General features: G+C 58.4%; 41 protein-coding genes, 1 tRNA gene and 3 pseudogenes. 20 read left to right on the top strand and 25 right to left on the bottom strand.

Going from position 1 to position 43,917, the window contains the following annotated elements:
• The first annotated feature begins 18 nt into the window (after nucleotides 1-18).
• Nucleotides 19-1,560: a phosphoenolpyruvate carboxykinase gene (locus tag ACIPIZ_RS07755; RefSeq protein WP_401164936.1), complete on the top strand. Its 1,542-nt coding sequence runs from the start codon at nucleotides 19-21 to the stop codon at nucleotides 1,558-1,560.
• 64 nt (nucleotides 1,561-1,624) lie between these two features.
• Here the strand turns inward: ACIPIZ_RS07755 and ACIPIZ_RS07750 are convergent.
• The 6 genes and pseudogenes from ACIPIZ_RS07750 to ACIPIZ_RS07725 form a co-directional block, all read right to left on the bottom strand.
• Nucleotides 1,625-2,101 (bottom strand): annotated as a pseudogene (locus ACIPIZ_RS07750) (helix-turn-helix domain-containing protein).
• A 102-nt stretch (nucleotides 2,102-2,203) separates the two neighbouring features.
• Nucleotides 2,204-2,476 (bottom strand): type II toxin-antitoxin system RelE/ParE family toxin, encoded by a 273-nt coding sequence (locus tag ACIPIZ_RS07745; RefSeq protein WP_401164846.1) that lies wholly within the window; start codon nucleotides 2,474-2,476, stop codon nucleotides 2,204-2,206.
• Nucleotides 2,476-2,919: a hypothetical protein gene (locus ACIPIZ_RS07740; protein ID WP_401164844.1), complete on the bottom strand. Its 444-nt coding sequence runs from the start codon at nucleotides 2,917-2,919 to the stop codon at nucleotides 2,476-2,478. The genes ACIPIZ_RS07745 and ACIPIZ_RS07740 overlap by 1 nt, the downstream gene beginning before the upstream one ends.
• 182 nt (nucleotides 2,920-3,101) lie before the next feature.
• A pseudogene (locus ACIPIZ_RS07735) lies at nucleotides 3,102-3,370 on the bottom strand (hypothetical protein).
• 335 nt (nucleotides 3,371-3,705) lie between these two features.
• The gene (locus tag ACIPIZ_RS07730; RefSeq protein ID WP_064388976.1) at nucleotides 3,706-4,848 is read right to left on the bottom strand and encodes a hypothetical protein; all 1,143 of its coding nucleotides are present in this window, start codon (nucleotides 4,846-4,848) and stop codon (nucleotides 3,706-3,708) included.
• Nucleotides 4,849-4,952: 104 nt separating this feature from the next.
• A complete protein-coding gene (locus ACIPIZ_RS07725; RefSeq protein WP_064388975.1) occupies nucleotides 4,953-5,213 on the bottom strand; it encodes a hypothetical protein in 261 nt (86 codons plus the stop codon).
• A gap of 302 nt (nucleotides 5,214-5,515) precedes the next feature.
• On the opposite strand from ACIPIZ_RS07725, the gene ACIPIZ_RS07720 reads away from it, so the two are divergent.
• From ACIPIZ_RS07720 to ACIPIZ_RS07705, 4 genes are all read left to right on the top strand, one after another.
• On the top strand, nucleotides 5,516-6,019 hold the full coding sequence (locus ACIPIZ_RS07720) for a polysaccharide deacetylase (protein ID WP_401164842.1): 504 nt from the start codon (nucleotides 5,516-5,518) through the stop codon (nucleotides 6,017-6,019).
• A gap of 164 nt (nucleotides 6,020-6,183) precedes the next feature.
• Entirely contained in the window at nucleotides 6,184-8,112 is a 1,929-nt protein-coding gene (locus tag ACIPIZ_RS07715) for an ATP-dependent DNA helicase RecQ (protein ID WP_401164841.1), read from the top strand.
• A 213-nt stretch (nucleotides 8,113-8,325) separates the two neighbouring features.
• Nucleotides 8,326-9,552, top strand: a complete 1,227-nt coding sequence (locus ACIPIZ_RS07710; RefSeq protein ID WP_064388972.1) for a 3-hydroxyacyl-CoA dehydrogenase — start codon at nucleotides 8,326-8,328, stop codon at nucleotides 9,550-9,552.
• 235 nt (nucleotides 9,553-9,787) lie between these two features.
• Entirely contained in the window at nucleotides 9,788-10,213 is a 426-nt protein-coding gene (locus ACIPIZ_RS07705) for a thioesterase family protein (protein ID WP_122855591.1), read from the top strand.
• Between the two features lie 55 nt (nucleotides 10,214-10,268).
• On the opposite strand, the gene ACIPIZ_RS07700 is transcribed toward ACIPIZ_RS07705, so the two are convergent.
• The 4 genes from ACIPIZ_RS07700 to ACIPIZ_RS07685 all read right to left on the bottom strand — a co-directional run bounded on the left by ACIPIZ_RS07700 (nucleotide 10,269) and on the right by ACIPIZ_RS07685 (nucleotide 15,241).
• Nucleotides 10,269-10,748 (bottom strand): glycine zipper domain-containing protein, encoded by a 480-nt coding sequence (locus ACIPIZ_RS07700; RefSeq protein ID WP_064388970.1) that lies wholly within the window; start codon nucleotides 10,746-10,748, stop codon nucleotides 10,269-10,271.
• Nucleotides 10,749-11,076: 328 nt separating this feature from the next.
• Nucleotides 11,077-13,425 carry an FdhF/YdeP family oxidoreductase gene (locus ACIPIZ_RS07695; protein ID WP_150794182.1) on the bottom strand — a complete coding sequence of 783 codons (2,349 nt, stop codon included), beginning with the start codon at nucleotides 13,423-13,425 and terminating at the stop codon, nucleotides 11,077-11,079.
• The gene (gene fdhD, locus ACIPIZ_RS07690; protein WP_064388968.1) at nucleotides 13,422-14,261 is read right to left on the bottom strand and encodes a formate dehydrogenase accessory sulfurtransferase FdhD; all 840 of its coding nucleotides are present in this window, start codon (nucleotides 14,259-14,261) and stop codon (nucleotides 13,422-13,424) included. The genes ACIPIZ_RS07695 and fdhD overlap by 4 nt, the downstream gene beginning before the upstream one ends.
• A gap of 92 nt (nucleotides 14,262-14,353) precedes the next feature.
• A complete protein-coding gene (locus ACIPIZ_RS07685; protein ID WP_105706158.1) occupies nucleotides 14,354-15,241 on the bottom strand; it encodes a LysR family transcriptional regulator in 888 nt (295 codons plus the stop codon).
• A gap of 138 nt (nucleotides 15,242-15,379) precedes the next feature.
• On the opposite strand from ACIPIZ_RS07685, the gene lysM reads away from it, so the two are divergent.
• On the top strand, nucleotides 15,380-15,820 hold the full coding sequence (gene lysM / locus ACIPIZ_RS07680; RefSeq protein ID WP_064388966.1) for a peptidoglycan-binding protein LysM: 441 nt from the start codon (nucleotides 15,380-15,382) through the stop codon (nucleotides 15,818-15,820).
• A gap of 100 nt (nucleotides 15,821-15,920) precedes the next feature.
• Here the strand turns inward: lysM and yrfG are convergent, their stop codons facing one another.
• Nucleotides 15,921-16,583 (bottom strand): GMP/IMP nucleotidase, encoded by a 663-nt coding sequence (yrfG, locus tag ACIPIZ_RS07675; RefSeq protein ID WP_122661154.1) that lies wholly within the window; start codon nucleotides 16,581-16,583, stop codon nucleotides 15,921-15,923.
• Between the two features lie 88 nt (nucleotides 16,584-16,671).
• Here yrfG and nudE point away from each other — a divergent pair, with 88 nt between their 5' ends.
• Together nudE and cysQ are read left to right on the top strand one after the other, a co-directional pair.
• Nucleotides 16,672-17,238 carry an ADP compounds hydrolase NudE gene (gene nudE, locus ACIPIZ_RS07670; RefSeq protein ID WP_064388964.1) on the top strand — a complete coding sequence of 189 codons (567 nt, stop codon included), beginning with the start codon at nucleotides 16,672-16,674 and terminating at the stop codon, nucleotides 17,236-17,238.
• An 11-nt stretch (nucleotides 17,239-17,249) separates the two neighbouring features.
• On the top strand, nucleotides 17,250-18,077 hold the full coding sequence (gene cysQ / locus ACIPIZ_RS07665; RefSeq protein WP_401164839.1) for a 3'(2'),5'-bisphosphate nucleotidase CysQ: 828 nt from the start codon (nucleotides 17,250-17,252) through the stop codon (nucleotides 18,075-18,077).
• A gap of 204 nt (nucleotides 18,078-18,281) precedes the next feature.
• Here cysQ and ACIPIZ_RS07660 read toward each other — a convergent pair whose 3' ends face one another.
• The 4 genes from ACIPIZ_RS07660 to rfbC are packed head-to-tail and all read right to left on the bottom strand — an operon-like array spanning nucleotide 18,282 to nucleotide 22,509.
• Nucleotides 18,282-18,737 (bottom strand): thioesterase domain-containing protein, encoded by a 456-nt coding sequence (locus ACIPIZ_RS07660; RefSeq protein WP_064388963.1) that lies wholly within the window; start codon nucleotides 18,735-18,737, stop codon nucleotides 18,282-18,284.
• Entirely contained in the window at nucleotides 18,734-20,119 is a 1,386-nt protein-coding gene (locus ACIPIZ_RS07655) for a sigma-54 dependent transcriptional regulator (RefSeq protein ID WP_150647733.1), read from the bottom strand. Before ACIPIZ_RS07655 ends, ACIPIZ_RS07660 begins: the two co-directional genes overlap by 4 nt.
• Nucleotides 20,116-21,924, bottom strand: a complete 1,809-nt coding sequence (locus ACIPIZ_RS07650) for an ATP-binding protein (RefSeq protein WP_122855588.1) — start codon at nucleotides 21,922-21,924, stop codon at nucleotides 20,116-20,118. The genes ACIPIZ_RS07655 and ACIPIZ_RS07650 overlap by 4 nt, the downstream gene beginning before the upstream one ends.
• 39 nt (nucleotides 21,925-21,963) lie before the next feature.
• Nucleotides 21,964-22,509, bottom strand: coding sequence for a dTDP-4-dehydrorhamnose 3,5-epimerase (rfbC, locus tag ACIPIZ_RS07645; RefSeq protein ID WP_064388960.1), 546 nt, complete (start codon nucleotides 22,507-22,509; stop codon nucleotides 21,964-21,966).
• 168 nt (nucleotides 22,510-22,677) lie between these two features.
• Between rfbC and ACIPIZ_RS07640 the strand changes: the two genes are divergently transcribed.
• The 3 genes from ACIPIZ_RS07640 to ACIPIZ_RS07630 all read left to right on the top strand — a co-directional run bounded on the left by ACIPIZ_RS07640 (nucleotide 22,678) and on the right by ACIPIZ_RS07630 (nucleotide 27,413).
• Nucleotides 22,678-25,590 (top strand): aminotransferase, encoded by a 2,913-nt coding sequence (locus ACIPIZ_RS07640; protein WP_401164835.1) that lies wholly within the window; start codon nucleotides 22,678-22,680, stop codon nucleotides 25,588-25,590.
• A gap of 257 nt (nucleotides 25,591-25,847) precedes the next feature.
• Nucleotides 25,848-26,954 carry an agmatine deiminase gene (aguA, locus tag ACIPIZ_RS07635; RefSeq protein ID WP_064388958.1) on the top strand — a complete coding sequence of 369 codons (1,107 nt, stop codon included), beginning with the start codon at nucleotides 25,848-25,850 and terminating at the stop codon, nucleotides 26,952-26,954.
• A 246-nt stretch (nucleotides 26,955-27,200) separates the two neighbouring features.
• Nucleotides 27,201-27,413 carry a hypothetical protein gene (locus ACIPIZ_RS07630; RefSeq protein ID WP_064388957.1) on the top strand — a complete coding sequence of 71 codons (213 nt, stop codon included), beginning with the start codon at nucleotides 27,201-27,203 and terminating at the stop codon, nucleotides 27,411-27,413.
• A gap of 187 nt (nucleotides 27,414-27,600) precedes the next feature.
• Here the strand turns inward: ACIPIZ_RS07630 and ACIPIZ_RS07625 are convergent, their stop codons facing one another.
• Nucleotides 27,601-29,694, bottom strand: a complete 2,094-nt coding sequence (locus tag ACIPIZ_RS07625) for a TonB-dependent siderophore receptor (protein WP_105706140.1) — start codon at nucleotides 29,692-29,694, stop codon at nucleotides 27,601-27,603.
• 256 nt (nucleotides 29,695-29,950) lie between these two features.
• Between ACIPIZ_RS07625 and ACIPIZ_RS07620 the strand changes: the two genes are divergently transcribed.
• The 6 genes from ACIPIZ_RS07620 to ACIPIZ_RS07595 all read left to right on the top strand — a co-directional run bounded on the left by ACIPIZ_RS07620 (nucleotide 29,951) and on the right by ACIPIZ_RS07595 (nucleotide 34,648).
• Nucleotides 29,951-30,619: a DsbA family protein gene (locus tag ACIPIZ_RS07620; RefSeq protein WP_122661148.1), complete on the top strand. Its 669-nt coding sequence runs from the start codon at nucleotides 29,951-29,953 to the stop codon at nucleotides 30,617-30,619.
• A 297-nt stretch (nucleotides 30,620-30,916) separates the two neighbouring features.
• A complete protein-coding gene (locus ACIPIZ_RS07615; protein WP_064388954.1) occupies nucleotides 30,917-32,203 on the top strand; it encodes an OprD family porin in 1,287 nt (428 codons plus the stop codon).
• A gap of 232 nt (nucleotides 32,204-32,435) precedes the next feature.
• Nucleotides 32,436-33,182 (top strand): 2OG-Fe dioxygenase family protein, encoded by a 747-nt coding sequence (locus ACIPIZ_RS07610; RefSeq protein ID WP_064388953.1) that lies wholly within the window; start codon nucleotides 32,436-32,438, stop codon nucleotides 33,180-33,182.
• A 79-nt stretch (nucleotides 33,183-33,261) separates the two neighbouring features.
• A complete protein-coding gene (locus tag ACIPIZ_RS07605; RefSeq protein ID WP_064388952.1) occupies nucleotides 33,262-33,639 on the top strand; it encodes a GNAT family N-acetyltransferase in 378 nt (125 codons plus the stop codon).
• Nucleotides 33,636-34,352, top strand: coding sequence for an AzlC family ABC transporter permease (locus ACIPIZ_RS07600; RefSeq protein WP_038359884.1), 717 nt, complete (start codon nucleotides 33,636-33,638; stop codon nucleotides 34,350-34,352). Before ACIPIZ_RS07605 ends, ACIPIZ_RS07600 begins: the two co-directional genes overlap by 4 nt.
• Entirely contained in the window at nucleotides 34,331-34,648 is a 318-nt protein-coding gene (locus tag ACIPIZ_RS07595; protein ID WP_007909127.1) for an AzlD domain-containing protein, read from the top strand. The genes ACIPIZ_RS07600 and ACIPIZ_RS07595 overlap by 22 nt, the downstream gene beginning before the upstream one ends.
• On the opposite strand, the gene ACIPIZ_RS07590 is transcribed toward ACIPIZ_RS07595, so the two are convergent.
• The gene (locus tag ACIPIZ_RS07590; protein ID WP_064388950.1) at nucleotides 34,565-35,491 is read right to left on the bottom strand and encodes a LysR family transcriptional regulator; all 927 of its coding nucleotides are present in this window, start codon (nucleotides 35,489-35,491) and stop codon (nucleotides 34,565-34,567) included. The genes ACIPIZ_RS07595 and ACIPIZ_RS07590 overlap by 84 nt on opposite strands.
• Nucleotides 35,492-36,189: 698 nt before the next feature.
• Between ACIPIZ_RS07590 and ACIPIZ_RS07585 the strand changes: the two genes are divergently transcribed.
• Together ACIPIZ_RS07585 and ACIPIZ_RS07580 are read left to right on the top strand one after the other, a co-directional pair.
• Nucleotides 36,190-36,597, top strand: coding sequence for an antitoxin Xre-like helix-turn-helix domain-containing protein (locus tag ACIPIZ_RS07585; RefSeq protein WP_401164831.1), 408 nt, complete (start codon nucleotides 36,190-36,192; stop codon nucleotides 36,595-36,597).
• A gap of 11 nt (nucleotides 36,598-36,608) precedes the next feature.
• Nucleotides 36,609-37,274 (top strand): RES family NAD+ phosphorylase, encoded by a 666-nt coding sequence (locus ACIPIZ_RS07580; protein WP_401164829.1) that lies wholly within the window; start codon nucleotides 36,609-36,611, stop codon nucleotides 37,272-37,274.
• A 42-nt stretch (nucleotides 37,275-37,316) separates the two neighbouring features.
• On the opposite strand, the gene ACIPIZ_RS07575 is transcribed toward ACIPIZ_RS07580, so the two are convergent.
• Entirely contained in the window at nucleotides 37,317-37,598 is a 282-nt protein-coding gene (locus ACIPIZ_RS07575; protein WP_401164827.1) for a DUF3077 domain-containing protein, read from the bottom strand.
• Between the two features lie 473 nt (nucleotides 37,599-38,071).
• On the opposite strand from ACIPIZ_RS07575, the pseudogene ACIPIZ_RS07570 reads away from it, so the two are divergent.
• A pseudogene (locus ACIPIZ_RS07570) lies at nucleotides 38,072-38,182 on the top strand (transcriptional regulator); the annotation flags it as partial.
• A gap of 326 nt (nucleotides 38,183-38,508) precedes the next feature.
• Here ACIPIZ_RS07570 and ACIPIZ_RS07565 read toward each other — a convergent pair.
• The 7 genes from ACIPIZ_RS07565 to ACIPIZ_RS07535 form a co-directional block, all read right to left on the bottom strand.
• Nucleotides 38,509-38,584: transfer RNA gene (locus ACIPIZ_RS07565), tRNA-Thr, on the bottom strand.
• A 75-nt stretch (nucleotides 38,585-38,659) separates the two neighbouring features.
• The gene (locus tag ACIPIZ_RS07560) at nucleotides 38,660-39,496 is read right to left on the bottom strand and encodes an FkbM family methyltransferase (protein WP_401164826.1); all 837 of its coding nucleotides are present in this window, start codon (nucleotides 39,494-39,496) and stop codon (nucleotides 38,660-38,662) included.
• Between the two features lie 345 nt (nucleotides 39,497-39,841).
• Nucleotides 39,842-41,077, bottom strand: coding sequence for a methyltransferase (locus ACIPIZ_RS07555; RefSeq protein WP_401164824.1), 1,236 nt, complete (start codon nucleotides 41,075-41,077; stop codon nucleotides 39,842-39,844).
• Nucleotides 41,058-41,747 carry an ABC transporter permease gene (locus tag ACIPIZ_RS07550; protein WP_159815479.1) on the bottom strand — a complete coding sequence of 230 codons (690 nt, stop codon included), beginning with the start codon at nucleotides 41,745-41,747 and terminating at the stop codon, nucleotides 41,058-41,060. Before ACIPIZ_RS07550 ends, ACIPIZ_RS07555 begins: the two co-directional genes overlap by 20 nt.
• A complete protein-coding gene (locus ACIPIZ_RS07545) occupies nucleotides 41,747-42,439 on the bottom strand; it encodes an ABC transporter permease (protein WP_401164822.1) in 693 nt (230 codons plus the stop codon). The genes ACIPIZ_RS07550 and ACIPIZ_RS07545 overlap by 1 nt, the downstream gene beginning before the upstream one ends.
• 78 nt (nucleotides 42,440-42,517) lie before the next feature.
• A complete protein-coding gene (locus tag ACIPIZ_RS07540; RefSeq protein ID WP_008080539.1) occupies nucleotides 42,518-43,267 on the bottom strand; it encodes an ABC transporter substrate-binding protein in 750 nt (249 codons plus the stop codon).
• Nucleotides 43,268-43,280: 13 nt separating this feature from the next.
• On the bottom strand, nucleotides 43,281-43,917 hold a 637-nt coding region (locus ACIPIZ_RS07535; protein WP_401164820.1), incomplete at its 5' end, for an ATP-binding cassette domain-containing protein.

Below are 43,917 nucleotides of genomic sequence, written 5' to 3'. Positions count from 1 at the left end.
TGGCCGACGGGGAACCTCATGACGCAAGCCAATAACGCCGTGTACAACGATCTGAGTGTTGATGATCTGGTAAAAGAAGCCCTGAATCGCGGTGAGGGCGAGCTTGCCGATACCGGCGCTCTGGTAGTCCGCACCGGTCATCGCACCGGCCGTTCGCCAGTCGATCGTTTCATCGTTGAAGAGCCTTCCACTCAGGCTGCTATCGCCTGGGGCCCGATCAACCGCAAGTTCCCGGCCGACAAGTTCGATGCCCTGTGGGACCGCGTAGAAGCATTCAACAACGCGCAAGAGCACTTCGTTTCCCACGTGCATGTAGGCGCGGCCGAAGATCACTACCTGGCCGTGAAAATGACCACCCAGACTGCCTGGCAGAATCTGTTCGGTCGTTGCCTGTTCATCAATCCGGCCCAGTACAACCCGGCTGGCCGTGAAGAGTGGCAAGTGCTCAATGTCGCCAACTTCGAGTGCGTGCCTGAGCGTGACGGCACCAACTCCGACGGTTGCGTGATCCTCAACTTCGCGCAGAAGAAAGTGTTGATCGCTGGCATGCGTTACGCCGGTGAAATGAAGAAAGCCATGTTCTCCGTGCAGAACTTCCTGCTGCCGGCTGCTGACGTGCTGCCAATGCACTGCGCTGCCAACATCGGCGAAGAAGGCGACGTGACCCTGTTCTTCGGTCTGTCGGGCACCGGTAAAACCACTCTGTCGGCCGACGAAAGCCGTTACCTGATCGGTGACGACGAACACGGCTGGGGCGAAGGCGTGGTGTTCAACATCGAAGGCGGTTGCTATGCCAAGTGCATCGATCTGTCCGAGAAGAACGAGCCGGTTATCTGGAAAGCCATCAAGCACGGCGCAGTACTGGAAAACGTCGTTATCGACGATGCCAAGCACGCCGACTACGCCGATGTCAGCCTGACCCAGAACAGCCGCGCCGCTTACCCGCTGGAGCACGTTGCCAAGCGTTCCGAGCACAACCTCGGTGGCGAGCCAAACGCGGTGATCTTCCTGACCTGCGACCTGACCGGCGTCCTGCCGCCAGTGTCGATCCTCAACGAAGAACAAGCGGCCTACCACTTCCTGTCCGGTTACACCGCTCTGGTGGGCTCGACTGAAATGGGTTCGGGCAGCGGCATCAAGTCGACCTTCTCCACCTGCTTCGGCGCACCGTTCTTCCCGCGCCCGGCCGGCGAATACGCAGAGCTGCTGATCAAGCGCATCCGCGGTTTCGGCTCCAAGGTTTACCTGGTCAACACCGGCTGGACTGGCGGCGGCTACGGCGTTGGCAAACGCTTCAACATCCCGACCACCCGTGCGGTGATCGCAGCGATCCAGAGCGGCGCGCTGATCGGTGCTGCCACCGAGCACCTCGACACCATCAACCTCGACGTGCCCCTGGCCGTACCGGGCGTTGAAACCAACCTGCTCAACCCGCGCAATACCTGGGCTGACAAGGCTGCGTACGACGAGGCTGCCAAAGCATTGGCCGGTCTGTTCATCGAGAACTTCAAGAAGTTCGAAGTGAGCGACGCGATCAAGGCTGCTGGGCCGAAGTTGTAAGATTGGTTTGGTGTGAATGAAAAAGCCGCCCTTTGGGGCGGCTTTTTTGTGGGCGTTTTTCCTGTTATGCGTCTTGTTTTAGCGTTTTCTTCAGTAACGAAGACAGTGAGTGAGTACAGTGGGAAGTTCTTGAGACGCTCTTCACTAACATTTGCGGCTTCGACAACATTTGTTTGTGACGTCGGAATTTTTCCTGCTTTTGGTACCCCGTGCGTTGGTTTACTCGCCGGACCTTTGCTAGCGGGATTCTTTGAATAGAGAAGACTTGCGTCTTGCTGGCGATAACCCGGTTCATCTGTTGCACCCAATCGAATCATGTCTTGCTCTAGACCCAGAACGTGCATCACTGACAAGTAGCTCCGATTGTTACGCCCGAGCCTCCGGATTCCAGGGAGCGCAGCGTCATGACAGACATCCCGGCGCGCTCGGCGACTTGTTTCGCGGTGAGTCTGCGCCTGAGTCGAGCTAGTTTCAGGCGCTCACCGAGATCGTTCAGAAGATGTGCAAGTTTCGGAAGCAGAGCCGCAGTTTTTCTAGCCATAACGCTATTATTCCTTCACTTGGGTAGTGGTAACGCCAGAATAATTGCACTTGTCTGGTCGATCCAGAGACTGGGTTTGCCCTTTCTGATCTTCGTGATCCGTCATGGCCATTGCTGACGGGCATGCATTATTCGCAGCACCTCCACACATTCATCTTTGATTGTGTAGACGATGACGTAGTTGGACGCTGCGACGATTTCTCTTGTGCCTTCAACGATGCCCTTTCTGTATAAGGTCGGCCGCTGTCGGGCGCCTTCCCCTTTTGATTCGAACATATCGTCGAGATCAGCCGCCGCTTCAGGGTTGTCCTCACTGATGTGCTCCATGATTCTGTCTCGGTCATCAAGCGCCTGTTGGCGCCAGACCAACCTCATCAACGCACTCGTTGACGCAGGGCATCGCGCTTGGCAGCAAATATTCGTCGAGCGTCCTGATCGCTCACGCTAGGTCTTGGATCATCAATGCTGGTTTGCACCTGCCGCTTGAACCACTCGTCATACGCCGCCGCCTCATGAGCTTGCTTCATTGCTTCGGCGCGATCAGGACGTGAGTAGGTTTTCATTTGCAGCGGGTCATAGCTGGATGCATCCACATCGAAGTGAGTGATACCCAGTTCTTGCAAATAGGCCACTAATGTTTCAAGGCGTTTGAACAGACGCACTTGACCGCTGCGCTGTGCTGCGAGCGAACTTTCTTTGCATCCTTGCTGAATTTGAATCGACCAGCCACCCGGCTTGGCGACGATATGTGTGCTGCTTACCGAACCGTTTTGAATCAGGTGCGTCAGGGTGCTGTGATCGATGGTTTCAGTGGTCATGACGACGAGCTCTTGACTGAACAATGGCTCCCATCGTACGCAATCAATAGTAGTTTGCAAAATTTAGCTCCTGTGCTGGACACCGCGTGTCCAGCATCCATGTTTTTTGGTCAGGCAGGCGCTAGTTAGTTGGGGCGCACCTGCTGAGATTGTTTTTAGGCTGGGGCTTTCCAATTGAGCATTTACTGCTGCGCAACTTGCAGCAGATCGCAGCCATCCTGCGTCAGCAGATAGAGAGCGTGGGTGATGTGGGGATGTCTTCGACGTCGGCTTGTTTGAAGTTGAGGCAGAGGGTGCGTAGCAGGTCGCTTGAAGCACGCAAGCGCTGGACGGTGCATTCGAGGATGTCTTGCGGGTTGTCTTCTGAGTCGATGATCAGTGGCGTTGTGTCGGTGAGGTTTGATTCGAGTGGGCGGTAGCGATCGGTGGTGAATTGATTCCATGTTTTCATTTTCGATCCTCAATTGCTTCTGAGTGAAGCCACCACATCGTGACCAAGCGACAGGAGGCGACTGTGTTCGGGTTGGTCAACCGGTGAGGATCGTGCACACACCCGAGGGTGTCACGAACACAGTCACCATAAACTGCAGGCAATTAAGTGCCCGCAGCATACAGCGCATGCGTATATACGATCCAATCGGGTGACCAAGCCCGAGCCACTGATTGGTCAGCGACAGTCACGACTATAGGCTCACACCCTCAAGCCTCGATAGGCGACAAAGACTCTTATCCTGTAGGAACCGGACGAAGATTTTGCCGGACGTCGCTATCGTCTGATCAACACCTTCAACGCAAATGCGCATACGCCGAAATATCCAGCACACTCGTCGCCAGCCCGGTCGCCGGCGAGTAAATCGCACCTTTCACCGTCGAGAACGGCACGCCTTTGCTGCCCAGCGAAACGTAGCGCTCGCCCTTGTCCAGTTCGGTAAAGTAGGTGTAGGAAAGTTTGTGCATCAGTTTGTATTTCGCTTCATCACGAACAACGTTGGCGGTGAGCGTTTTCAGGTCGGCATCGCTCAGGTTAAGCGTTTTCGTCAGAGACACGCCCCAACGCTTGAGACATGTTTCGGCGAGATGGCGGACGATCCGGCCAGGATCGACGAGCGCTTTCATGTCGCTGCTGTTGGTCGGTACGCCGCCGCCGGCGGTAGCATTGCCGGCCAGGGTGGCGTGACGGCCGGCCATTGGATAGACAGAGGTTTTGGTGCCCGTGGCGGTTTGCGGGATCACGCAACTGAAGCCTTTGGAGCGCTCGTCGCGGGCGTAGAAACCAACGTATTCCTTGACGTTGCTGGCCAGCTTGACCCGCTCATCCTGAAAGTTGCCAATTCCCGGTACCGGATCAATGGCAAAAATGTTTACCGGGATGTTTTTCAGTGCGCTGTCCTTGAACATTGCGTTGGCCAACATATGGCAACTAATGCCGCCGCGGCTCCAGCCGACCAGATTAACCTTTGTCGGAATGATGCCGTCTTTACGGAAAGTCTTGATGATTTGTTCCTGTAACTTCTGCTGGGTAACGCTACGGTCGCCGTAGTTATATTTACGCCAGAACCAGGAACCTTTGATCTCTACATCTTCAATAGGAATACCGGCAGCCTTCAGGCGGTTGTATTCCGCCTCGGTCAGTTGCTGGCGCTGCCAGTCGCACTTGCCTTTGATGATGTTCATGGCGTGCATTACGTTTTCCTCCCAGCCTGTGCCAAACAGGGTGCCGGTCAGGCCGTATTCCTTGGTTTTGGTAAACAGGTCGTCGGCTTGCAAGTTGCCGCTGCCAGGGCCGTCGACCACGATAAACTCCGCAAACTCGTGGCCGGTATGATTCGAAGCGAGGGTCGAAACGATCTCGCCGTCCCAGAAGTTCTCATGATTATTATCGAACTTGTTGGAGCCGGTGCCACAAAAAAAGATGGTTAAAACTGTCATGGTGTTGCCCTTGGTTAATGTAAGAGCAGCAACTTAGTGTTGATAAGGTTGATAAATAAAGCGATGTGTTGTTTCCGGGTTTGTAGTTTTGAAGTTTGTCTCGCTCAGGATGGTGTTTGTTTGGCAACTTCGAGCAAGTCGCAGCCATCTTTGATCAATAAATAAAGTGCGTTGACGATGTTGGGTATGTCTTTTACGTCAGATTGTTTGAAACACAAACAATAGAGCGTTTCCAGCAAATCACTGGCGGCGCGCAGACGCTGGTCTGCAGCATCGAGCAAGTCGCCGTGGCTGGCGTGCGTGTCGATGACCAATACAGGGTTTTCGCTGTAGCAAGTCTTGAGAGGGCGATAGCGGTTGATCATGGTGAGGCGGGTCCTTTGCAAAGGCGCTCGTTCGGGCCGACAGGGTATTTCAGCCGCGCCGGCCACTATAGAAGAGCGTTACGCAGCCGAACAAGACCGCCGAAGTGGACAGAATTCGTAGGGGTTTTTCCGTGGTGCGGGCATTTGCCCTACGCGTATTCAGGGGTTTTTTCAGGCAAAACCCCTACGCGAAAAATTTCCTACGGGTTTGTCAGGCGCTTCGCAGTAAACCTCTGTATGGTGCGCGCCAGAATCTGTGGGACGTTTCCAAACGTCCGATACACGCTTAAAGGGAATTAGGTATGCAATGGCTACGAATGGCCTCGATTGTGTTGCTGTGGGTCAGTGGTTGCCGCATGACGTTGGCGGCCGAAGCCGGCAACGCGCTGGTGCTCAATCATCTCGACCGCACCGGTTGGCCAGAAACGCTCGCCAGCCAGACGAATCTCGACACCGCCTCTCGCGCTGAAGTGTTGATGTTCGGCAAAGCCTTGCTGGCAAGCGAAGCGCTGGACGAGTCCGGGCTTGAGCAACGTTTGGGCGTCTCGCACGTTCAGCTCAAGTCAATCCGGCAAGTGCGCGACAATCTGTGGGATCGCTTGCTCGCGACCTATCGCCACGCCAGTCAGGACTGTGACGGGCAACCATTTTGTCCGCGTGTGCGCAGTATTGCCGATCTGCGTCAGTTGTCGGCGGCATTTACCGGCGATATCAGTCCGGCGCATGCGTTGTGGGCGAGCAGAAGCCTGGATGTGCATGAGCGCGTGCTCGACGAGCAACTGCGGGTGGCCGTGCTGCAACCGTGAGTCTTGTGTCGGGTTGACCGGCCTCTTTGCGAGCAGGCTCGCTGCCACCAGGGTTGGTGGATCCGCTGTATCATTGCGAATCGATTTGGCCCTGACCTTTTCTCGACTCGCTGCGATCGCCCGCTAGGCTGTTGGCATTACAGCAGTCAACGGAGTGACAGCGAATGCACAACACCCTGGAACAGGTTTTTGGTTATCCACAGTTTCGGCCTGGGCAAGAGGCCGCGATCAGCGCTGTATTGGCCGGGCGTTCGGCGGCGGCGATTTTTCCGACAGGTTCCGGAAAATCGATTTGCTACCAATTGCCGGCGCTGTTGCTGCCGCACCTGACGCTGGTGGTTTCGCCATTGCTGGCGTTGATGCAGGACCAGTTGGCATTCCTGCAACGTCACGGAATCCCGGCGGGCAGCATCGATTCGGCACAGAGCCGCGAAGACGCCAATGACGCCATGGCTCGTGCCCGTTCGGGTGAGCTGAAGATCCTGATGATCTCTGTCGAGCGTTTGAAAAACGAGCGCTTCCGTAACTTTCTGCAGCAAGTACCGATCTCGTTGCTGGTGGTAGACGAGGCGCATTGCATCTCGGAGTGGGGCCACAATTTCCGCCCCGACTACCTCAAACTGCCGGACTATCAGCGCCAGTTCAACATCCCGCAGACCTTGCTGCTGACGGCCACCGCCACGCCGAAAGTGATCGCCGACATGCAGGCCAAATTCGCCATCGCCCCTGACGATGTGGTAACCACCGGTTTCTATCGGCCCAACCTCAATCTGCTGGTGGAACCGGTACGTGGCCAGGACAAGCGTCGGCGTCTGGTCGAGTGGATGACCGAGCGGCCGGGGCAACCAAGCATCGTCTACGTGACCTTGCAGAAAACCGCAGAGCATATCGCCGAACATCTCGAGCGCAACGGCATTCAGGCCGAGGCTTATCACGCAGGCCTTCCCCACGACAAACGCGAAGCGATCCAGAAACGCTTCATGGCCGGGCAATCCAATTGCATCGTCGCGACCATCGCTTTTGGCATGGGCATCGACAAGAGCGACATCCGCAATGTCGTGCACTTCGACCTGCCCAAATCCATCGAAAACTACAGCCAGGAAATCGGTCGCGCCGGGCGTGACGGGCAGCCGTCGGACTGTCTGGTGCTGGCCAATCGCGACAGCCTCAACGTGCTGGAAAACTTCGTTTACGGCGACACGCCGGAACGCGAAGGCATTCGCTATGTGCTCGACGAATTGAAAGTCTCGGTGCCGGAAGGGCAGTGGGAGTTCTTGCTCGGACCGCTGGCGGATCAAAGCAATATTCGTTCGTTGCCGCTGAAGACATTGCTGGTGCAACTGGAACTGCACGGCTTGATTGCGCCGCGCTATGCGTATTACGCCGAGTACCGTTTCAAATACCTGCTGGAGCCTGAGGCAATCCTTGAGCGATTCGAGGGCGAGCGCAGGGCTTTCGTCGCGGCGATCATTCAGACCTCAAGCCGCGCACGCACCTGGGCCACGGTGAATTTCGACGCGATGTACGCGCAGTATTCGGCGGAGCGCAACCGGGTGGTGACGGCGCTGGATTACTTTCAGGAGAAGGGTTGGGTCGAGCTTGAGAGCAAGCAGATGACTGAGGTCTACAGCCTGCTCAATAGTGACTTTGACAGCGATGCCCTGAGCGCTGAGCTGCATGACTATTTCACCCGACATGAGCGGGCCGAAGTGGCGCGCATCCACGCGATGCTTGAAGTGTTCGCCAGCGAACGCTGTCTGGGTTATCGCCTGGCGGAGTATTTTGGTGATCACAATGCGCCCGAACAGTGTGGGCATTGTTCGGTGTGTCACGGGCAGGTTGCGCGGTTGCCGGCACCACCGGAGTTGCCAGCGCTTGTGGATAAAAACTTTGCGGCGTTGTGTGGCGATTTTATCCACAGGCATGAGCAGCACACCGGGGTCATCCCGACGGCGGAGCGGCTGACGCGGTTCTTGTGCGGCATCAGCGTGCCTTTGTTCACCAAACTCAAGGCGCGCGCTATTCCCGGGTTTGCTGCCTTGGAGGAATATCCCTACGCCGAAGTCCGCAGCTGGGCGCAAGAGCACCTCTGATCGCTGTAGGAGCTGCCGAAGGCTGCGATCTTTTGCTCTTGAAAAAATCACCATCAAAAGATCGCAGCCTTCGGCAGCTCCTACGTCAAGTGTCATCAAGGCGGGGGCTCCATCCATCCGCTGAATGTCGATCATCACGGTAATAAACTTCAAAAACCATGGCGGGCTGACTATGGTTGGGATCTGTCTTCGGATCGCCAACAAGAGAACAACATGAGCCAGACATCTTTCGATATTCAGCAGGCTGCCGTGATCGGTGCGGGCACCATGGGCCGTGGCATTGTCATGTGCCTGGCCAATGCCGGCGTGACGGTGCAGTGGGTAGATAACAACCCACAGATGCTTGAACAGGCACTCGCGACTGTCGCCGACACCTATGCACACAACGTGCGGCAGGGGCGGATTGATCAGGCCGAGGCTGATGCGCGCGTTGCCCGGGTCAGTGCGGCGGCGGATTACGCGGCGATTCGTAATGTCGATCTGGTGATCGAAGCGGTGTACGAGAATCTTGAGCTCAAGCAGAAAATCTTCCGCGAGCTGGATGGTTTGTTGAAGCCTGAAGCGCTGTTGGCGAGCAATACCTCAGCACTGGATATCGATGCGATTGCCGCGGCGACAAAGCGCCCGACTCAAGTGCTCGGCCTGCATTTCTTCAGCCCGGCGCACATCATGAAACTGCTGGAAATCGTCCGGGGTGCTCAGACTTCACCGGCCGCGCTGGAAGCGGCGCTGGCGCTGGGCAAACGCATGGGCAAAGTCAGCGTGGTATCCGGCAACTGCCACGGCTTTATCGGCAACCGCATGCTGCATCCGTATGTGCTGGAGGCGCGCAAGATGTTGCTTGAAGGCGCTTATCCACAGCAGGTCGATGCGGCGTTGCAGGGGTTCGGTTTCGCCATGGGGCCGTTCCGCATGTACGACGTGGTCGGCATCGATCTGGAATGGCGCGCGCGCGAACTGGCCGGCAAGGGCCAGAATGCGCCAGAGGTGCAGGTGGATAACCGTCTGTGCGAAATGGGCCGTTTTGGGCAAAAGTCTGGTAACGGTTATTACCATTACGAGCCCGGCAGCCGTCAGGCCGAGCATGATCCTGAGGTCGATGCGCTGGTGTTGCAGGTCAGCGAAGGGTTGGGCTTCCAGCGTCGTGAGATCGGTGCGGAGGAGATTCTCGAGCGCTCCCTGCTGGCATTGGTCAATGAAGGCGCGAAGATTCTCCAGGAAGGCATTGCCGAGTCTGCGCATGACATTGATCTGGTATACCTGAACGGCTACGGCTTCCCGGCGGACAAGGGCGGGCCGATGGCCTGGGCGGATCAGCAAGGGCTGGTGGATATTCATCAGCGCTTGCTGGCGCTGGAGACGCGACAGGGCGATCAGTGGAAACCGGCGCGGTTGATTGGTGAGTTGGCGGCGCAAGGGAAGGGGTTTGCTCAAATGTGATGTCGCCGCCAGAATCGATCCCTCTCACCCCAGCCCTCCCGAAACGTCGGACCGCCCCAAAAGGGGGCGAGGGGTAAAGGGAGCCGATCTGCGTGGGTTTCAACATTTGAGTCCGACTCGGAGGATCAGGTCGGTGTATTTCGAGAGAACACCTCGGTCAGTCCCCTCTACCTCGGGAGAGGGCTAGGGTGAGGGCAAGCGCCCTCACTGAAAAAACAAGAGAACCAGCCCAGCCATGTCCACCCCTCAACGCACCGACTACCCACACTTCCAGCCCATCACCACGCGCTGGCACGACAACGACGCCTACGGTCACGTCAACAACGTTACCTATTACAGCTTCTTCGACACGGCCGTGAACACTTACCTGATTCAGGTCGGTGGTCTGGATATTCATGACGGCGACGTGGTGGGTTTCGTGGTCAGTTCGGCCTGTGACTACTTCGCCTCGATCGCCTTTCCGGATCTGATCGAGATCGGTCTGCGGGTCGGCAAGCTGGGCAACAGTTCGGTGCAATACGAATTGGCGGTGTTCAAGGTCGGTGAAAACGAGGCCTGTGCGGCCGGGCGCTTCGTGCATGTATTCGTCGATCGGGCAAGCAATCAGCCAGTGCCGATCCCTGCCAGGTTACGCGAGGCGCTGGAACGCCTGGTGGTTTGAAAAAAACAAAAAAAATCGCAGCCCTCGGGCTGCGATTTTTATTCAAGCACTCGCCTTAGTGATGGCGATAGTACTTGTGGTGCTTGCGGTGGCCATAGGCGTGACCGCGACCACGGTGATCATCGCGATAGTAGCGACGGTCACGACCGCGATCGTAATGACGATCGTCGTCATCGCTCTTGTTGCCCATGTAGTTACCCAGCGCGCCACCGGCGCCGCCACCTGCGGCGGAGCCGATCAGGCTGCCGGTGGTGCCGCCCATGCTGCGGCCAACCACGTTACCGCCGGCCGCGCCCAACGCACCACCGATGGCGGCTTCGCCACGGCTACGTTTGTCGGCGCCGACCGCACTACCACCCGCGCCGCCCAAGGCTGCGCCGATGGTGGAACCTGTATTGCCGCCTAAGGATTGACCGACGACCGAGCCAAGAACCCCGCCCAATGCGCCGCCCACACCTGCTTCGGTGGTGCCGCCTGCGGAAGCAAAACCACTGACCAGGCCAAGGGACAACAAGAGAATCGAGGAGAACTTCATAGATGAGCCTCAAAGGGATGACGGCGCCGATCCTGAGGCTGTGTAACAAGCGTGACAATCGAAATCCGACGAATAACACGACTTGTATACAATTTTGCAAGTTGCTGTTTTATCAGCGGAACTTAACCGTTTTTCGCCGGTCTTTAGCTACTTCGGACAGGCCGTTTTTGTGAAAAAACGGCCTTTTTTGTGGGCGTTGAAAAGAGACAAATGCAGAGAAGTTCGTTGCATCTAAAACCGCTATCGCGAGCAGGCTCACTCCTACAGGTAAAACACGATCAACTGTAGGATTGAGCCTGCTCGCGATGGCAATCGGACTGACACCGAGTTAAGCCGACTTGGCCATGATCAACCCGGTTTCACTCGCCGCTTCCAGCCGAATCGCAATGAACTTCGACGTTGGCGTATGGCTGCCATCCCCGGTGCTCTCCAGCGGCACCAACGGATTCACTTCCGGGTAATAAGCCGCCGCTTGACCCGCTGGAATATCAAACGCCAGCAAGGTGAAGCCCTTCACCCGACGCTCACGACCATCGTCCCATATCGAAACAATGTCAGCCTTCTGCCCCGGACGGAAGCCCAGACGAATGATGTCGGCCTCATTGGCGAACAACACGTCACGCTGTCCCTTGACCCCGCGATAACGGTCGTCGAGACCATAAATCGTCGTGTTGTACTGATCGTGGGAACGCATCGATTGCAGGATCAGATCCGGCAGTTGTCCGGTCGCGCGGGTGCGTTCGTGCACCAGATCCTTGGGCAACATGTTCGCGCGGAAGTTGGCCCGGCCCGACGGCGTGTTCCACTTGCGTGCGCCGGCGCTGTTGCCGAGGTAGAAACCGCCCGGGTTTTTGATCTTCTCGTTGAACTCTTTGAAATTCGGAATGGTGTCGGCGATCAGTTCGCGAATGCGTCCGTAATCGGCCACCAGCCAGTTCCAGTCCACCGGTTTGCTGCCCAAAGTGGCGGCAGCGATGCCGGCGATGATCGACGGCTCCGAACGCATCTGGTTCGACAGTGGCTGCAACTGACCATTGGAGGCGTGAACCATGCTGAACGAGTCCTCGACGGTGACCGCTTGCGGGCCTTCGGTCTGGATGTCGATGTCGGTGCGACCGAGGCACGGCAGGATCAGCGCGTCTTTACCGTGGGCCAGGTGGCTGCGGTTGAGTTTGGTGCTGATCTGCACAGTCAGGTCGCAATTGCTCAGGGCTTCGAACGTACGCGGGCTGTCCGGCGTGGCTTGGGCGAAGTTGCCGCCCAGACCGATAAAGACTTTGGCGCGTCCCTCGGCCATCGCATGGATCGCCTCGACCACGTTATGGCCATTATGACGCGGCACTTTGAACTGGAAGCGTCGCTCCAGCGAATCGAGGAACGCCACCGGCGGACGCTCGTTGATGCCCATCGTGCGGTCGCCCTGTACGTTACTGTGACCGCGCACCGGGCACAGACCTGCACCCGGTTTGCCGATGTTGCCGCGCAGCAGCATCAGGTTGGCGATTTCCTGAATGGTCGGCACCGAATGCCGATGCTGGGTGATGCCCATCGCCCAGCACATGATCACGTTTTTGCCTTTGGCGTACATGCGCGCGGCTTGCTCGATCTCGACCAGCGTCAGGCCGGATTGCTCGACGATTTGCTCCCACGGCGTGTCATCGACCACGCCCAGGTACTCGAGGACATTGGCGCTGTGGGCATTGAGGAAGTCGTGATCGAACACAGCAGGCTCGCCAGCCTTCTGCGCATCGCGCTCCCACTGCAGAAGGAACTTGGCCATGCCGCGCAGCAGCGCCATGTCGCCACCGAGGGCTGGACGGAAATACGCGGTGTTGGTCGGTTTGTCACCGTTGGTGAGCATTTCAATCGGGTGCTGCGGGTGCTGAAAACGCTCCAGTCCACGTTCTTTCAACGGGTTGATGCACACCACTTGCGCGCCGCGCTTCACCGCTTCACGCAGTGGTTCGAGCATGCGCGGGTGGTTGGTGCCGGGGTTCTGGCCCCAGACAAAAATCGCATCGGCGTGCTCGAAATCGTCGAAGGTCACGGTGCCTTTGCCGACGCCAACGCTTTGTGCCAACGCGACACCGCTGGCCTCGTGACACATGTTCGAGCAATCCGGGAAGTTGTTGGTGCCGTAGGCGCGCACGAACAGCTGATACAGATACGCCGCCTCGTTGCTGGCGCGCCCCGAGGTGTAGAACTCGGCCAGATCCGGGCTCGGCAGACTTTGCAGGTGCTTGGCGATCAGGGTGTAGGCGTCGTCCCAACTGATCGGTTTGTAGCGATCGGTTTCGGCGTCGTAGACCATTGGCTCGGTCAGACGACCCTGATATTCCAGCCAGTAGTCGCTCTGCTCCAGCAACGAAGTGACGCTGTGCTTGGCGAAGAACTTGGCATCCACGCGGCGTTTGGTCGCTTCCCAGTTCACCGCTTTCGCGCCGTTTTCGCAGAATTTGACCATGCCGCTTTCCGGCGAATCACCCCACGCGCAGCCAGGGCAGTCGAATCCGCCGTTCTGGTTGGTCTTGAGCATCATGCGCAGGTTTTTCAGGGCGTTGTCGCTGGTCAACCAGGCCTGAGCCACACTGATCAGGGCACCCCAGCCGCCGGCGGCACCTTTGTAAGGCTTGTAACGCGGGACAGGTTTCTGGTCGGCTTGATGATGTTGGCTCACGCTTGATTCTCCATCGCGGGGCTGTACACCCGCGGCGCACTTTTCTGCGGCAGGTGGATGAGATTGAGGTTGTGTCGACGGGCCCATTGCACGGCAAGGCCGGTAGGTGCGGACAGGCTGACCAGGGTCTGGATGCCGGCACGCAAGACTTTCTGGATCAATTCGAGGCTGCAACGGCTGGTGACAATCGCCAGTCCGCCTGCTGTGGATATCTTTTGCCGGATGAGGCCGCCGATCAGTTTGTCGAGGGCGTTGTGTCGGCCGATGTCTTCGCGCCCAAGCAGCAATTCGCCGCTGGCATTCATGAACACCGCCGCGTGCACCGCGCCGCAGTGCTGACCTAAAGGTTGAAACGCGCCGATGCGCTGGCGCAAACCGTCCAGCCATTCAATCGGCGGCAACGGCGCGCCGGCCAAAACCTGGAGATCGGGCAGCGCCTGCTCAACGGCTTCAACGCCGCACAGTCCGCAACCACTGGTGCCCGCCAGTTGCCGGCGCTGTTGCTTGAGGTTCCAGAACGCGCGGTTGGCGATGGTCACTTGCGCGTATTGCGCAGACCCGGCGCCGGTCAGTTGCAGGTCGTAGATGTCTGTCGCGTCTTCGATGATGCCGCTGCCGAGGCTGAAGCCGACGATGAAGTCTTCAAGGTCGGTCGGTGTCACCAGCATCACTGCTTGGCTGATGCCGTTGTACGCGATCGCCAACGCGACTTCTTCGGCCAGCGCGGTGCTGGCCGATTCCTCGCGGGGTAAATCGCTGTAACTGTAGGTCTGACTGGCGGCAGGCGCGGGCGTTTCAAGTGCAGGCGCCGCGCAGGCTGGGCGCTTGGCGTTCATGGCATCACCGACGGTTTGATCAACGTTAAGACTAGGCGCGGCAACTTGTCGCGTCTAATTGCTACTGTCGATCTATCGATAGATGCCGTCGATCAAGCGTCGCCTGGCGATTGCTGATACAGCGCAAAACAGGCCTCGGCCAGCGCCGAGCGTGGCGCTCCGCGACGCATGATCAGGCCCAGCGGGGCGAGGGTTTGAGCGTTTTCGATGGGTTGCAGGCGAAGGTGATCGGTTAGCTTTTCCAGGCCACCGTCGAGCGGCATGATCGCGCAGCAAAAACCGCCGTGCACGGCTTGTAACAATTGATGGACGGCATCGGTTTGCAGCAAGGGTTGCGGCGTCAGGCCGCGGCTGTGGAAGTTGTGGTCGATGGACTGGCGAAAGTGCATGCCGCTGGTGAGCATGCCCAGCGGCAGTTCGATCAGCGATTGCCAGCTCAACGGTGTGTCGCCAAACGTGAAAGTGCGCTGGTCGTAGAGCAGGCCCATGCGGGTTTCATTGAAGGCGAGGGATTCGAAGCGCTCGTTATCCAGACGATCCAGGTAGGACACGCCGAGATCGATGCGGTTGTTCGCCAAATGTTCGAGGATCTGTTCGGAACTCAGCGCCGACATTTCAAAGCGCAAATTCGGGTGGGCGCTGTGCAGGCGTTGCATCAACGGCAGTGGATCGAAACTCGACAGTGGTACCACGCCCAGTCGCAGCGTGCCGATCAGGTTGCCGCGACAGGCTGCCGCTTCTGCATGCAACCCGTCGTAAGCCGCCATCACCGAGCGTGCCCACGCCAGCACCCGCTCGCCCGGTGCGGTGAAGCCTTCGAAGCGCTGGCCACGGTTGACCAGTGGCAGATCGAGTTCTTCTTCGAGGCTGCGCAGGCGCATCGACAGGGTCGGCTGGGTGATGTGGCAACGCGCGGCGGCCTGGCCGAAGTGGCGGGTTTCGTCGAGGGCGATGAGGAATTTCAGCTGCTTGATGTCCATCTTCGCTCCGGGCGCTGGCAGGGGTGGGCGATTCTACCGCTTGCGCGGTGGCAGGGTCATTGGTCGGCTTGGAACCGGGTTTGTCTGCGGTGGTCTAGGCTTGGACGACTGACCCTTTATTCCATGGAGAGAACCACGATGAGTCTTTTAAGTTTTGTAAAAGAAGCCGGTGAAAAGCTGCTCGATCTGCTGACCCCGGGTAACGCCAATGCCAGTGAGCAGTTGAAGGAACACATCAGCAAGGTCGGCCTGGGCAATCCGAATGTGCAGGCAACGGTGGACGGCGACAAAGTGACCGTTACCGGTGAAGTCGCGAGTCAGGAAGAGAAAGAAAAGATTTTGCTGGCTGTGGGCAACATTGCCGGGGTTGGCAGCGTGGATGATCAGATTACGGTGAGCGGGCCGGTTGTGACGGCTGCACAGTTTGTTGTGGTCAAGTCGGGCGACACCCTCAGCGCGATTTCTCTGCGTGTGTACGGTGACGCCAACAAGTATCAAAAAATCTTCGACGCCAACAAACCGATGCTCAAGGACGTCAACAAAATCTACCCAGGCCAGACACTGCGTATCCCTGAATAACCCGCAAGCCCTGTAGGAGCTATCGCAGGCTGCGATCTTTTGACTTTGATTTTTAAAAACCAGATCAAAAGATCGCAGCCTTCGGCAGCTCCTACAAAGTTCAAAGACCAGCGATCAGATGGCGGTAATCCTCGACGGCCGCAAACTCAGCCGTGTCCTTCGGCCCCTTGCGGCTGTCCGGCTCTTTCACCGCCAGCAAATGCGCCACGCCAAAGTTCCGTGCACTGCGCAGAATCGGCAAGGTGTCGTCGATGAACAGGCTACGCGCCGGATCAAAACCGATGTCTGCCTGCAGGGCATCCCAGAACTGCGGGTTCTCCTTGGGATAACCATAATCGTGCGAGCTGATCAGCCGTTCGAAATACGGTGCCAGTTCAATCCGTTCAAGTTTCAGCGACAGTGAATCACGATGGGCATTGGTGATCATGATCACCCGTTTTCCTGCCCGTTTGATCGCCTCCAGAAACGTATCGGCATCCGGTCGCAGGGCGATCAGATGGGCGGTTTCCTGTTTCAGTTCGCGCACCGACAGCTTCAGTTCGGCACTCCAGAAATCCAGGCAGTACCACTGCAACTGGCCGGCGTGGCGCTCAAACAGCGGCTGCAATTCCATCTCCGCCATGGCTCGGCTGACCCCGTGCAGTTCCGCGTAGCGCTGGGGCAGGTGTTCCAGCCAGAAGTGGTTGTCGAAGTGCAGATCCAGCAGCGTGCCGTCCATGTCGAGCAGAACGGTATCGATGGCGGACCACGGTAATGAAGGCATGGCAACGTCTCGAACAGTAGAAAGATATCCGACATAAACAATCGGGAAAGCCGCGTTATAGTAGCGCGTTCACGCCAAGGAGCTTTGCATGCGCCAGAAACCCACCGTACTCGCCCGCGAGATCGTCGCCACCAGTCGCCTGTTCTGCGTTGAAGAACTCAAATTGCGGTTCTCCAATGGCGTGGAGCGCACATACGAGCGTTTGGTCGGCAAAGGTGCGGGCTATGGCGCGGTGATGATTGTGGCGATGCTGGACAGCGAGCACGCGGTGCTGGTCGAGGAATATTGCGGCGGCACTGATCAATATGAATTGTCCTTGCCCAAAGGCTTGATCGAGCCGGGCGAGGATGTATTGGCGGCGGCTGAGCGTGAGCTCAAGGAAGAAGCCGGTTTCGGTGCCCGACAACTGGAGCATCTGACCGAGCTGTCGCTGTCGCCCGGTTACATGAGCCAGAAGATCCAGGTGGTGCTGGCCACCGATCTGTACGAAGAGCGGCTGGAGGGTGACGAGCCTGAGCCGATGCGGGTCGACAAGGTCAACCTGCGTGATTTATCGGCGCTGGCGCAGAATCCGCAATTCTCCGAAGGGCGGGCGCTGGCGGCGTTGTACCTGACCCGTGACTTGCTGACGCAACGCGGATTCTTTCAGTCATGAGTGAGATGTCGATGAAGTTTCCCCATCCGTTGATAGCGCCAGTGGTCGAGCTGGCCTTGCAGGCGGGCGAAGCCATTTTGCCGTTCTGGCGTGCGGGCGTTGAAGTGATGGCCAAGTCCGATGACTCGCCGGTTACGGCAGCGGATCTGGCTGCACATCATCTGATCGTCGCCGGGCTGACGGCGTTGGATCCGAGCATTCCAGTGTTGTCCGAAGAGGACGCCAACATTGCGCAAAGCGTACGCGCCGGTTGGCAGCGCTGGTGGCTGGTGGACCCGCTGGACGGCACCAAGGAGTTCATCAGCGGCAGTGAAGAGTTCACCGTTAACATCGCGCTGATTGAAAACGGTCGGGTGGTGTTCGGTGTGGTGTCGATGCCGACCAACGGTCGTTACTACGTCGGAGGCGCCGGGCTCGGCGCCTGGCGTTGCGACCAGGGCGGCACGCCGATTGCGATTCAGGTGCGTGATGTACCGGGGCCGGGCGAAGCGTTCACCGTTGTCGCCAGCCGTCGCCACTCCAGTCCTGAACAGGAGCGCTTGCTGGCCGGGTTGAGTGCGAGTCTGGGTGAACTGCAATTGGCGAATATCGGCAGTTCGTTGAAGTTTTGCCTGTTGGCTGAGGGGGCGGCGGATTGCTATCCGCGACTGGCGCCGACTTCGCAGTGGGACACGGCGGCGGCGCAGGGTGTGCTGGAAGGGGCGGGTGGTGAGGTGCTGGATCTGCGCGGGGAAGCGTTCTGTTATCCAGCGCGGGAATCGCTGTTGAACGAGTTCTTTTTGGCGCTGCCGGCGAAGGCGGCCTGGCGTTCCAGATTGTTGGAGTTGGCTAGGGATTAAGTGGGCTGATCCGTAATCCCCCTCACCCCAGCCCTCTCCCCCAGGAGAGGGCGCTGATCGAGTTGTCTTGCGTCATGCATCGACCTGAAAGATCGAGTCGATTATGGATTCAGCAAAGCGCTTTCAGGTCGATGCATTTCTGAAGCATCCCCCAATCAGTTCCCTCTTCCTCGGGGAGAGGGCTAGGGTGAGGGGGGTTGATCTTCAACGGTGCAAAACGTATTGCCCGGTAAATGTCACGGCGTCTTCTTCGCTGCCCTGATTGACGATGTGCGTGTGTAGCGTCAATCGCGCCCGTCCATAACGCTGATACATCGCCAGAAATTTCTTCCACACCTTCGCATCAGGCACCGGGCAAATCGCTGTGGCATCGCCAGTAACTGGCAGCGGGTAACTGATCTGGCCCTCCTGAATCACGATGTGCCCGTCCTCGATCCCTTCTTCCTTCAGGCGCAAATGCAGCCAGCCCCAACCAGCGAGCACCGCGCCGCAGTAAAGACTGCCGCCGAACATGGTGCTCTTGTGATTGACGTTGCGATCCAGCGGCAAGTGCAGGCTAAGCTGTTGCTCACGCCAGTCGAGCACCTTGAGGCCCATGTCTCGGGTCAGGGGGATATCGTGATGCAGGACGGACTCCAGATAGCGACTGTCAGTGCTCATTCGTTTTCCTCGCCATGGCTGTTGTCGCCGAAGTTCAAGCCATGCTTGCGCAGTTTGTCGTGCAGGGTCTTGCGCGGGATGCCCAGGGCTTCGGCGAGGCTGCGCACCGAGCTGTGCGAGCGCGCCAGCTCTGCGGCGATCAGCGATTTTTCGAAATGTTCGACTTGCTCGCTGAGCCCGCCGTTGATGACCTCGACGGAGCTGCCGCCGCTGCCTTCGACGCCACTGTTATCCAGCGCCAATTCCAGGCCAAGAGCGAAGCGCTCGGCGGCGTTTTGCAATTCGCGCACATTGCCTGGCCAGGCGTGGCGCAACAGCAGTGCGCGTTGTGACGGTTGCAGCTCGTGTGGCGGCAAACCGTGGCGGGCACTGGCTTCGTCGGCGTAATGCTGGAACAGCATCAGCGCATCTTCGCCGCGTTCACGCAGCGGCGGAATGCGCAGTGGCGCGACGTTGAGACGGTAATACAAGTCGGCGCGGAAACGCCCCTGATCGGCGGCCTGGCGCAGGTCTTCCTTGGTCGCGGCGATGACACGAATGTCCAGCGGAATCAGTTGATTGCCGCCCAGCCGTTCGACCACGCGCTCCTGCAGCATGCGCAGCAATTTCACCTGCACGTCCATGCTCATGCTTTCGATTTCATCGAGAAACAATGTGCCGCCATTGGCAAATTCGAATTTGCCGATCCGGCGTTTTTGCGCGCCGGTGAACGCACCGGGCTCGTGGCCGAACAGCTCGCTTTCCACCACTGACTCGGCCAGTGCACCGGCGTTGATCGCCACAAACGGACCGTTACGGCGACTGGATAAGTCGTGCAACGCGCGGGCGACCACTTCTTTGCCTGCGCCGGTCTCACCCAGGATCAGCACATCGGCCTTGGTTGCGGCCAGCGCGCCGATCTGTTCGCGCAGGCGCAGCATCGGTGTCGAATGGCCGACCAGCCGCGCGCTCAGTTCATTGCGGTCACTCAAGGCCAGACGCAGGCTGCGGTTATCCAAAACCAACCGACGCAGGGCCAGCGCACGACGCACGCTGTCGAGCAGTGCATCGCTGGCGAAGGGTTTTTCGAGAAAGTCATAAGCGCCGGCACGCATGGCCTGCACCGCCAGCGGCACGTCGCCGTGGCCGGTGATCAGCAGCACCGGTAACTCGGGATCCTGGGCATGCAACTCACTCAGCAACTCCAGGCCATCCATGCCCGGCATGCGGATGTCGCTGACCACTACACCTGGCCAGTCACGCTCAAGTTGTGCGGCCAGACCCTTGGCCTCGGAGAGCGGCAATATTTTCAGGCCGGCCAGATCCAGTGTCTGGCCGAGGGCCTGACGCAGATGCGGATCGTCGTCGATCAACACCACCTGAATGCGATTGTCGATGGTCATGCACTTCGATCCTCGGACGGTTGCAAACTGACCCCGGGAGCACCGGCGCGCAGCCGCAGGGTAATCAGGGCGCCGCCTTGCTTGTGGTTGGCGAACGACAGTTCTCCCCCGAAGGCGCGCATCAGGGTTTCACAAATGGCCAGCCCCAGACCAAGGCCTTGCGTGCGCGTCTTGGTGGTGTAAAAGGGCTCGCTGGCGCGGCCGAGGGCTTCCATGCAGAACCCCGGGCCGTTATCGCGAATGTACAGATTGACGCCCTCGGCGGTGGATTCGGCACTCAGCCAGAGTTTGCGCGGCGGGCCTTTCTCGGTGAGCGCGTCGAGGGCATTGGCCAGCAGATTGCCGAGCACCTGACGCAGGCGGGTTTCGCCAGCTTCGACCCACAGCGTGGCGGCAGGCAGGTCGCGAATCAGCTCGACTTCCATGCTGCGCCGACGTTTGGCCAGCAGCGCCAGGGCATCGTCCAGTGCCGGTTGCAAGGCGACGCTTTCCGGGGCGTGGCGATCGCGGCGGGCGAAGGCGCGCAGGTGCGCGATGATCGAGGCCATGCGCCCGGTGAGTTCGCTGATCAACTTGAGATTGCCGCGCGCATCGTCGGTGCGCTGATGATCGAGCAATACTTCGGCGTTCTCGGCGTAACTGCGGATCGCGGCCAGCGGCTGATTGAGTTCGTGGCTGATGCTCGCGGACATGGTCCCCAGAGCCGACAGTTTGCCGGCCTGAACCAGATCATCCTGAGCGCGGACGAGTTCTTGCTGAGCCTGCTCGCGCTCCAGCACTTCCTGTTTCAGGCGGCGGTTGAGGCCTTCAAGATCGCTGGTGCGTTCGGCAACCCGGCCTTCCAGTTCGCGGCGCGCTTTGGCTTCAAACGCGATGCGTTCCAGATAATGGCGACGGCGCTGCATCATCAGGCCGAGTAACAGCATCACCACCAGCAACGCCGCGCCGCCAATGGCGACCACCGTGCGCACCGGGCGATCGATCAGAGTGCGCGGGGCGAGGATGCTGACGCTCCAGCCGGTCTCGGCGATGTCGTGGGTCTGGATCAGCCACGCAGTGGGGCTGAGGTTCAGTGGCCGTGGTTCGCGGGTTGGATAAGGCTGGATCGCGGTGATGGCCGAGCGTTCGCTAGCGCTTAACACACGGGTCGAGCGAAAGCGCCATTCCGGGCGCGAGGTGAGAATGACCACACCGTTGTGGTCGGTCACCAGCAGTTGTTCCGGCGTTTTACCCCACAGGCTTTCGGTGTGGTCGAGGTCGACCTTGATCACCAGCACGCCAATGATCTTTTCGCCATTGCGCACGGCGGCGGCGAAGAAGTAACCGCGTTTGGCCGATGTAGTGCCGAGCCCGAAAAAGCGCCCGAGGCGTCCGGCCATGGCCTCACTGAAGTAAGGACGGAAAGAGAAGTTACGGCCGACGAAACTGTCGTGTTTGTCCCAGTTCGATGCGGCCAGCGTTTGCCCGCTGGTGTCCATCAGGTACATGACTTCGGCGCCGGTCTGCGCGGCGATGTTCTTCAGCAGGCGATTGGCGTTGCCTTGGGTGACGCCGTCGTCTGGCGCGCCGAGTACTGCACGCAGGGCCGGCAGGTCGCCAAGGATCTGTGGCAGCACCTCGTAGCGGTGCAGGGTGCCCAGCAGGTTGGCAACGTAGAGGTCGAGGGTCTGGCGATTCTGCCCGGCCAGTTCGCTGCGGTAATAGCGCTCGGCCAGATGTTCCAGCGGCCATAGCAGCGGCGCCAGACACAGGGCCAGCAGGGCGAGACTGCGCCAGCGAGGCCTGCGAGGAAGGGATGGTTTCATAAGCATGCGCCTGTAGGGACAGGCGCATTATGCCTAGGCTCAGGCGAAGACGTCAGCGTCCTTGAACAGCGCAGCAGCCTGATCTTTGGCGGATAGCTTCGGTGCGTCGTCCAGTTGCCAGTCGATTCCCAGATCCGGATCGTCCCAGCGAATGGCGCGCTCGGCCGACGGCGTGTAGTAATCAGTGGTCTTGTAGAGGAATTCAGCGAATTCGCTCAGTACCACGAAACCGTGGGCGAAACCTTCCGGTACCCACAGTTGACGGTGGTTTTGCGCCGACAGGCGCACCGCCACCCATTTGCCGAAATGCGGCGAGCTGCGACGAATGTCCACGGCCACATCGAGCACTTCGCCGGCAGTCACGCGGACCAGTTTGCCCTGAGTGTTTTCGAGTTGGTAATGCAGGCCACGCAATACGCCTTTTTGCGAGCGCGAATGGTTGTCCTGCACGAACTGCGTATCCAGGCCGGTCGCGTCCTGGAACGCCTTGGCATTGAAACTTTCGTAGAAGAAACCGCGCTCGTCACCAAAAACCTTGGGTTCAATGATCAGAACACCGGGCAGATCGGTGGTGATTACATTCATGAGGATTTCCAGAGATAAGTGTGAATAGCCGACATTCTTGCGCAAAGTGCCGGAGGGCGCGAGTGTTCGAATGTAAATAGCGGCAACCCGTGCGACGACGGTTAGGGGTTGCGCATCCTTTGAAGCAATGGCGATATAGGCGCCTAATAAAATTTCAGGGGTCGTTTCATGCCGCTCGCCACGTTGATTCATCGCGCCAGTTTGCCCAGCCCGCAGGTCTCCCCGGGGCAGGCGCTGCAATGGCTGGCAGAACATTACGGGCTCAGCGGCACGTTGCAGGCGCTTGGCAGCCAGCAGGACCTCAATTACCGCGTCGACACTGCCCGCGGGCGCTTTGTGCTGAAGATCTGCCGCGGCGATTACGCCCTGGTGGAACTGCAAGCGCAACACGCCGGGCTCCGATATCTGGCTGAGCACTCCGATGTGCCCGTGCCTGGGGTGATTGCGGCCAACAATGGTCAGGACCTGCTGTCGCTGGAAGCGGGCGGTGAAACAGTCCACGTACGCCTGCTCGATTACATCGAAGGCCAGCCGCTGACCGATCTCGATCATCTGGGCCAGGACGTGGTGGCCGGGTTTGGTCGTCTCTGCGGCGAGATGGATCTGGCACTGGCCGGTTTCGATCATCCGGGTCTTGAGCGCACGTTGCAGTGGGATGCTCGTCATGCCAGTGCGTTGATCAGCCATTTGTTGCCGGTGATCAAGGACGAACGGCAACGCTCGTTGATCGCCGATAGCGCCGAAAAGGCCGAGCGTCGTTTGCAGCCATTGCTGGACAAGCTGCCGGTACAGGCGATCCACATGGACATTACCGACGACAACGCCGTTTGGGCACGTGATACCCAACGCCATTGGCAACTGCAGGGTGTGATCGATTTCGGCGATCTGGTGCGCACTTGGCGTATCAGCGATCTGTCGGTCACCTGCGCGGCGTTGCTGCATCATGCCGGTGGCGATCCATTTGTCATCCTGCCGGCGGTGCAGGCTTATCACGCGGTCAACCCTCTGCAACACGAAGAATTGCAGGCTCTATGGCCATTGATCGTCGCACGGGCCGCGGTATTGGTGCTCAGTGGCGAGCAACAGGTCGGCATTGACCCGAACAATACGTACAGCCGCGACAACCTCAGCCATGAGTGGGAAATATTCCGCGTCGCTGCGTCGGTGCCCATGGCGCTGATGGAAGCGGCAATTCTCACTGCTGTCGGTCAGACCTTGCCTGCGATCAATGGCGAAGGTTTTGCGCCGCTGTTACCGAGTCTGGTCGGACGTGAGTTCGCGCTGATCGATCTCGGCGTATTGAGTCCGCATTTCGAGGCTGGCAACTGGGAGCAGGAGGGCATTGATCAGCGTCTGTTGACGGAAGCCGCAGCGGCACATGGTTTGGCGGCCAGTCGCTATGGTCAGTATCGGTTGTCACGTACCCGGCCCGACTGCGCCGATGAGCCGGAGACTTTTCCACTGCATGTCGAATTGCGCGTGCCTGGCGGCACCGCCGTGGAGGCGCCGTTTGCCGGTGTGCTGCATCTGGCGGCGGACGGCGCGTTGCAACTGGATGGGCCAGAGCTGAGCGTTTGTCTGCGCGGCGTGACGCCTTCGCTGCACAGTGGCGCAGCGCTGGTCAAAGGTCAGGTGCTGGGCGCAGTCAGTGGACCACTGATCGTGCAATTGAGCCGAGGCGCGCAACTGCATGCGCCGCTGTTCTGCACGCCGTCCCGGGCGCCTGCGTGGCAGGCCTTGTGTCCTTCTCCGGCAGCTCTGCTGGGGCTGGCCTGTGATGCTGAACCGGAACTGGATGCGAAGGCCCTGCTGGAACGTCGCGACGCCAGCTTCGCCCGCACGCAAAAACATTATTACGTCGATCCGCCGCGCATCGAACGTGGCTGGCGCAATCACCTGATCGACATGCAGGGCCGTTCCTACCTCGACATGCTCAACAACGTCGCGGTGCTCGGTCACGGTCACCCGCGCATGGCCGCCGTCGCCGCCCGCCAATGGTCGTTGCTCAACACCAACTCGCGGTTCAACTATGCCGCCGTCGCCGAGTTCTCCGAGCGCTTGCTGAAGCTGGCGCCGGAGGGCATGGATCGGGTGTTCCTTGTCAACAGTGGCAGCGAGGCCAATGACTTGGCGATCCGCTTGGCCTGGGCTTATAGCGGTGGTCGCGACATGGTCAGCGTGCTTGAGGCCTATCACGGCTGGACGATCGGCGCCGATGCCGTCTCGACCTCGATTGCCGATAACCCGAAGGCGCTGGAAAGCCGCCCGGACTGGGTGCATCCAGTGACCGCGCCGAATATTTATCGCGGGCAATTCCGTGGCCACGATTCCGCACCTGGCTACGTGCGCAGTGTTGAACATCAATTGCAAAAAATCGCCGAACAGCGACGCCAACTGGCGGGTTTCATCTGTGAACCGGTGTACGGCAATGCCGGTGGTATTTCCCTGCCACCGAATTATCTGAAACAGGTCTACGCGCTGGTGCGTGCACAGGGCGGCGTGTGCATTGCCGATGAAGTGCAGGTTGGCTACGGGCGCATGGGCAGGTTTTTCTGGGGATTCGAGGACCAGGGCGTGGTGCCGGACATCATCACCATGGCCAAAGGCATGGGCAACGGCCAACCGCTTGGCGCGGTGATCACGCGTCGGGAAATCGCCGAAGCGCTGGAGGCTGAAGGTTACTTCTTCTCCTCGGCGGGCGGCAGTCCGGTGAGCTGCCAGATCGGCATGGCGGTGCTCGACGTCATGGAGGAAGAAAAACTCTGGGAGAACGCGCAAGTGGTCGGCGGCCATTTCAAGGCGCGGCTCGAAGCGTTGATCGATAAACATCCGCTGGTAGGCGCGGTGCATGGGTGCGGTTTCTATCTGGGACTGGAATTGATCCGCAACCGCGAGACCCTTGAGCCAGCAACCGAAGAGACCGCACTGCTGTGTGATCGCTTGCGCGAACTGGGGATTTTCATGCAGCCGACCGGCGACGACCTGAACATTCTCAAGATCAAGCCACCGATGGTGACGTCGCGGCGCAGTGTGGATTTCTTTGTCGATATGCTTGATGGGGTGCTGGAAGAGGGTCTCTAGTCATCCGCATCTCCCATGTAGGAGCGAGCCTGCTCGCGAAAGCGTCGGTTCAGTCAGCACTGCTGTTGAATGAAAAACCGCTTCGCGAGCAGGCTCGCTCCCACATTTGGATTTGTGCGCATAGTTCGATTTGTATCGGCTTAAATTAAGTGTTTTTAGACGGAATACATTTTTTACGATTTTAAATACGATATTTATCGGTTATAAAGTCGCCATCGCTTTGAAAGCCTTCGACGGTTCCCAGGAGTCCAGATCCCATGACCACTTTGAAAAGTACCCCACGCGATGACGGTTTCTACATGCCGGCCGAGTGGGCGCCGCAGACTCAAACCTGGATGATCTGGCCTGAACGCCCGGACAACTGGCGTCTGGGCGGCAAACCGGCGCAAGCCGCACACGCTGCCGTGGCCAAAGCCATCGCGCGTTTTGAACCGGTGACCGTGGCCGTGTCCGCCGGCCAATACGAAAACGCCCGCGCGCGCCTCGACGTGCCGAATATTCGCGTGGTCGAGATGTCCAGTGATGACGCCTGGGTACGCGACAGCGGCCCGACTTTCGTCATCAACAATAACGGTGAAGTGCGCGGTGTGAACTGGGACTTCAATGCCTGGGGCGGTTTTGACGGCGGTCTGTATTCGCCGTGGAACCGTGATTCGCAGGTTGGCGGCAAGATCCTCGAGATCGAGCGCAGCCCGCGTTACCGCACTGAAGGTTTTGTGCTTGAGGGCGGTTCGATTCATGTCGATGGCGAAGGCACGCTGATCACCACCGAGGAATGCCTGCTCAACCGCAATCGCAACCCGCATCTGGGCCGCGAAGAAATCGAAGCGGTACTGAGCGCCAATCTGGCTGTGGATAAAATCATCTGGCTGCCCGATGGTTTATTCAACGACGAAACCGACGGTCATGTGGATAACTTCTGCTGCTACGTACGCCCGGGCGAAGTGCTGCTGGCGTGGACCGACGACCCGCAGGATCCGAACTACCCACGCTGCCAGGCCGCGATGAGCGTGCTGCAAAGCAGCACCGATGCCAAGGGGCGCCCGTTCACGGTGCACAAGATGCCGATTCCGGGGCCGCTGTACGCGACCGAAGAAGAGTGCGCCGGCGTCGATCCGGTCGACGGCACGCAGGAGCGTAATCCGTCCGTGCGTCTGGCCGGCTCCTACGTGAACTTTCTGATCGTCAACGGCGGCATCATCGCGCCAAGCTTCGACGATCCGATGGACGCCCCGGCCAAGGAAATTCTGCAGCAACTGTTCCCACAGCACGAAGTGGTGATGGTGCCGGGCCGCGAACTGTTACTGGGTGGCGGCAATATCCACTGCCTTACCCAGCAGCAACCCGCGCCGCACAAAGAGTGAGTTGAGTTGTAACAGCTTGAGTTGATTAACAAATCAGCCAGGCAATGATTAGCTCGCTATGCATCAGCTGAGGCCCGCAGTCCGACAGGACGGCGGGCTTCTTTGTATCCGCTTGTCGACAACTAAGAAATATTGGCATAGCTCTTGTATTCATCACCTGTGCACTAGGGAGGGAGGAGAACTTCAACAGTTCTGTCATAAACCTTGGATAACGTAGCCGCTCACGAACGGGGAGAGAGCGCTGAAATGAACGCCGAAGTGAACGTAGTCAGCGAGCGGACGTTGCATCCCATGGCCGTTAACGGCGAATCGCTCCAGATTGTCGCGCACTGGTTGAAGTCCAATGGAACGCGTCAGATCAGGGAACCTGATCCGCGCCGGATGATGATCGAGCGTTACCCCGCTGACCTGTTCAGCGAGGCCGAACTGGAAGCGTTATGGGCTGTGATGGAAGGATAAGAACAACAACAGGGATTGATGAAAGCGCTGCCGGGATGGCGGCGCTTTTTTATGCACGACTGTTTTGTGAACACCCATTCAATGTGGGAGCGAGCCTGCTCGCGAATGCGGTGGATCAGGTTACGACGATGTCGACTGACCTGACGATTTCGCGAGCAGGCTCGCTCCCACAGGGATTTGTGTGAAGTCAGAAACTGTAGGTGCCGGTCATCACAACGCTGCGCGGCGCGCCTGGCTGGATCTGATATTGGCTGGTCGCCGACGCGAAGTACTCGCGATCGGTGATGTTGTTCAACGCTGCACGCAAATCCCAATCCTTCATGCGGTATCCCACCAGCGCATCCCAGCGGCCATAACCTGGCAACACGGTGGTGTTGGCATTGTCGGCATAACGCTGACCGACCAGGGTCAGACCGGTTTCGCCGTACCAGCCCATTTCCGGTTTCCAGGTCAGGAACAGGCTGCCGTTGCGTTTGGCGACGTTGTTGATGCGTTTGCCTTCCAGGCCGTTGTTGTCCTTCTCAATGGTTGCATCCTGTACGCCGATGCCACCGCGCATGTACCAGTTGCCGACGATGTTGCCGGTCGCGGTCAGCTCGATCCCGCGAGAGCGTTGCAGGCCCGACAATACGGTCAGGGTCGGGTCATTAGGATCGGTGGTGCGGCGGTTGTAGAGTTCCAGGTCATAGATCGCCAGCGTGGTGCTCAAGCGATCATCCAGCCAGTCGCTCTTCACGCCGATTTCTTTCTGCTTGGTCAACTCGGGGCTCAGGTCGTTGCTGTTGCCGGCCGCACCCGGAGTGATGCCGATCAGACCGCCGCCGACGGGTGAGAAGGTTTTCGACCACGAGGCGTAGAACGAGTGATTCTGCAGTGGCGTCCAGACCAGCCCGACACGCGGGCTGGTGCTATGGCTGTCACGGTCTTCGGAGATGTTGCGCAGCTTGTTGGTCGATTCGATATCGAAGGTGTCGTAGCGCAGACCGCCGAGCAATTGCCATTGATCGTTCAGGCGCAGTTGATCCTGCACATACACCGCGCGGCTTTCGACTTCCGTGTGGCTGTTGCTGGAGACTTGCATGCTGCCGGTATGGCGCAGGTTGCGGTCGGGGCTGTAGAGGTCGAGCGACGGCACGGGACGTGCGCCAGGGGTTCTGCCGGTAGCGGCGTTATACAAGGTCGGATCGCGACGCTGGCTGCCGGTTTCAACGCCAGTGAGCAGGCGATGCTCAAGACCAAACGTATCGAAACTGCCTTCCAGTTCGAGGTTGTTGTAAATGTTGCGGGTGGTCAGATCCTGCTGCCAGTGCTGACGTGCGACCTTGTTGGTTTTGCTGTCGAAACCGGTCAGGTAAGTGTTATCGAAATCACTGTCGAGCTTGAACACACCGAGGGTCTGGCGCAGTTGCCAGTTGTCGTTGATTTCGTAAGTGAGTTTCGAGCGCAGCGACTGCGACTTGTCGTCGATAAAGTCGTGGTCGTTGCCATAAGTGGTGTCGCGACCGACATCCGCCGGACGCCCGTTGACGCCGGGAATGCCGCGATCCGGGGTGCGGTTGTAACGGCTGTATTCGTACTGCACCAGCCAGTTCAGATCCGGCGTCAATTGCCAGCTCATCGACGGTGCGAACAGTTGGCGATTGCCACTGACGCCGTCGCGGAAACTGTTTTCATCCATGTTGCCCATGTTCAGGCGCAGGCTGAGGTTGTCGCTCGGGTCGGTGCTTAGGTCAGCGTAAAGGCTGCGCAAATCTTCGCTGCCACCTTGGGCCTCGATGGTCGAGCGGCGGCCGAATTCCGGCATCTTGCTGACGCGGTTGACGATCCCGCCCTGGCTGCCACGGCCATAAAGGACAGCTGCGGGGCCTTTGAGGACTTCGACGCGTTCGATGTTGTGCAAGTCGCGCTTGTATTGGCTGTCGTCGCGGATACCGTCCAGATAGAAATCGTTGCTCGCATCGAAGCCACGGATGCGCAGGCTGTCGAAGCGAGTGTCGGCGCTGCTGCTGACGTTGGGCATACCGCTCAAAGCGTCGCCGATATCGTTGGTGCCATAGCTGGCGACGTTCGAGGTTTTGATCGAGTCTATGGCTTGCGGCACGTAACGCACCGGGGTCGAGGTGCGGGTCGCGGTGTTGCTGACGTTTACGCGTGGATCATCGGCTTGCGCTTCGGCGCTGATCGCAGTGGCGGGAAGTTCGGTCGCGGAGTAGGCAAAACCGCTGGATAGAAAAGCAGAAAGCCCAAGAGTGACGGGCGTAAGACGGAACGGGGCAGGCATTGAAAAGCGCATCCGAAAGGGTGAAGGAATTCGAGCGCGCGAATGGTAATGCTTTGCATTTACTTCCGTTAATGATTCGCTAAAAGTTCTTGTGTCGGATTGTTTCAACTTATGTCTGAGTGGACACAATCAGGCCGCTCGGACCATTCGACCGATTCAGGAAACAGACTGAAAGCCATATCAGCGTTTTTCCGCAACGCCGCGAGCACTAGTCTGTCGGCATCGCTTTTTCCCAGGTTCCTGCCGGAGTTTTCCAATGATCCTTCACTACATTTACGATCCGTTGTGCGGCTGGTGCTATGGCGCAAAACCGCTGGTGCACGCCGCGCAACAGGTGCTGCCGGTAGTCGCCCACGGCGGCGGGATGATGAGCGGCGCCAATCGTCAGAGTGTTTCGCCGCAATTGCGCGATTACGTCATGCCTCACGACCGGCGCATTGCCGAATACACCGGACAGCCTTTCGGCGAGGCGTACTTCGACGGCTTGCTGCGCGATCACTCAGCGGTTTTCGATTCGACGCCGCCAATTGCCGCCGTGATGGCGGCCGAGTCAATTAACGCAGGCGGGCTACAGATGCTGGGGCGGTTGCAGACTGCGCACTATGTAGAAGGGCGGCGAATTGCCGATTCAACTGTACTGTTGGAACTGGCCATGCAGCTGGGTTATGCACAGGAAAACTTCCACATCGTGTTTGAAGCTGTTGATAGCCAGGCGCACATAAAAGCCACTCGCCAGTTGCTGGCGCAACTGGGCGGTCAGGGTTTTCCAACCTTCGCCTTGGAGGACAACGGTCAATTCAAGTTACTCGATATCAGTCCATGGCTGGGCAAGCCGCAAGTCTTCGCTGATTGGTTGAAACAGTCGATCAAGGTCGATGAGACACACGAAAAGCCTGTGCTGTGTCGTTTGGACGGATGCGTTTAACACCACCGAATTCACTGGAAGTGCGCATTTCCGTGCAAGGACTCAGCGAAAAATTTACGTTTCTTAGACGTTTTTTACCTATTTAAAGACGATTCTTGAAATTGACACATAGTTGAGGGCGCGGCTACGATTCGGGCCAACGCCTGTGGCCAACCGCCATGACTCAAAATTAAGGAGCAGGCCCGCCATCACGTTATCGTGGGCGGGCCTTTTTGTTTCGGGGTGAAAAGAAGAGTGCAAAAGCGCCGTTTCAGCCGTTCGACACAGCGCGTTTCAACCCGTAATAAGGAAAACAAAATGTTGAACAAGCGGATCAGTCTGATCGCATTGGGGATGTTGAGCGCCACTCAGGCCATGGCTAACGACCAGGCCGAATCCAAGGGTTTTGTTGAAGACAGCAGCCTCAAAGTGCTGCTGCGCAACGCCTACATCAATCGTGACTACAAAGACGGCAACGCCGACAAATCCGAATGGGGCCAAGCGGCCATCGGTACGTTCTCGTCCGGTTTCACTCAAGGCACCATCGGTGTCGGTGTTGACGCCTTCGGTCTGTACGCACTGAACCTGGAGCGTAGCGAAGATCGCAGCGGTGCTGGCGGTATCGACTTCTTCAAGCGTGGTGACAGCGGCAAGCCGGCCAACGACCTGTCCAAGGGCGGCGCGGCGGTCAAATTCCGTCTGTCCAGCACCACCCTGACTTACGGTGACCAGATGCCGGCGCTGCCGGTGCTGAACTACGACAATTCGCGACTGCTGCCGGAAAGCTACACCGGTACCTTGATCACTTCTAAAGAGATCAAAGGCCTGGAGCTGAACGCCGGTCGTTTCACCGCCGAGTCGCGCAAGAGCGCTGAAGGCCGTGACAGCGGTGGTCTGAAGTCGATCAACGTGTTGGGCGGTAGCTACCAGTTCACCGAACACTTCAAAGGCGCGCTGTACGCTTCCGACGTTGAAGACGTGTTGAAGAAGCAATACGTGAACGCCAACTACGTGTTCCCGATCGACAAGGATCAGTCCCTGACCCTGGACTTCAACGGCTACCGCACCAAGCTGGACAACTCCTATGTCCGCGAAAGCGGTGCTACCGGTGATGACAACAAGATCTGGAGCCTGGCAGCGACTTTCGCCACCGGCCCGCACTCGTTCACCGTGGCGCACCAGCGCTCTACCGGTGACAGCAACCTGGGCTATGCCTACGGCGGTTACCAGAAAGAACAAGGTCGTGTCGGCGACGGTGGCAACACCATCTACCTGGCCAACTCCTACTGGTCCGACTTCAACGCTGAAGACGAACGCAGCTGGCAGCTGGGCTACGGCCTGGACTTCGGCGCATTCGGCGTACCGGGCCTGAGCTACAACTTCGCTTACGTGCGTGGCGACAATATCACCACCTCCACCAGCGAAGGCGGTACCGAGCGCGAGATCTTCAACCAGTTCAAATACGTCGTGCAGTCTGGCCCGGCCAAAGACCTGAGCGTGAAACTGCGCAGCTCGATCCTGCGTGTTTCGCAGAAATCCAGCGAGTACAACGTCAGCGGTAACGAACTGCGTGTGTTCGTGGATTACCCGATCAACATCTTCTGATGATCGATCGAGTGTAAGAAACTTGAGAAAAACCCCGACTGGTTCGGGGTTTTTTTTCGACGGGTTTTCGATGAAAACCGGAAAAAACCCGTGTTTTTGTCATGTGAAAGTTGTTTTAGGGGGGCTGCAAACGCCGTTTCAAACAGGGCTTTAAATGCCTGAAATTCTTTCTCATGGACGCAAATTCTCCACCTAATAGATTAGGCCGCTCAATGCAGCGGAGAATTTGGTAATGATCGTTTTGAACAGAGAAGTGGGCGAATCGCTACGGCGCGACAAATTTGTCAACGTCCAGGGTGGTGACTTCAATCTCTACGGTCATTTCGCCGACTTCGTCAGACTGACCAAAAGTTGGGAAAACATGGAGCCTGACAGTTACTACGGTCAGGCCGAAGCCGGCATGCGTTACCGTCGTTACAGCGACTTTGAGTACAACCCGAAAACCCGCGAGCTGACGCAACTTGAGCATCGCGCGTACGTGCAATCGAAAGAGAACAACGCCTACGTTGGCGGCCTGGTACGACACTTCCAGGACTTCTCCGATGAAGTGATCACTTCACCGGTGATGCGCAGCCTGATCGACACCGATTTCGAAGTGTACAAAAGCGTGCTGCCGGAAGAGCTGCACGATGAAATCTGGCAGTGCCAGATCCATCAGATCCGCATCGAGATCAAACCGGGCAAGCAACTGGAAATCACCCCGGAAGGGATTCACTGTGACGGTTACCCGTTCAGCGGTGTGCACTTCTGGGGCCGCAACAATGTCGAGGGTGCGGAGAGTCGTCTGTACGACATCCATGAGCATCAACTGGCGTCGACCACTTATCAGGAAATACTCGACACCACCTACTTCCTTGATCGCGATATGCGCCACTACGTGACCCCGGCGCGTAATACGAACACCCATGCCATGGCGTACCGGCAGATTCTGGCGATTTCCTTCTCGCGGCCCGGGACCGCTTTCGACATTGTTCGCTAATCAGATCACCCCAATCGATGGCGTCGAGTGCTCGACGCCGGTGGTGCTGCGACGCGCCACGGCCAAGGACGCGCAGCGCATGGAGCGCTTCTTCCGCCAGTTCGACGAAGTGTCCTTCTGCGAATGGCAGGACGCCAAGTGCCTGCGCGGCGTGCTGATCCAGAAAACCACCACGTCGTATCTCGCCTTCGACATCGCTGGCGAAATCGTCGGTGCGGTACTGGGCGGCATGCTCGGCAGTCGCGGCACGATCAATCATCTGGCCGTCAGCCCGCGCTATCGCAGCCAGGGCGTCGGACAACGTCTGGTTGAAGCGGCATCGTCCGACATGAAACGGGTCGGCGTGTTGCGGATGTTCCTGTTCGTCGATGATGCTAACCTCGCGGGCAAGCGTTTTTGGACTGCCCAGGGTTTTTGCGAGCCCCATGGCGAACGGACATTTGAGAGGGATCTATGAATGAAACGTCCGGCAGTGCGCCGTTGATGGTCAACCATCAGCCGTCGCGCACGTTTGCCGAAGCCAGCCCGGTCGTCGCTGGCTACTTCACGGTGTCATTCGTGTTCGGGCTGATGGCCGTCAACGCAGGCTTGCCGATGTGGCTGCCGGTGGCGATGTGTTTGTTCGTCTACGCCGGCGCTTCGCAATTCGCCGCGCTGGCGCTGATCTCCAGTGGAGCGTCGCTGACCACCATCGTGCTGACCACATTCTTGATCAACGCGCGACACATGCTGATGTCGGTGTACATGGCCAAGGCCCTGCGCGCCCTCGGTTTGAGCCGTATGGAGCGTTGGGCTTACGCCGGTGGCCTGACCGATGAATCCTTCGCTTTCCACAGTGTGAAACTCGGCACCGGCGCGCCGGTCAACGTGCGCTATCTGATCGGCTTCAACCTGTTCTGCCACACCTCATGGGTGCTCGGTGGTTTGCTCGGCGCGGTCTGCGCGCAATATGCCGCGCACCTGATCAAATATCAGCTTGATTACGCCCTCACCGCAATGATGCTCTACGTGCTGGTGTCGCTGTGCAACACCCGCAACAAGCTCATCGCTGCCGCCGCTGCCGTGCTGTGCATGGGCGCGTTGAGCCTGGTCGGCAGCTCGCCGTTCAATGTGTTTATTGCCACGTTTGTGGGCTGCGGAGTGGGTGTATGCCTGACCAAACGTTCCTGATTCTGGTGGTCGCGCTGATGATGGCCGTGACCTTCCTGCCGCGCGCCTTGCCCCTGCAAGTCAATACCGAGCACTGGCCGCCGTTTATCGCGCGGGCGCTGGAATACTTGCCGGTGGCGATCGTCGCTGCGATCAGCCTGACTCCCTTGTTGATCAAGGATCAGCACATACAGCTCGATCGCCCGGAATTCTATGCTGCGATTCCGACGTTGTTATGTGCGTATTTCAGCAAAAACCTCTTTCTCAGTGTGGCGGTTGGGACGGCTGCGTACATTGCGCTCGGCTCGTTCATGTAGCGGCAGATCGACGACATCATTCAACGCCTGGTTCGACAGCTCCGGATTGTTCACCGCCAGGCGCACTTCGAGGAAATCCTCGAAACCAGGGAAAATCGTCAGGCCGTTCTTCTGCGCGGCCTCACGCGAGACCATGCCGACCGCGTCCATCTGCGTGATCAACGACAACGTCAGCGTTTCACTGCACGAATAGACCATGCGCTGACCGTTCTCGTGATTGCCCAGCCCGGCGTCGAGAAAACGCAAAAAGCTGTGGGAATACGGACAATCTTCCGCAGGACGCACCTGAAACTTGTTGCCCAGCAACGTCAGCGGATCATTCTCCTGACCGCAATGCGCACCGACCACCTGCACCTGCACATCCGGCAAGACAATGCTCGGCAAACCCGGACGCTGCGGACCGATCAGCACCGCGAGGTCAAAGTCTTCGTTCTTCAGCTTGCTGAGATTTTCCATCGACTCGGCGTAGCTGAATTCCATCTGATAATCGGGAAACACCTCAATCAGGCGTCCGATCATTCGCCGGTTGAAGTCAGTCGACAACGTGTTGTTCAACGCAACCTTCAACGTGCGCTGCCCCGGCACTTTCAGCGCCTCGACCTTTTCTTCCATCTGTCGCGTGGCAATCAGCACTTTGTCCATATACGGCGTCAGCTCAGAGCCTTGCGGCGTCAGCGTCAGCCCTTTGTTGGAACGACGAAACAAGCGGAAACCGAACTGCTCTTCGACCTTGTTCAACTGCGCGGCCAACGCCTGCACAGTCAGGCACGAATGCTCGGCTGCGGCCGACAACGAGCCGGTCTGCACGATGCGCATGAGGTTGCGTAAGGTTCTGCTATCCATGGGTAATGCCCTCTAAAGTGGGCTGGGTATTGTTGGTTACGAGACTGCCGATCCGGCGGCCATATGCTGGGTATATTCCTGTACCTGAGCATAGTTGTCGCGGGTTTAGTAGCGAATCGATGTCCCCGCCGATGGCTGGAGGCTGACACAGGATCGGGGTTTTTGGTGACGTGGGGGTGATGGGGGTCAAAAAAAGTGCGTGGTTTTGGTGCGTGGGGGTGATTTTTCACGGGGAAATGGCTGACAACGTTAGTGGTTTTGGCCTGCGAAATACGTGGATGCGTCCTAGGCGAACTTGCGACCGAGCTGATAGCGGCGACTTGTTAAAGCAGATGAAGTGGCAGCGTCGAGACATCGAGTCTCTGTGGCTACAGTTCTGAGTGAGGTAAGCGAAGTGATTGCATCACAAGAAGCGGCCGATATGGAGTGCCAAGTTGGCAACAGGCTTCACGACGTTATTGAAATCCAAGAGCAGCCGTCCATTGCACGAATTCCTACGGACAAGACTGCCCAAGCCATGTTGGAAGCACGAACTATTCGGCAGCGGTTCGATTCGGTCGACGAAATGCTCAAATCCGGTCATATCCGAATCCCAATCAATGGGTAATGTGGTAACCAGTAATACGCTTACGGAGTTTTTTTATCGATTTATTCGTATATGTACTAGTATCAAAGCAAGACAAATCTGGAGAGGCTTAATGACTACCTCATCCCCAGCCCTCACCCCACGCGAACAACTAGACGCCCCCGAAGCCGGCCGCGTCGCGCTGAAGTTTTTCTTCAACCTCATGGAACGTTGGGGCTGCAGCGCCGAGCAGCAACGCACATTGCTGGGCGGCGTCGGCAACACCACGTTCTACAAATACAAGCACCTGCCGAACATACGTCTGCCCAATGACACCCTTGAGCGCATCTCCTACCTGATGGGTATTCACAAGGCGCTGAGCATCATCTTCAGCAACAGCCGCGACCGCGCCTACACGTGGGTCAGCAGCCCAAACACGGCGCCGCCGTTCAATGGGCGAACGGCGCTGGATTACATGCTCGCCGGACGCGTAGTCGATATCGCCGATGTACGCCGCTACCTCGATGGGGTGCGCGGTTGAAGGCGCTCGATTTGGTTGTTGTGGCCTGGCCGCGAGCCTATCGGATCGTCAACAGCAGCTTCCCGCCGATTGCGCTGTTCGAAGACGTGCTCGATCCCGAAGACCTGGAAGTTGCCTACGCGCTGGAAGCGCTGACCAACGATCGGCTGATCGAACAGGCCGGGATTCTCGCCCGAGTGCGACCCGAAGATCGACTCTCTGGCCCCGGCTCGACTCCGGTGATGGCTGCGTTCACCCACATCGGCAAACGCAGTCGTTTCTGCGACGGCACCTTCGGCGTTTACTACGCTGCGAGCAGTCAGGCTGCTGCCATCGCCGAGACCTGTTATCACCAGGAACGATTTCTTGCGGCGACCCAAGAAGCGGACCTTGAATTGACCATGCGGACTTACGTTAATCGGGTGATTAAACCGTTACACGACATTCGCCACGATCACCCCGAACTGCATAATCCGAATCCTGAGGCTTACGGGCCGTCTCAGCTATTCGCCCGGCAACTGCGCGAAACCGAGGCGTGGGGGCTGCTCTACAACAGCGTTCGCCTGCCGGGCCATGAATGCATCGCCGCGTTTCGACCTCCAGCGGTTTCGATTCCAAAGCAGGGCAAGCATTTGCGCTATGTGTGGAGTGCACGTCAGCAGAAGATTTCGTTTGTGCTTGAGATCAGTCAGGTCTGAAACGCAAAAGCCCTCGCATCGGCGAGGGCCTGACACCGGCGTTTACATCAACGGCTTGTCCGGCGGCACATCCATCACTTTCACTACATCATCGATCAGCGCTTTGCTCAATTCCTGCAAATACTGCGAGGCATAAGCGTGAAGATCAGGATCGCGCGAGACTGAAGTGTCCGCAGTGAGTAGTCGAGAGATGTGAAGCAAGTGTGAGGCGTGGGAAAGGGCGGCGATTACCGGCACACCACGGTTGGTGCGGAACATCGCTTGATTGGAGTGGAAGGAAAAGTGGGTGAGGCCAAGGGTTTTCAGATCTTGAGAATGGGTCATTTCGCTTCACCTGCCGTTCGAGATGGGCGGTGTGAAGTGACCGATGTTGCTGACGGATCAATGGCTTTCATTTGTTAACTCCCTGTATCAAATGAGAGCTGCCAATTCGTTATCAGACGAATGGGTGGCAGCTATGCGCGGGCTGATAAACCGGAGATACAGGAACCCGGCAGACCCGAAGGTCTCCCACGCACAGCCGCCATTGCACAGTAATGCAGACGCAAAAAATGCGCCGGCAAACGTGAGTTGGGGCGCTGGTGCGCCTGTATCTTACCCGGGTTATCAGGCCCGGTCGCTGAATTGGCAGCGACGGGTTTGACGGTAGCTTGGGGAGTGTCAGGCGTGCAATCGTGGCCAGTAGTGGCTTTGCTTGCTTGTCGTTACAACAAATTTCTCAGGATTTCGCGCCATGCGTTTTGTCAGTGACGGCATGTCCTTGGCCTTTTCTAAGCAACAAAACGAGGAGATCAGCGATGGTCGATGAACTGGAGCAATTCCAGCAGGACTTACTGGAGTCTGTACGTCAGATGAACGCCGGTGAGGCCGCGCGCGTAACGCAAATGCCGCTCTCTGCGGCGGAGGAACAAAGCGTCGAGGCATCAAGCACTCTTGGACTGGGAAACCAGGTTGCCATTGACTCCGCCGGTTCAGTGAGCTGAGAAACACTGCTCATGCAATTACGCTTTTTTATGGGCACACCATAATTATTGCCAGTTCATAATTTGGCATAAAAGCGGAAATTCGGGCGTTTTAGGCAAAAGCCATGTTTTGTGGGAGAAGGGCGTCTGGCGATTAGATCGACGTGTGCGGAGGAGAGGAGCTATTTCTACTGAAGCAGAAACGCTGCCAAAAATATAAACACCCCAGAAACAACAAAGCCCCTGCATTTCTGCAGGGGCTTCGTTTTGTATGGTGCCGGCACCAGGAGTCGAACCCGGGACCTACTGATTACAAGTCAGTTGCTCTACCAACTGAGCTATACCGGCGTGTGGGCGACGATTATAGCGACTGGATAATTTCTGTAAACCCCTGAATTCAGACTATTTTTGCATGTCTGCAAATCAGGCCCTGCGCAGCACATTTCGCAGCGTTTGCACGGCCTTCACAGTGCGGCTGTTTTGCAGGGCAAACAATTGCGCTTCGGCCTGTTCGGCGCGGTTCAGGGCGTCGGCGAGTTGTTGCGCGGTGTCGAGTTCGCTGGGGCTCAGTGGGTGGGCGAGGGCGTGGCCCTTGCAGAGCTGGAAGTTGTCGAGGTTGCACGGCGGGATGTCGAACGCGGGTTTGAGGTTGTGGTGTTCGTCGGCGAGGAACCAGGTGTTGAGGCCGTCGAACAGGATTGACTGGTAGCCGGCGTCGGTGACCAGGTGTTCCCAGGTATGGTCGCGTTGCCATGGGGTTTCGATGACGATGATCCATGGACGGAAGCGGCTGAAGTCCATGCCGCGCAGGACGGTTTCTTCGTGGCCTTCGACGTCGATTTTGAGGAAGTGGATCGGGCGGTCGGCGGCGTATTGTTCGCAGATCGAGGTCAGCGTGCGGGCTTGGACGGTGAGGCTGCGCACATCCATGCCGAGGTCTTTGCGTTGTTGGGCGACGGCGGGGTCGGCGGTGGAGAGGCCGGTGCCGGGAATGCCGTAGAAGGTCATTTCGCCGGGCTGGTCGCTGGCGACGCACTGTACGGTCGCGTCGCGTGGTCGCGCTTGGCACAGTGCGTCGTAGTAATTTTGCATCGGTTCGACGTTTACGCCGTGCCAGCCGTGATCGTAGAAGGCTCTGGTAACCGAGTCGTGGCTCGGGTCGTTGGCGCCGACATCGATGTAGAAGCCGTGCTCGAACTGTTTGAGTGCGCGCCACAGGCGGACGTCTTCAAAATTCTGTGCGTAAGAAATGAACGTCACGGTCGCTTCCTGTCGGTCAGATTTTTCTTGTTTGAATGTGCGCTGCCGGCACGCTGTGACCCTGTATAGCAAGGGTGGCAAGCCGCTGCAATTATTCGCTGGGCGCTGCTGATTTTCGGCGGTTATGTCGTTTTGATTGGCGGCTTATGCACAACTGAGTGGCCCGACTACGCGCTTAGGCCGCTTTTTGTGGACGCGTTCTCATTTTGTTCGCAAATCCCTGTTTTATTGGTTTTTTCTTTATGTGAACAAAAAATGACCAGTGCTGTTTCAACGCCGAAACAGGCGTGGATATTGGATCCGAGTAAAAACCATCAACAGAGTTATCCACAGGCTGGCGGTGGTTTATTCGCGTTCGGCCAACAATAGGAAATTGCGTGGCGTCAGGGCTGATTCGCAAAAAGTGCCGAGACGTACGACGTATCCCTGTTCGGCGAGGAAAAGTGCCCGATCAAGGTTCAGCCAAAGCTCCACTGGTCGTCGGAATAATCCGCGCAGCAGTTCCAGGTTGCGCACTTCGGCCAATCGTTGCCATCCCGCCGCTTCCAGTGCCGTCCAATCCGGTGTGCCGACTGTGGATAACTCTTTGAGATCGGCCAGATCGCGGCAGTAATCGGCGAACGGTTTATCCAGCCAGGCGCTGGGCAACGAAGGTGTGGGCAAGTACTCATCGACGCCGCGCACTTGTCGTTGCAGCAGGTCGAAGGCGAGGCGACGGGCCATCGAGGCGTCGCGTTGGCGTCGGACGCGAGCACCGGCGGTGACGGTTTCGCTCATCGGTAACGCCAGATCTTCCAGCGAGAGCTGTAGGAGCGATTCTAATCCGACGCAGGACAAAGCCTGATATTCGCTTCTGCCAATACGGTTGTAGCAGCAAGGCGCGACCGCCATTTGCTGGCAACCTGTGGCGCTGGCCAGTTGCATTAACCGCACATGCAGATCGCCACACGCGTGGAGGGCGACGGGCGTGTGGTTCGCGCTCAATACCGCAGAGGCGTTCGTCGCCAGTACGTCCTGCTCCACATGCAAAGCATGCAAGTGATGACGCTGACTCAACGCCTGTCCGCTGGCGACCAACAGAGGATCGTATTCAACGCAAGTCAGTTGCTGCCCCGATCCCAACAAGCGCCGCCCCAAATGCCCCTTGCCCGAACACCAATCCAGCCAATGCGTCGGCTGCGAGGCAAAGGACAAGCGACGGGCAAACGCCTCGATCTGCTGCCACTTGCGCCCCGGTACATCTACATTCAACCGATGCCCCGCAGCTTCCAGCGTCTGCCCCGGCAACTCACCCACTGCGCTCAACTCAGCCGACAACGCCGCCAACGAAGCAAACGGCTCCGGCGCATCAGCAAGGTCAGCAGGTTGGTTGTGAGCGTTTTCCGCGTCTTCCAGCGACCGCCCGCGTAGCCACAAGGCCAGCTCCGGGTAGGACGCTTCCCAGGCAAGCGAAAGATGTGTGAACGGTCGAGGTTTCCACAGTGCCTGATGCTCAATCAAGAAAGCATCCAACGCCGTGAAGCGGGCGAGTAAGTCCTCGCCCGTCAGCACGTAGGAAGTATCAACGTCCTTGGCAGGCATCGACGCGCAGCCAGCGCTCCAACAGCTTGAAGCCGCGGACCAGCACGTAAGCCATCAGCAGATAGAACACGCCCGCCGCGAAAAAGATCTCCACCGGCAGATAGGTGCGGGCGATGATCGTACGGGCCATGCCGGTCAGTTCCAGCAAAGTCACGGTGCTGGCCAGCGCACTGGCCTTGAGCATCAGGATCACTTCGTTGCTGTAGGCCGGCAGACCGATGCGCGCGGCACGCGGGAGGATGATGTAGAACATCGCTTTCGGTTTGGACATGCCCAAGGCCCGCGCCGCTTCGATTTCGCCCGGAGGAATCGCCTGAATCGCTCCGCGCAGAATCTCGGCGATGTACGCCGCTGTGTGCAGGGTCATGGTCACGGTCGCACACCAGAACGGATCGCGCAGGTACGGCCACAACGCACTTGCACGCACCGCGTCGAACTGCGCCAAACCGTAATAAACCAGAAACAGCTGAACCAAAAGTGGCGTGCCACGGAAAAAGAAGATGTAGGCGTAAGGCAGCGAACGCACGTACCAGAGCTTGGAGGAGCGGGCGATGCCCAGCGGAATCGCCAGCAGTAGACCGGCAATCACGGCGATGGCGACCAGTTCCAGGGTCAGGGTCGCGCCCTGCGCCAGTTTCGGCAGCCACTTGATGATGACTTCCCAGTTCATTAAGCGCTCCTCGCAAAGCCGCGTGCGGCGCGTTTTTCCAGGAGGTGCATGCCGGTCATCGCCAGCACGGTCAGGCCCAGGTACATGATCGCGGCGACCATATAGAAGGTGAACGGTTGTTTCGATACGGTCACGCCGATCTGTGCGTGGCGCATGATTTCTTCCAGGCCGATCACCGAGACCAGCGCGGTGTCTTTCATCAGGATCATGAACAGATTGCCCAAGCCTGGCAGGGCGATACGCCACATCTGCGGCATGATCAACCGGGTGAAGATCCGCCATTTCGACAGGCCCAGGGCCTGGCCGGCCTCACGGTGGCCTTTGGGAATGGCGAGGATCGCACCACGAAACACTTCCGTGGCGTAGGCGCCGAAGCACAGGCCCAGTGCGATTACGCCGGCGGCGAAGGCGTTGAGTTGCAGGTCGGGGTTGCCGAAGAACTCACCGAGGGCGCGCATCAGGTTGACCGTACCGAAGTAGATCAACAGCACCCAGAGCAATTCCGGGACGCCACGCACCAACGTGGAATAAGTGCCGCCAAGCCATTGCAGCGGCTTGTACGGGGAAGTCTTGGCCAAGGCGCCGAGCAGACCGAGCACCAGTCCCAGGCACAGGGCGGTGAGGGCCAGTTGGACGGTCATCAGCGCGCCGGCAGCGAGGGCCGGGCCGAATCCGTAGAGGTCGATAATCATGGAGTTCTGTTCAAATTGCGGCAGGCAAAGTCGGGAGCCGGCGCCGAGGCATCACGGCGCCAGTCCCACAGGTCAGGATCAGTAGATGCTGAACGGGAAGTACTTGTCGTTGATCTTCTTGTAGGTACCGTCAGCGACGATTTCCTTCAGGGCAGCGTTCAACTTCTCACGCAGGGGGTCGCCTTTACGCACAGCGATGCCGATCTTGTCGCTTTCGACAACCGGGTCGCCTTTGAACTCGTAGTTCTTGCCGGCGTCGCTTTTCAGCCAGTCATAGTTGGCGTACTTGTCGGCGAGGATCGCGTCGACACGACCGGAGGTCAGGTCGAGGTAGGCGTTTTCCTGGGTGTCGTAGAGGCTGACCTTGATGTCATCGGCGTAGGTGTCTTCCAGCCAGGTGCCGGCCAGGGTCGCACGCTGGGTACCGATGGTCTTGCCCTTGAGCGAGTCCTTGTCGGTTTTGAAGTCGACGTTTTTCGGGGCGATGAACTGCAGCTTGTTCGAGTAGTACGGGTCGGTGAAGTCGACCGCGCCTTTGCGCTCGTCGGTGATCGACAGCGAGGAGATCAGGAAGTCGAACTTCTTCGCGTTCAGGGCCGGAATGATGCCGTCCCAGTCGGAAGTGACCACGGTGCACTCGACCTTCATCTTCGCGCAGAGGGCGTCGCCGATGTCTTTGTCGAAGCCGACCACGTTGCCGCTGGCGTCTTTGTTGTTGAACGGCGGGTAGGCCGCTTCGATGCCCATCTTCAGGGTTTCAGCCATGGCACCGGCGCTGAACGCGAGGGTGACGGCGGCGGCCAGGAAGACCTTCTTGAAATTCTGCATGCATGTTGCTCCGTTAGCGGTTGCTGGACATGAATTGTTTGCAGCGCGCCGAAAGCGGGTTTTCGAACACCTGCTGAGGCGATCCTTGCTCTTCTATAAGGCCTTGGTGAAGGAACACCACTTCGCTGGAGACCTGACGGGCGAAGCCCATTTCGTGGGTCACGAGCAGCATGGTGCGGCCTTCTTCGGCCAGTGCGCGGATGACACTAAGTACTTCCTGAACCATTTCCGGGTCAAGCGCCGAGGTGGGCTCGTCGAACAGGATCACCTTCGGTTGCATCGCCAGCGTGCGGGCGATTGCCGCGCGTTGTTGCTGGCCACCGGACAATTGCGCCGGGTAAGCGTGGCGCTTGTCGGCGATACCGACCTTGGCCAGCAGCGCTTCGGCGACTTCGATCGCTTCAGCCTTGCTCTGGCCGAGCACGCGGCGCGGTGCCTCGATGATGTTGTCGAGGATGCTCATGTGCGGCCACAGATTAAAGTTTTGAAATACAAAACCAATCTCGGAGCGCAGGCGGTTGATCTGTTTGCCGTCGGCGGCAACCAGTTCGCCATTCTTGGCAGCCTTGAGCTTGAGTTCTTCACCGGCCACCAGGATCTGGCCCTGATGCGGGTTTTCCAGCAGGTTGATGCAACGCAGGAACGTGGAC

It is taken from the genome of Pseudomonas sp. NPDC087690 (genome assembly GCF_044743175.1).
Taxonomy (GTDB): Bacteria; Pseudomonadota; Gammaproteobacteria; order Pseudomonadales; family Pseudomonadaceae; genus Aquipseudomonas.
Note: the sequence above shows the minus strand (reverse complement) of the source record. Positions and strands in the feature narration are given on the sequence as shown.

Coding starts and splice junctions, on each gene's coding strand:
- ACIPIZ_RS07615 (WP_064388954.1), top strand. CDS start 30,917: ATGTTGAACAAGCGGATCAGTCTGATCGCATTGGGGATGTTGAGCGCC.
- ACIPIZ_RS07555 (WP_401164824.1), bottom strand. CDS start 41,077: ATGCCTGCCAAGGACGTTGATACTTCCTACGTGCTGACGGGCGAGGAC.
- ACIPIZ_RS07725 (WP_064388975.1), bottom strand. CDS start 5,213: ATGATCAACCGCTATCGCCCTCTCAAGACTTGCTACAGCGAAAACCCT.
- ACIPIZ_RS07550 (WP_159815479.1), bottom strand. CDS start 41,747: ATGAACTGGGAAGTCATCATCAAGTGGCTGCCGAAACTGGCGCAGGGC.
- ACIPIZ_RS07600 (WP_038359884.1), top strand. CDS start 33,636: ATGAATGAAACGTCCGGCAGTGCGCCGTTGATGGTCAACCATCAGCCG.
- yrfG (WP_122661154.1), bottom strand. CDS start 16,583: ATGCCTTCATTACCGTGGTCCGCCATCGATACCGTTCTGCTCGACATG.
- ACIPIZ_RS07700 (WP_064388970.1), bottom strand. CDS start 10,748: ATGAAGTTCTCCTCGATTCTCTTGTTGTCCCTTGGCCTGGTCAGTGGT.
- ACIPIZ_RS07620 (WP_122661148.1), top strand. CDS start 29,951: ATGATCCTTCACTACATTTACGATCCGTTGTGCGGCTGGTGCTATGGC.
- ACIPIZ_RS07605 (WP_064388952.1), top strand. CDS start 33,262: ATGGAGCGCTTCTTCCGCCAGTTCGACGAAGTGTCCTTCTGCGAATGG.
- ACIPIZ_RS07715 (WP_401164841.1), top strand. CDS start 6,184: ATGCACAACACCCTGGAACAGGTTTTTGGTTATCCACAGTTTCGGCCT.
- ACIPIZ_RS07540 (WP_008080539.1), bottom strand. CDS start 43,267: ATGCAGAATTTCAAGAAGGTCTTCCTGGCCGCCGCCGTCACCCTCGCG.
- cysQ (WP_401164839.1), top strand. CDS start 17,250: ATGAAGTTTCCCCATCCGTTGATAGCGCCAGTGGTCGAGCTGGCCTTG.
- ACIPIZ_RS07575 (WP_401164827.1), bottom strand. CDS start 37,598: ATGACCCATTCTCAAGATCTGAAAACCCTTGGCCTCACCCACTTTTCC.
- ACIPIZ_RS07745 (WP_401164846.1), bottom strand. CDS start 2,476: ATGAGGTTGGTCTGGCGCCAACAGGCGCTTGATGACCGAGACAGAATC.
- ACIPIZ_RS07545 (WP_401164822.1), bottom strand. CDS start 42,439: ATGATTATCGACCTCTACGGATTCGGCCCGGCCCTCGCTGCCGGCGCG.
- aguA (WP_064388958.1), top strand. CDS start 25,848: ATGACCACTTTGAAAAGTACCCCACGCGATGACGGTTTCTACATGCCG.
- lysM (WP_064388966.1), top strand. CDS start 15,380: ATGAGTCTTTTAAGTTTTGTAAAAGAAGCCGGTGAAAAGCTGCTCGAT.
- ACIPIZ_RS07740 (WP_401164844.1), bottom strand. CDS start 2,919: ATGACCACTGAAACCATCGATCACAGCACCCTGACGCACCTGATTCAA.
- ACIPIZ_RS07720 (WP_401164842.1), top strand. CDS start 5,516: ATGCAATGGCTACGAATGGCCTCGATTGTGTTGCTGTGGGTCAGTGGT.
- ACIPIZ_RS07625 (WP_105706140.1), bottom strand. CDS start 29,694: ATGCCTGCCCCGTTCCGTCTTACGCCCGTCACTCTTGGGCTTTCTGCT.
- ACIPIZ_RS07590 (WP_064388950.1), bottom strand. CDS start 35,491: ATGGATAGCAGAACCTTACGCAACCTCATGCGCATCGTGCAGACCGGC.
- fdhD (WP_064388968.1), bottom strand. CDS start 14,261: ATGAACGCCAAGCGCCCAGCCTGCGCGGCGCCTGCACTTGAAACGCCC.
- ACIPIZ_RS07640 (WP_401164835.1), top strand. CDS start 22,678: ATGCCGCTCGCCACGTTGATTCATCGCGCCAGTTTGCCCAGCCCGCAG.
- ACIPIZ_RS07655 (WP_150647733.1), bottom strand. CDS start 20,119: ATGACCATCGACAATCGCATTCAGGTGGTGTTGATCGACGACGATCCG.
- ACIPIZ_RS07595 (WP_007909127.1), top strand. CDS start 34,331: ATGCCTGACCAAACGTTCCTGATTCTGGTGGTCGCGCTGATGATGGCC.
- ACIPIZ_RS07585 (WP_401164831.1), top strand. CDS start 36,190: ATGACTACCTCATCCCCAGCCCTCACCCCACGCGAACAACTAGACGCC.
- ACIPIZ_RS07730 (WP_064388976.1), bottom strand. CDS start 4,848: ATGACAGTTTTAACCATCTTTTTTTGTGGCACCGGCTCCAACAAGTTC.
- ACIPIZ_RS07705 (WP_122855591.1), top strand. CDS start 9,788: ATGTCCACCCCTCAACGCACCGACTACCCACACTTCCAGCCCATCACC.
- ACIPIZ_RS07660 (WP_064388963.1), bottom strand. CDS start 18,737: ATGAGCACTGACAGTCGCTATCTGGAGTCCGTCCTGCATCACGATATC.
- rfbC (WP_064388960.1), bottom strand. CDS start 22,509: ATGAATGTAATCACCACCGATCTGCCCGGTGTTCTGATCATTGAACCC.
- ACIPIZ_RS07710 (WP_064388972.1), top strand. CDS start 8,326: ATGAGCCAGACATCTTTCGATATTCAGCAGGCTGCCGTGATCGGTGCG.
- ACIPIZ_RS07610 (WP_064388953.1), top strand. CDS start 32,436: ATGATCGTTTTGAACAGAGAAGTGGGCGAATCGCTACGGCGCGACAAA.
- ACIPIZ_RS07650 (WP_122855588.1), bottom strand. CDS start 21,924: ATGAAACCATCCCTTCCTCGCAGGCCTCGCTGGCGCAGTCTCGCCCTG.
- ACIPIZ_RS07755 (WP_401164936.1), top strand. CDS start 19: ATGACGCAAGCCAATAACGCCGTGTACAACGATCTGAGTGTTGATGAT.
- nudE (WP_064388964.1), top strand. CDS start 16,672: ATGCGCCAGAAACCCACCGTACTCGCCCGCGAGATCGTCGCCACCAGT.
- ACIPIZ_RS07630 (WP_064388957.1), top strand. CDS start 27,201: ATGAACGCCGAAGTGAACGTAGTCAGCGAGCGGACGTTGCATCCCATG.
- ACIPIZ_RS07685 (WP_105706158.1), bottom strand. CDS start 15,241: ATGGACATCAAGCAGCTGAAATTCCTCATCGCCCTCGACGAAACCCGC.